Origin of the sequence: Synechococcus sp. YX-04-1 (assembly GCF_030546365.1) — a bacterium.
Classification (GTDB): domain Bacteria; phylum Cyanobacteriota; class Cyanobacteriia; order PCC-6307; family Cyanobiaceae; genus Parasynechococcus.
Genome location: NZ_JAUONZ010000001.1, coordinates 487,852 through 545,522, shown reverse-complemented (window position 1 = coordinate 545,522; position 57,671 = coordinate 487,852). Strand labels below are relative to the sequence as shown.

Sequence of the window (57,671 nt, the reverse complement as noted above, 5' to 3'; positions counted from 1 at the left end):
CTATCACCTTGAGATGGTGAGTTCATCACAGCCCCAAGATTCCCAAGATATTGACTTGCCGACTCAACATCAACTTGGTTCATCCGGAATACTTTGGACATCTGCGGACCAAAGCTTTTCGCGGAGACAGCGGTCCCCACCAGCAACGTGTTTCCATCCAACCGCCCCTGCAACCCTGAGGCCATCAGAACACTGTTCAAAGCACGGTCGTAACGCTCATTGCGAAACGCCATTGAGACAGGGTATTCACTGCTGTCAGCATCAGATGGGGTGTCGCCATCACCCACAAAAACAAAACCAAACCCACCGAGGCGAGCCAACGACATCAAGGCATCCTTGGCCGGCGCATTATTCAGCGTGAGGGAGACTGGCGGTCCACTGGCCTTCACAAAACTGCGGTTGTTGATCAACATCGTTCCAACGGCCATGTCACCAAGTGGTGGTGCTACAGCGCGAGGACGCATTGGTGGAGCCATCACGGGTTGGACCACGCGACCGGGACGACGCAAATCCAAGCGACCACTGGATCGCATACCTGACCCTTTCAAACCAGCAAAACTCACCACCAACGACTCACCATTGGATCCAATGGTGGGTGTGGGCACCCGTTTTCCCATCCGGGCCTTCACAATCAACTGAAGATCTGAATCCAGCGGTTCCAATCGCACGCTGAGCAGCTCTGATGATGAAATCACCTGTTGCTGCGGCGTAAACGGACGATCACCGAGGTACACACCCGTCAGCCGCGCAGACCAAAGACCATCCGACTGGTTTTGACTCACCGCACGGACTTCAGTGCCAAGGCCAGCGATCACCACATCAACCCGTCCTGGGGAGCGACGCAGACGAAGTTCAACCCCAGACGTCGAGCGCGCCAGGGCCGATGGTGCTAACACCACTCCGTCCAGCGCAGCCGAGGCAACACCCAGCGCTAACAGACCGGACAAAACACGCGTCGTGGAGGACTTGATCACTAGAAACTTCTGTCAACCCACGAGGTCTGCGCGAATGGTATCGATCGCCATCACCACGCACCAGCCTCATGACGGGGATGACATAGAGGCACTCGTTAGAGACACATCGGGCATTGAAGCCAAGTCATAGAAACTCAACTTCAAAGTGAGCTGCGTACGGGCAGCCGCAGCCATAACAGGCTCGGCATCTTTTTTTCCAACCACACTCTTGAGCGCGAGATCACTGCTTTCAACCAGCAACTCCAGCGCTTCCATCCGTTGCAAGAAAGTTTGCAATCCGCCGAACGGACCGCTCACTTCAAGGGCAACGGATGACTTGCGATAGCCAAGCGCTTGCAATGGATCTTGCGGTAGTTGGGCCTTCTCCTTCTCGTTTGATCGGTTGTTGTTCCGCCGGGATTGCCTTTGCTCAGATGCCGGTGTAGGCGCTGCTGTTTTCAGCGGTTCGTAGCGCTGGATCCGAACACCAGACGCCAAAGCTTGCTGATTCAACAGGGCCAGAAAGGTCTGAACCTTCTCACGGCCAGCCAACAACCCCACCAAGAGAGCCTGCTTCTCTTCGGCCATCCGCAGTTCAGCCTCAGCTTGGGTGAGCTGGCGTTCCAAAACAGGAAGGCTGCGCTGAAGGCCCAGCAAGGTGTCTCGCCTCTCCTCCAAACCTTGCACTGTTTGGAGGAGAGGCCTCACTGCCAGCAGCACAACAGCAGCACTCACCACAACACCTAGTCCAAGGGGAAGACCCACCAACAACCGTCCCCGCGTCAGCCATGGCTGGCGTGGCGTCGTTAACAGATTGGTCATGGCAACAACCCCTCGCCTTGCAGTAACTCCAAGCGCCGAGCCAAACCCTCAGCGCCCAGACCACGCAAATGGGCTGGCGTGGGCTTCATGGCTGGATCGAGCTTGGCCTCGAGGGTGAAGGCAATCCGTCCCTTCTGGACGGCCACTGCTTTCACAACGGTTGTTCCATCAAGGAGCATCTCTGGCAGTGCCTCAAGGTTGAGATCCAAGGCATTGATGCGTTCGAAGGCATCCGACCCTTGCGATTCCCCCTTGATCAGCAACTTGGATGGGTTGGCGTCGACCGACACAAGGCGCACGCCCTGAGGCGTGACCTGTCGTAATTGCTCCAACAACGCCGACCCTGAGCGCACCGCCACCAACTGTTCGGCGATGGATTGCGTCTGCTGCTCCAAGGTGGATCGGCGCGACGTCATGGCGCTAAGCCGTGCCTTGGCATCACCAACACGCTTCTCCACGGGATGAAGTGCATCGATCTCGGCCTGCACCACCTGCCGACGATGCTGGAGTCCCAACAGGGTGAGCACGGCCAACATCACCAGCACAAGCCCAGCGATACCACCCTTCAAAACAAGGGAGAGCAGCGACGAAACCGGTGCCCATTGAAGCGGCAAGCCGAGCTCGAGCCGGTGTTGCTGCAACAAATCCGGTTTGGGCCAGTGTTGACGCGACGTCATCGCTCCTCCTGGTGCAGCGCCAGCAGCGCCAACTGCTGCAGAGCTGACGGCACCTCAGCAGCATCTGCCTGATCCGATGGTTCGGCCCATGTGGGTAAAGGCTGGTTCAAACAGCACTCCCCAACTGCCCCATCCACCAGGGGCCTCCAGTCATCGACCTGTTCGGTCGGCACCGACAACCACCACCCAAGGGCTGGCGGCGAAGCCGCACGGGCCTGCCAGGCAGCAACACAGACCCGAATCTCGCGCTGGCAGGCCAGAAGGTCGAGGTTCTCTAGTGCATGGTCAACCTCAGGGACCCCTTCGCGGAACAACACCAAATGCAAGCTCTTCTCTTCCAGCACAAACCAGGCCAAATCGCCATCCCACGCCTGCGTGAGCTGAAGCAAGGCCCGCTGAGCGGCCATCAGCGACCAATCAACGCGCCTCAGCGGTAGGTCCGCCAGTGCAGCAACCTCGCTCCAGCCCTGAATCAACGACCGCGGCACACCCACCACTGCTAAAGCGTCCTGCACCGGGCACGATGTGATGTAGGTCTCCGCCAAATCAAACGGCAACTCAACAGCCTGCAATGACTGGGGCAAAAGGCGTGGCGAGCCATCCGCTCCATAGCCGTCCACCACGCACCAGGAAGCAGCGTCCAAAGGGAGGCAAAGAACGAGTTCGGCGCCTGGACAATCGCAATCAAAGATCAGATCAGCGATCAACTCGCCAACGGCTTCCCGTTGCAGCGGCACACCATCAAGACACACACCATCGGGCCAGGCCACAACGCATTGCTGCCAACGGCCACCCTGATCCCAACAACAGACCAAGCCTCTGTTGTTCACCGCGATCAAAACCGGCTTGACATCCACCAGCCGTCGCCAAGCCAGGCTCAATGCCGTGAGTTGAGGCAGCTCACCAAGAGCAGGCAGTGGCACACAATGCTTCCCACTGGCTTGATGCTATCGACGATGGCCCGCTTGAATCACTCCCTCTCAGAGACATTTAAGGGCGCAACATCGAGCAGGTGAGCTGCTGTTAAAGCATCGAGTTCAGTCCTGCCAGGGCAAGCCACTTCCTGACGCCTCAGCGATGTTGCGGAGGCCGTGGCGGTCCAACTGCAGCAGCAGACCTTCCAGAATCCGCGGCACCAGATCAGGCCCCTGAAAAATCCAGCCGGTGTAGAGCTGCACCAGGGAGGCCCCTGCAGTGATGCGCTCCCAGGCCACTTGCGGAGAATCAATCCCACCCACACCGATTAACGGCAGCGCAGGCCCCGCACTGGCCCGCAAGCGTCGGATCACCTCCTGGGCCCGATGACGCAGGGGGGCACCGCTAAGGCCACCAGCCTCCTCCGCCAGGGTGCGCCCGGTCTGCGGAAGCCGCCGTTGCTCCAGGCCCAACCGATTGAGACTGGTGTTGACCGCGATCACGCCAGCCAACCCCTCCTCAAAGGCCAGACGTGCAATGGCATCAATCGACTCATCATCCAGATCCGGAGCGATTTTCACGAGTAAGGGCGGGCAGGCCGGCAGCCGGCGCAACCGTTCCACAAGCCGCCGCAACTGGACGGTGTCCTGCAGGTCCCGCAATCCGGGGGTGTTGGGGGAGCTGACGTTGATCACCGCGTAGTCCGCCAATGGCGACAACAACTCCAGGGAAGAGGCGTAGTCGTCCGGCGCCTGCTCCAGGGCGGTGATCTTGGATTTGCCGACATTGATCCCCAGCACCGCTGGCCGTCGGCCGGGCGGATCCAAGCGTTGGCGTTCCAGGGTTTGCAACAGCGCCTTGGCACCGTCGTTGTTGAAGCCCATCCGGTTCAACGCGGCCTGTTCCTCCGCTAGACGGAAGAGGCGTGGTTTGGGGTTGCCCGGCTGGCTATGCCAGGTGACCGTGCCCACTTCGGCAAAGCCAAAGCCGAAGCGATCCCAGATGCCGGCCGCCACACCGTTCTTATCGAATCCCGCCGCCAAGCCCACCGGATTGGGAAAACGGCAGCCAAACAACACCTGTTCAAGGCGCAGATCACGCCGTTGCAGATCAGCCGCCACGCCATCCAGCACCGTGGACACCCCTGGCCAACGACGCCGCAGGCTGGCCTGGCCCAGCGCCGTGAGGGCAGTACGCGACAGCTGTTCAGCATCCAGGCCGTCGTCCCGCGCCAACACCGGACCCAGCCAACGCTGGTAAAAGGCACCGCTGCTGAGCGGTCCGGCCGAAGGGGACGGCGACATGCTCGGGCTCAGGACTGTTCTGATCCTGCCTCGCGACGTTGCAGGGTCCAGCGGCCCTCCGGCTGAGGCTGGACAGTCCAATCCCTCCAGATCCAGCTCTCCCGCTTGGTTTCCAGCTGTTTGATCGGCTGTTCCACCAGCTGCGCCAGCTCCAACAACGACAGGCTGAAGCCACCCTGCGCCAACCGATCGGCCAGCTCCAAGCGTGACAACAGCTGCAGCAGAGGCTTGGGGGCAACCTCGGATGGGGCCTCTGGTACGGCCTGGGTTACTCCCTGCTTCCGAGCCAAGGCCGGCTGGGCGTTATGGGAGAACGCCACAGCAATGCGATCCACCCGTTCATTGTCTGGATCACCGCTGTGGCCTTTGACGTAGCTCAGAGGGACATCGTCCAATCGGGCGGCATCCAGGGCCTTCCAGAGGTCCTGGTTCAGGACGGGTTTACCCGCAGCCGTTTTCCAGCCTTTGCGCTTCCAGCCTTTGATCCAGGAGCCCAGGCCATCAATCAGATATTTGCTGTCGGTGCGCAGGGTGAGATCTGGATGACGGGGCAGCTGCTCAAGCCGTTGCAACACCTCCAATGCCGCCTGCAGTTCCATGCGGTTGTTGGTGGTGTCGGGGGCATGACCACCGAATTCCTCGACACTGCCGTCTTCGAAACGCAGCAACGCGCCCCAACCTCCCGGACCTGGGTTGCCGCTGCAGGCACCATCCGTCGCTGCAGCCACGACCCGTCCCCGTCCTTCCGCCATTGATCAGTCCCAACACTGTTCGGTACAACACGGTTTCTGGCGTCACCGTGGATGAGCCGAACCTACCTGCGGGCTGCCGGTCTGACTGCCGTGGGGCTCCTGACCGCTGGCCTGCCGCAGGAGGGCGCAGCACGATCGTTGTTTGACAGCGCTGCCATCCCGCAGGAGCGCTTTGCTGTTCTCGCCCAACCGATTGGCAGGGCCCAGTGGAAACTGCTGGTGCTGGAACAGATCAAGGCCCACCCGCGCTGCTGGAGGGCACGCCAGGACGGACTGGTGGAGCCCAGCCTGAATCGCTTCAACTTCAGCGGCATCTGCAAGCGCTACCTGGACAGCAATGGCTACTCGCTGCGCAGCGGTGGCCAAGACCTTGGAACCCGCTTCCGCTTCCGGCTCAAGCAATCTGGAGCATCGCTGAGGCTCGAGGCCCTCGACCCCCAGCAACGGGCACCGCTCCTGGTGGGTCAGGCCCGAATTCCCAGACGCGATCTCAATGGGTTTGTACGGCTGCAGCTTGAGCCAGGCTGGGCCTTGGAACGCCGTGTCTACCAAGGACGCCTGCTGAACCACCTGTATCTCGCCCACCAGGAACCGGTGAACCGGCTGCTGGTGCTGGCCAGCAGCCACGGCCAACGCTCAGGTTTCAGCCGACTGGGAACCCCAATGCCGCCGATCGCACCACCGCCTTTGCCCGCCTCACGAACAACACACCAACGAGCAACACGCCGACGAACGACACGCCTCGCCAGCAATGCTCCGATCCGCCTGCAGGTAATCCCTTACCGCCGTTGAGGACCGACCGTCACAGTGCCAGTTGAGAGGGCGACCAGACAGAGGCTGACAACGGAATTCCTGCCCTTAATTTGCTCTTGTGTGAGGAGTGCCGAACGCCTCTTCAGGGTCGAAACAAGGACAGACTCCTGAACGTGTTCCTCTCGAAAAAAGCTCCGCCTTTGGCGGGGCTTTTTTGTTGGCAGGAAATAGACACAAAAAAACCGGTCCTCGAAAGGACCGGTGGATCACTGAAAACAGGGAGGAGAGGGACAAGCCCCTCCCAAGGAGATCACTTGAGGGTGACCTTGCCGCCTGCTTCTTCGATGGCCTTCTTGGCAGCCTCGGCGTCTTCCTTGGAGACACCTTCCTTGACGGCCTTGGGAGCAGCCTCAACAAGAGCCTTGGCGTCGCCCAGGCCCAGACCGGTTGCCTCACGGACAGCCTTGAGGACCTTGATCTTGGCGGAGGCGTCGAAGCCTTCGAGGATCACATCGAATTCGGTCTTCTCTTCAGCGGCCTCGCCACCGCCACCAGCAGCGCCAGGGGCAGCCATCACAACACCAGCAGATGCTGCGGCAGACACACCGAAGGCCTCTTCGATCTGCTTGACCAGCTCGGAAGCTTCAAGCAGGGAGAGGGATTTCAGCGATTCGAGAATTTCGTCGGTTTTTGCAGACATGGTTTTGAAAGGGGAAGCAACAGATCAATGAACAGTGGTCTCGGCAGAGCCGAATCAGCCTTCGCCGCCTTCGGCGTGCTGCTTGAGTGCCCTGGCCATACCAGAGGGAACCTCGTTGATGCCCACAGCGACCTTCGTGGCCACGGCGTTGATGGCACCGGCGATCTGAGCCATGAGCTGCTCCTTGGAGGGGAGATCGGCAATGGCTTTGATCTCATCCTGAGACAGGAGCTTGCCTTCGAAAAGGCCGCCCTTGGTCTCGGACTTCTTGAGTTCCTTCTGGAAGGTCTGAACGGCCTTCACACCGGCACCAACATCGCCCTTCACCAGGACGAAGGCGTTGGTTCCGGTCAGCAGGGAATCGAGGCTGGCCCAGTTGCTGTCGCCATCAATGGCACGGCGCATCAAGGTGTTTTTGGTCACCTTGCAAACGCTGTCGCTGGCCCGCAGACGATCCCGCAGGTCAGACATTTCCTTGATGGACAGGCCCTTGAAATCAAGGACAAGTGCCAGTTCGGCGTCGGCGAGGAGCTCTTTGAGCTCTCCGACGATCTGCTGCTTGTTCTCCAGCGTGCGGCCCATAGGGATTGGATCGGATCAAAGGAACAAGCTGGGCACGCGGCCGATCGAGTCTTCGCAAGGAAGACGAGGCCGCGTGCCGATCCAATCCTGAATGGGACAAAACCGTGTCGCGTCTGCCTCGGCAGGGATTACATCGACGGGAATGACTGGAGTCATGCCCAGGGACGTCCTGCTGTCTCTGGCCGGGCGCGTGCCCGATTTGGCTTACGCCAATCGTTAAGTGTAGAGGAGAGCCTGATCAGCTCCCCTGCTCGATGTCCTGCAGAGCAGAGAAATCGACTTCAACGGAAGGACCCATGGTGGAGGTCACATACAGGGACTTCCAGTAACGGCCTTTGGCACCGCTGGGCTTGTTGCGGTCGATGGTCTCCTGCAGGGTCTTGAGGTTCTGCAGCAGGGCATCGGCGCTGAAGCTGGCCTTGCCGAAACGGACGTGGACAATGCCGGTGCGGTCGGCACGGAATTCCAGTTTGCCGGCCTTGAATTCCTTGATCGCGGCCTCAATGTCCGTCGTGACGGTGCCTGCCTTGGGGTTGGGCATCAAGCCACGGGGACCAAGGACCCGACCCAGCTTGGCCACCTTGGGCATCATGTCGGGGGTAGCGATCAACAGGTCGAAATCCATTTCGCCCTTGCTGATGCTTTCCACCAGATCTTCTTCACCGGCGAGTTCAGCACCGGCGGCTTTGGCTTCAGCAACCTTCTCACCGCGGGTGACCACGGCGATGCGCACGGTCTGACCGGTGCCATTGGGCAGAGCCACGGTGGTGCGCAGCTGCTGGTCGGTGTACTTCGGATCGATGCCGAGGCGCACATGGGCCTCCATCGTCTCGTCGAATTTCGCGTTGGCGTTGTCCTTGACCAGGGCAATCGCCTCGAGTGGTGCGTAGGCACGGTCCTCGATCTTGCCGGCCATGCTGGCCAGGCGCTTGGAGATTTTGGGCATGTTCAGTGGTGGGGTTCAGACGACATCAGTGATGCCTCCCCCGAATGGGTTGGAGAAGCGATGCAGCGAGGTCAGTCGCTGACGGAAACGCCCATGTTGCGGGCGGTACCTTCGATGATCCGCATGGCGGACTCAACGCTGGTGCAGTTGAGGTCGGGGAGCTTGGTCTTGGCGATTTCCTCGAGCTGAGCACGAGTAATCGATCCAACACTGCCCTTGGAGGACTCACCGGATCCCTTTTGGATCTTCGCGGCCTTGGTGATCAGCACCGACGCCGGAGGCGTCTTGGTAATGAAGGTGAAGCTGCGGTCTTCAAAGACCGAGATCTCCACCGGAATCACATAACCGGCTTTGTCCTGCGTCCGAGCGTTGTACTCCTTGCAGAACATCATGATGTTCACACCGTGCTGACCGAGGGCAGGGCCCACCGGCGGCGCGGGGTTGGCTTTGCCGGCATCTAGGGCCAGCTTGATCACAGCTACGACTTTCTTGGCCATCGGCTGGGGGGTTTGGACAGCTGCGGATCACCAGACCCTCGGGTCGGGTGCGGCGGAATGGTTGCCCACTCCCAAGGCCGCCCTCCGCAGGGAGACGGCCGCCGCCAGGTCAGTTTTGTTTGCTGATCTGAGAGAACTCCAGTTCCACCGGGGTCTCTCGACCAAAGATGGAGAGCAGGGCCTTGAGCTTGTTGCGCTCGCCGGACACCTCGATCACCTCGCCCTGGAAGTCCTTGAACGGACCAGCGGTCACCAGGATCTGATCGCCTTCGGTGAGATCCACCTTGACGACAGTCTTCTTCTCGGCAGCGCGCTTGAAGATGCGATCCACCTCAGAGCGACTGAGGGGACGAGGCTTGATGTGACCACGGGCCTTACCGGTGGCACGCCGGTCTTCAGCACCGACGAAATTGATCACGTTCGGGGTGCTTCGCACCGCCATCATCGTGTCCTCATCCAGCACCATCCGGACCAGCACATAACCGGGGAACACCTTCTCCTCGGTGGACTGACGGGTACCGTCCTTCTTCAGCTTGACGGCAGGCGTCTGGGGAATCTCGATTTCAAGAATTCGGTTGCTCACCCCAAGGGTGACGGCTCGCTGCTCAAGAGTGGCCTTGACCTTCTTCTCGCAGCTGGAAGCCACCTGAACGGCGTACCAACGGGCGATGGCCGTGTTAGCAACAGCCTCCACTGGCAAGGTGCCATCTTCCCCCTCATTCGGGGCTGGCAGATCAAGCACCTCAGGGGCGTCCGGTGTGGTCAGGTCTTCGGGCACGGCGAGAAAGGTGATATCGAGTCAGCGGAACACCTGGGACGAAGCCCACCCAAAGAAGCGACTGACAGCCGCGATGGTGGCAGCCGAAAGGCTGACCATCAGGATCACAGCGATGGATTCGCTGAACAGTTGCTGGCGGCTGGGCCAAACCACGAGCTTCAGCTCATCAACCGTGTCCGCCAGAAAACCACCGGATTTGGTGGAATCGGCAGCGGCCTTGGAGCCGTCAGAAGTGGTGGTGTCCTCAGAGATGGGGCTGGTCACGGGGAAGGGACCGGAAGTTGACAACGGTGCCGCAAGGCACTTCGCCAAACAGACACCTTACCGGATGCCCTCAAACCCCCACCGGATCGAACACCAGAGCATCCGTGCCGGCCTCCCCCAGCCGCACCGTCACGCCACTAGCTCCGACAAAGCGCTCCTCAAGCAGCAGTGTGGAGAGCGGATTTTCCAGCTGGCGCCGCAACACCCGACGCAGGGGCCTCGCCCCGTACTCCGGTTCATGGCCCTGACGGGCCATTGCCTCGGCAACAGCATCGTCAACCTGAAGGGCAAGACCCTGCTCGGCCAAGAGGGCAGCGAGATCCTTCAGTTGCAGCTGAACAATCCGCACCAGATCGGAGACCTCCAAGGGACGGAACCGAATCACCTCATCAATCCGATTGAGGAATTCAGGCCTGAACTGACTGGAGAGCGCTACATCCACCTGCTGTTGCAGGCCTGACTCATCCGTGGATCCCGAGCGGGCATGTTCAAGGATCGCCGGACTGGCCAGATTGCTGGTCATCACAATCACGGTGTGGCGGAAATCGACGGTGCGGCCCTGGGAATCAGTGAGCCGGCCGTCATCCAGCACCTGCAGCAGCAGGTTGAACACATCGGGATGAGCCTTCTCCACTTCATCGAGAAGCAGCACCGCATAAGGGCGGCGGCGCACGGCCTCAGTGAGCTGCCCCCCCTCTTCGTAGCCGACATAGCCAGGGGGAGCACCGATCAGCCGAGCCACGGCATTCCGCTCCATGAACTCGCTCATGTCGAGGCGAACCAGGGCCTCCTCTTCATCAAACAGCGAACCCGCCAACGCCTTCGCCAGCTCGGTCTTGCCGACGCCGGTCGGCCCGAGAAACAGGAAGGAGCCCACCGGACGACGGGGATCCTTCATGCCGGCCCGGGCCCGGCGGATGGCAGCAGCAACAGCCGTCACCGCCTCACCCTGACCAATCACCCGTTGAGCGAGCTGGGCGTCGAGGTCCAGGAGTTTGCGCCGCTCGCCCGCCAACAGCCGCTGCACGGGGATCCCGGTCCAGCGGGCCACCAGATCCGCGATGTCACCGGCCTCCACCTGCTCGCGCAACAGAGCAGTTCCGGCGGACTGTGCCTCCGCCTGGGACGCCTCCAGTTCATCCCGGCGCTGCTGCAAGCGGTGCAGCTGGTCGTATTGGAGGCGGGCCGCTTCCTCGAGGTCACCATCCCGCTCAGCCTCAGCAATGGCATGACGCAGGTCTTCGTCCTGCTGGAGCAGCTGGCCGAGTTCCTCCAGCTGACCGCGCTCCTCCTGCCAGCGCCGCCGCAGATCATCCAGTCGTGTGGACACTTCAAGCCGGTTGCGCTGGAGCTGAATCCGTTCCGCTTCAGGGGCCTGCTCAGCAGCAAGCAGGGACAGTTCAACGCGGCGGAGATCTGCCTCGGCCTCCTCCACCACCTGCGGCTTGGAGGTGACCTCCATCTTCAGTTGTGCCGCCGCCTCATCGATCAAATCAATGGCTTTGTCCGGCAGGCAGCGATCGCTGATGTAGCGATCGGCGAGACGGTTAGCGGTCTGAATGGCCTCATCGGTGATCGTGACGCCGTGGTGCAGCTCGTAGCGCTCCTTCAATCCGCGCAAAATTTCGAGGCTCAACTCCAGATCCGGCTCCCGGATCACCACCTGCTGGAAGCGGCGGTTGAGGGCCGGATCCTTTTCCACCGTGAGCCTGTAATCCTCCGGCGTGGTGGCACCGATACAGCGCAGATCCCCACGGGCGAGGGCTGGCTTCAACAGGCTGCCGGCATCGGTGCTACTGCGATCACTACCGACAACGGTATGCAGCTCATCGATGAACAAGACCACACCGGAATCGGAACCACTCACCTCCTCGAGCACCGAGCGCAGGCGTTCCTCGAACTGACCTCGGAACTTGGCACCGGCGATCAAAGCCCCGAGATCCAGCGATACCAGACGCAGACCCTGCAGCGACTCCGGCACTTCACCCGCCACGATCCGCTGCGCCAGGAGCTCCGCAATCGCTGTTTTGCCAACACCGGGTTCACCGATGAGCACCGGATTGTTCTTGCTCCGGCGTGAGAGCACTTTGATCAAGTTGCGAATTTCAGAATCACGACCGATCACCGGATCCAGGCTGCCTGCTTCCGCCTCTTCGGTGAGATCCCGCCCGTAGGACTCCAGGGCCGTGGGTAGCCCCTCCAAAGAGGCCTCAGGGGCAGGCGGCTGGGGGGCGACTGGCTCTGGCCCGCGCACCTCACGGGAGGACGACGAAACTCGCGCCACCCGTTCACGGCGGGGCGCTGCTTGCGGAACCTCTGGCTGAGACCGCGGCATCGGCCGCTGCTGGGGTGGAAGGGGAACTCCAAGAACCGGATCATCCATGCCCCGTCGGATCAGTTGCTCCAGGGCATCCGCGGACAGACCAAAGCCGGCGAATAGATCAGCACCGATCCGCTGATCCGCACCGATGGCCATCAGCACTTCCGGCAGATCGATGACGTCGCCATTCCAGCGCCGACGGATGGCATCAGCCGAATCGAGCAGCTGTTCCAGGTCGTCACCGATGAAGAGCTCATCGCCTTGCCCAGAGGGCTGATCGGCCAGCACATCCTCCAAGCGATCCAAGAGCGCATCGATGGGGAGGGGCAAGCGCTCCACCAGGCGGCGGCAGGAGGGATCGGTGAACAGCACCTGGATCAGGTGCTCCACGTCCAACTGCTCATGGCGCCAGCGACGGGCGACGTCCTGACCACTCAGCAGCAGATCCCAAGCCGCTTCGCTAAAGCGATCCGGCTCATGGGTGAGGCTGCCGTTCAACGCTGGCGATGAAGTCATCCGGTTCTTCAGGCGTGAGCTTTGGAGGACATCTCGATCAATTCCACCTTGTAGCCATCCGGATCCTCAACAAAGGCGATGACGGTGGTGCCGTGCTTCATCGGACCAGGCTCCCGCACCACACGACCACCCTTGTCGGCAATGCCGGCGCAGGTGCTGTGGATGTCTTCCACCCCCAGCGCGATGTGCCCATAAGCATCACCCAGGGTGTAGCTGTCGGTGTCCCAGTTGTGGGTGAGTTCCAGGACCGTGTGGTCTTTCTCCGACCCATAGCCAACAAAAGCCAGGGTGAAGCGGCCGCTGGGGTAGTCCTTTCGACGCAGAAGCTGCATGCCCAGGACCTCGGTGTAGAAGCCCAGAGACCGCTCCAGATCAGCGACCCGGAGCATGGTGTGAAGCATCCGCATGGGTGAGCGTCGTGCAGATTGAACCTGACGTCATTCTGGCCAGGTATGACCCGTCACAACAGGGGAGAGAGGGGCGACTCATAAGATCCCCGGGTTAAGCGTGCGTCCCAACGTGATCGATTCCCTCGACCTCGTCATCGACACAATCGTGGCCCGAGAGGTGCTCGATTCCCGCGGCAACCCAACGGTGGAAGCCGAAGTGCTGCTCGAAGGAGGTGCCATGGGACGGGCCATCGTCCCCAGTGGTGCCAGCACCGGTGCCCACGAAGCCCACGAACTGCGTGATGGTGGCGACCGCTATATGGGCAAGGGCGTGGGGCAGGCCGTGAATCACATCGAGGAGCGGATCGCACCAGCCCTCTGTGGCCTTTCCGCCCTAGATCAGGCAGCCGTGGACGCCGCGATGCTGGAGCTGGATGGAAGCGATAACAAATCCAACCTGGGAGCCAACGCGATCCTGGCGGTGAGCATGGCCACCGCCCGCGCTGCTGCCAACGGGCTGGGGATCCCCCTCTACCGCTATCTCGGCGGCCCGATGGCCAACCTGCTGCCGGTGCCGTTGATGAACGTGATCAACGGTGGCGCCCATGCCGCCAACAGCCTGGACTTCCAGGAATTCATGCTGGTCCCCCACGGCGCCCCGAGCTTCCGCGAAGCACTGCGGATGGGCACCGAGGTGTTCCACACGCTCAAGAAACTGCTCAGCGACAAAGGCATGAGCACCGCCGTGGGTGATGAAGGCGGCTTCGCGCCTGATCTGGGCAATGTGGAAGCCGGCGAAATCCTGGTGGAAGCGATCAGCAAAGCGGGCTACAAGCCCGGCGAACAGATCTCCCTGGCCCTGGACGTGGCCAGCACCGAATTCTTCGAGAACGGCCGTTATGCCTTTGATGGCGGCAGCTACACCAGCGCCGAGATGGTTGGCCAACTCGAGCAATTGGTGGAAAAATTCCCGATCGTTTCGATCGAGGACGGCCTGGCAGAAGACGACTGGGATGGCTGGAAGCTGCTGACCGAACGCCTCGGCGGCAAGGTGCAGCTGGTGGGTGACGACCTGTTCGTCACCAACACCAAGCGTCTGCAGCAGGGCATCGACAGCGCCACGGCCAACTCGATCCTGATCAAGGTGAACCAGATCGGTTCGCTCACCGAAACCCTTCAGGCCATCGACCTGGCGGGCCGCTCCGGCTACACCAGCGTGATCAGCCACCGCAGTGGCGAAACCGAAGACACCACCATCGCCGACCTCTCCGTCGCCACCCGCGCCGGACAGATCAAGACCGGCTCCCTCAGCCGCAGCGAGCGGGTCGCCAAATACAACCAGCTGCTTCGCATCGAAGACGAGCTGGGCAGCCAGGCCGTGTATGCCGGCGCTGTTGGCCAAGGTCCCCACGGCAAGGCCTGATCTTCGGCCTCTAAGAAAGATTCAACGGTTGGAACCGGGCAACTGCTCCAACCGTTGATCACGACGGATCTTGACCTGCATTCGGAACCAGCCCAAACCCACCGGCAAGGCAGCAGCAGCCGGAAGAATTGACCAGAGCGGGCGTGCACTGGCACCAACGATGGCTGTGGCCAAAGCCAGGCATCCAAGCAACACCGATTGGCCAATCGATTGCTGGGCCAGCGCCATCCGGCGGAACTGTCGATCCGATTCACCCAGCCGTACTTGAAGCTGAAGATCCCCCTGCTCCAGACGTTCCAGGCTTTCGTCCAGGCGTCGCGGGAAGGCCGCAGCCCGGCTGCTGAGGGCCCCGACTTGACGGCCGAGTTCGTTTAACAGATCGTTGCTGCCGGAGCCGCTGGAGGTCATGAGTGGAAGGAGGTAAGGCTTAGCGATCGCCACCAAGCTAAAAGCGGGATCGAGGCTGCGGCCAACACCCTCGAAGGTGGATAACGCCCGCATCACAAAGATCAGTTCAACCGGCAACCGAAAGGGCTGGCCATACACCAGGTCGTAAAGATCGCCGGAAAGTTTGTCGATCGCGTTGGCTGTGAACGGTGGAGTGAGGGCCTCCTGCAGCATCAGCCGCACGAGACGGCGCACCGGACCCACATCAATGCCGCCGGAGATCACCCCGGCCGCCTGCATCTCCTCCACCAATGCCGCTGAATCCCTCGCAGCAGCAGCACGGACCATGGCTCCCAGACGTCGACGCAAGCCGTCTGACAACAGGCCCATCATCCCGAAGTCGTAGTAGATGAGCGCTCCATCACTCGCCACGGCGAGGTTGCCGGGATGGGGGTCGGCATGGAAGAAGCCAAACCGCACCAACTGCTTGAGATAACTGGCGGCGCCCACCTCAGCCACCGCGGCCGGATCAATACCGGCTTCGATCAATGCCTCACGGTCGTTGACCTTGATGCCTGGTAGGTAGTCGAGACAGAGCACACGGCGCGTACTCAACTCCCAGATCACACCGGGGATCCTGATCCGTTCGTCATCCAGAAATTGCTGACGGAAACGCGCTGCATATTGGGCCTCGACGCGGAAATCGAGCTCACGCAGCAACACACGTCGGCATTCCCGTGCCATCGCCGGCCAATCGCGACCACGCCCCCAACTGGGATTGCGTTGCAGCACAGCCGCCACCTGCTGCATCACCTCAAGATCAAGGCGAAACAGGCGATCGAGCCCAGGCCGCTGCACCTTGAGCACCACCTGTCGGCCACTGCGCAGGCTGGCGCGATGCACCTGGGCCAGCGAGGCAGCGCCAAGGGGTTCGGGGTCGAGGTCGATCACCTCGGCACAGCGCTGACCAAGCTCTCGCTCGAGCACGGTCTGCACCTGATCAAAACTGACCGCCGGAACGCTGTCCTGCAGCGCTGCCAGTTCGGCCACCCAACCCGCAGGGAGGATGTCTGGACGAGCGGAGAGCAGTTGCCCCAGCTTGATGAAGGCGGAACCCAAAGACAGCAGCTCAGCTGTCAACCAGCGAGCTCGCTGTTGCTGACGGCGAGCTCGCCGCTCGGCGGTGACACCACCGCGATAGGTCCAGGACTGACCATCCCACCAAAGCAGCAGCAGGAGCGTCAGGACAGCGCACCAGATCCTGAGCGCGCGCAGCAGTCCAAGCATCAGGGGCGTGCCTCGATCGCTTGGCTCAGATCAGCCACCGTGGCCCGGAGACGATCAATCACCGCTTGTGGGTTCTCCGACGGTTCCGATGAGGACGCCCCATCCGTGCTGACTGTGACCTGATCACCCCGTTCAATCCGTTCCGCTTCGGCACGCACCTCGTCCTGAAACAGATCCCATTCCTGGCGCAGCCGTTCCGGGGCGTCTTGCGCCAATACCGCCAACTCCGCTGCCGCGTCTGCAAAGCCGTGGCCAAGGCGCGCACTGATGCGATTCACCGTGGCGCGAATCAAGGCCTCCGACGAGCCCATGGACCGATTGCAGACAGCTTCAACTGTGGCAGATCCAATCGGAGATCAAGGCTGAGGCGGGATCACGGGCTCGATGGTTTCAAAAAAGGCTTCAGCACCAGGAGGCAGCACCGCAGGTTCCGGCTCAGCCACCAACACCGGTGAATCACCATCAGGGACAACCACAGCAGGCATCACCTCGATGGACTCCTCTGGAATCACCAGGGAATCGGCGTTGCTGTCATCAAGCTCGGGGGCGATGGTTTGGGGATCCGACCAGGCTGGGGCCGTCCACACCGGAGGTTCGGGCGTCTGCAGAGCCAGATCGGGTTTGATCGTTTCCTTGACCACTGGTTTGGCCGGTCGGCTCGCGGCCTCAGCGGCCTCTAGGGCTGTGACATCCACTTGCAGCGCTGCATCCTCGTCGCTGAACCGGGCCCGAATCTCCTGCAGGGAATCCCCTGGAAACGCAAGCGGTGTGAAAGCCTCAGAGACAGGGTCTTCAGCATTGGTCTGCAGCGTCAGCACCCGCTCGGTGATGCCGTAACCGAGGGCGAAACAACAACCAGCCACCAAAGGGCCAACCCAGAAACGGGACTGGATCTCAACGGGAGCGTCAGGGGAACTGGTCTTGTCCACGGGTGGGTCTGACTTAGATCTGGATTGTGGCAGGGATCAAGAATAGAAGCTTCAAGTTGTGCAATCGGCGTTAACGCTCAATTATGGCGCATCTCATCTGGGGAGCCAAAACTAATGACTTCTACAGATGTACACCAATTCTTCATTTTAGTACAAATATGAAGACGACTAATGCACAAGCAGGCAAATAACAACTATTAGCACCTAAATAATCAAAGAGATTCTAACTGGAGCCTCAAAGGTTAAAAACACGGCCAGGGATGCCCATGAACCTCAACAATATTTCCACATCCTGCCATAAATAGACTAAATCCATAACCAATAAGAATGCGCTGCCTTCCACTCAAATCATCAACTAATAGAAAAACTTTCACATGAGCCGGTTTTCATACAACTTCTGATTGAGCGTAGAGAGCCCACTCACCAGGCACCAATCTCTTGAGCTTTTTGTTGACTGAACTAAATTCACAACCCTTTATGCCTGGCTTGCTGAAACTTTGATTTTCTCGCTTGCAAGAAAGCCTCCTTGAAAAACCCTCACATGTCATATTATCGATAGCTTTTTGATGAGATTCATTAATTTTTTCGCAATCATAATACAAAATCTGCCTGCTACCACTCGACAAAGGCGGCTTTATCAGATATTTATGCTTTTTGAGGATAGCGTGGCTCAAGTCTCGCCACTTAAGGCGAAAGGCTTGAAACTGCATAGAGCATAGTTCAGGCAAAAAATACTTATTTGACGCCAGAAAATCAATATATATATTCAAATTTTCTTCTTCATCTTTTTCGCTAAGGCCAAAGATAGGGAAGTCCTCGCCCTTACTAATTAAAACTCCATATTCATTAAATATAGCACATTTCTGCCTTAGCTGAGATATTTTATACAAAAAAACAATCTCCTTGGAATTCAGAATCATTTGTCTTGAATCAAGAATACTATCCAGAATTCTGGTAGCTCTAGTTTTTGTGTAGTGCATCCAGGATTGCAAAAGATTAGACGGATTGCGGGTGGGGACGATTAGATCAGATTCATAATATAGAATCCTGAGAATATCTGAATAAATGCGCCTCTCATCATGAGTCAGGGGCGTTGGCAAGTCAGTAATATGACCATGAAAAATTGTTTTTTCACTGCTAGTCAAAGCTTCGACTGTTGCATCATCAAGGCTGATTTGGCTGGCAAATAGGCACGGCAAATCTAGCTCCCTAAGGCAGCTTGCAACAGACGACCCTCCACACTTGGCGGGATGAAGGTAGAAAATGTTATTGCGCATTCAAGAGAGACTGAAAGATCAAAAGAAATACAAGCAAAAGCTTGATGTATTCCAAAATCACAAAAAACTCATCTTTTGAACTATTTGTTTCCATTGTTCAAGATTGCAAAATTCTGGCTCTTGGTCAAAACATAGGGGTTACTACGTTGTGTAATCGGCATTAATTCGCACGTATTGATCCGAAAGGTCACATCCCCAGGCCTGACCACTTCCGGAGCCATGCCCGAGGCAGAGGCGAATCGGGACGTGGTCTTGCCGTAAGACGTCGCTGGCTGCAGCGCGATCAAAGGCCACGGGTTGACCGGCCGCCATCAGTTGATGAGGACCAATCCAAAGAGCAACGGCATCCGGCTCGAAAGACACGCCGGAGCGACCTGCTGCCGCCACGATCCGCCCCCAGTTCGGATCACGGCCATGAACTGCGGTCTTCACCAAGGACGAGCCACAAACCGTGCGCGCCACCTGCAACGCCGCGGCCTCGTCAACAGCACCCTCCACCTGCACCTCGATCAGACAGGTCGCCCCTTCACCATCCCGGGCAATGGCCTGGGCGAGCTGCTGCATCGCCTGAGTGAGGCCCTGTTCGAGAACGGCATGGTGCTCTTGGGCCAGCGGTAGGCCTGCCGCGAAGGCCAGCACGGTGTCGTTGGTGCTGGTGTCTCCATCGACGGTGATGGCGTTGAAGGAACGCTGCACCGCGCGCTGCACCATCCCCTGCCAGGCGACGGCGTCAACGCCAGCATCGCAACTGAAGAATCCGAGCATCGTGGCCATGTCGGGATGAATCATTCCCGAGCCTTTGGCCATCCCTCCGATGCGCACCCGGCGCCCCTCCAGCTCCAGTTCAAGTGCCACCTGCTTGTCCACCAAATCGGTGGTGAGGATGGCGTTGGCAGCGGCATCACCACCCGCGTCATCCAGGGCTTCAACCAAAGGAGCCAAGCCAGCCAAGAGGGTCGTCATCGGAATCGGCACACCAATCACGCCTGTGGAGCAGATCAACACCGACTCCGCATCAACGCCGAGCTGATCCGCAAGCACCTGGGTGGCGCGCTGACTATCAACCAAACCGCGATCCCCGGTGCAGGCATTGGCCTGACCGGAATTGATCAACACAGCACGGGCCTGGCCGCCATGGCTGACGAGACGATCACGGCAGAGATCAACACAGGCCGCCCGCACCACTGAGGTGGTGAAGGTGCCCGCACAAATAGCCGCCTCCGGTGCCAACACCAGCGCCAGATCAGGCTTACCCGAAGGCTTCAGGCCAGCAACGATGCCCGCAGCCTGGAATCCATTCGGCGCCGTCACACCACCCTGGATCGGTTGCCAAGAAGAAGCCATCGCCACCGCAGATCCGCCGCGAGACACTGGGTGCATCCTGCTCCGACACCATGGCGCCTGGCGAGCTTTTCTCGCAACGACGCATCGGGCTCACGGGCGGAATTGCAAGCGGCAAGAGCAGCGTGGGGCGTTGGTTGGCGCAACAAGGTCTTCCGGTGTTGGATGCGGATCAATTCGCCCGAGAGGCTCTCGCACCTGGGCGCCAGGCCACCCACACCGTGCTGCAGCGATATGGCGCCACGGTTCAGGCCGAGGGAGACGCGGCCGTCGACCGAGCTGCCCTGGGTCGCATCGTCTTCCAGGACCCCGCTGAGCGGCAGTGGCTCGAGCAACTGATCCACCCGATCGTGCGGGCGCGCTTCGATCGAGCACTCACACTCCATGCGAAAGCGCCAGCCGTTGTGCTGATGATTCCGCTGTTGTTCGAAGCGAATTTGGAGTCGCTCTGCAGCGAAATCTGGCTGGCGGACTGCGATGAATCCCAACAACTCGAGCGTTTGATCGCACGGGACGGGCTGAGTGCTGAAGCTGCTCAAGCCCGCATCGCCGCCCAATGGCCCCTGAGCCGGAAACGCGACCTCGCAGACCACGTGATTTCCAATCGAGGCCAACCCGGCGCCTGGCAAGCCCAGGCCATGGATTTGCTGAACCAACCTCAGAAGAACTGATCAGGGTCCAAGACATCCCCCTTTTTGCCCAAAATGCAGTTGAGCGCCCTCCTTCCCATGCTTCCCTCATCACTGGCCGGGCTAGCCCTGGTCTTTGGAGGCCTAATCGTGACCTCCTCGGCAATGGCGCAAGAAGACCCGTTAGCAACGAGGCGCGCCATCAACCATGCGCGCAACAGTGGCGCTCTAGCGAATGGAGGTCTTCGCCAATATCACCCGGCGGGCTGCATGTTTAAAGACCCAACGGAGAACCCCTGCCTGGCGCAACAGGACGCCAACGGCTTCCAATTCAAGTTCCAGGGAGGCCCTCCAGGCTGGGAAGTGCTTGGGCTTCCCGCAACAGTCGAATCGACCGTGCTGATTTCCCCCGATGGGCAAACAGTGATGCAGGAGCTGCATCAAGAGATCGGCGCTTCAACCTCAGGGGACGACGTCGTCTATTGATCAACCGTTCCGCCCGAAGTCGGCACGGAACCACTTGGTGATCACCCATTTGTGGCCCGCCTCCACCGGCAAGGCCTCATGCAGCGTGAAGGGGTTGGGGGTGCCGTCGGCCTGGAGGTTGTTCCAGGCCAACGCCATCCCAGGCACAGGCGTGAACGAACGCTCCAGGCGGCGGAACAGCGTCTCTCCCCCCCGCTCAACAGCGTTGAGATAAACCATCACCGTCCAGGTGCGTTGCCCGCCGCTGTCCGTGTGGGTGGCGTATTCCTCCGTGCCCGGCGAAAACCAGTCCGTGTGTTCCTTGAAGTACTCGCCGGGGTCGTAGCGCTGCCCCTGAATCGGTTCCGAGAGGCGCGGATCAACACCGAATAAGGCCGCAAAGCGCTGATCCAGGGTCGCCGCCAGCTGGGGATGGTTCTGACGCAGATGGCAGGTGCGGCTGGTGCGGTAGTCACTGCTACCGCGGGTCACCGTCGACGGCTGCAGTGACGCATTGATGGCGTCGATCACTTGCCCGCATTCCTCGTGGCTGAGCAGGGCCGGCAACTCATACAACTGAGCGAGTGAGGTATCGAGCCGCCAGGCACGGGGCCGGTGCTCCTTTCGGGTGAGGGGGGACTCAAACCAAGCGAGCCAATCCGGGGTGGACGACTTGAGAACGGCCGCAATCGCCTCTCGCGAAAACCCCTGATCGAGGGCCCGCTGAATCAGCCCCTCCGAATCACAGCCTCGATCGCGGTTCTGCAGCAGCCACTCCTTCCAGGCGTCGGGAATGGATGCTGCTCCGCTCATCAACCCTTGAGTTTCTTGCTCAGAATCTGGTTGGCGAGTTTGGGATCAGCTTTACCACCGGTCTTCTTCATCAACTGTCCGACAAAGAAGCCCTGCAGCTTGGTCTTACCACCACGGAAGGCTTCCACCTCATCGGGATGGGATCCCAACAGCTCATCGACGATCGCCTCAATGGCCGCCGGATCGCTGATCATGCCGAGGCCGCGCTCGTCGACGATCGCTTTGGGTGAGCCGCCTTTCTCCAGCAGCTCAGGAAGGATCTCCTTGGCGATCTTGCCGCTGATCTTGCCCCCATCAATCAGTTGCACCATCTCGGCCAAATGCTCAGGCCGGAAGGGCAGTTCGGCAAAGCTGAGCCGGTTGCTGTTCACGTGGGCAGCAATGTCTCCGGTGATCCAGTTCGCCGCAAGCTTGGCGTCAGCACCAGCGCCCACAACGGCCTCGAAGTAATCGGCCATCGGACGCTCATCGGTGAGCACCCGCGCGTCGTACTGGGAAAGGCCCAGAGCATCGGCGTAGCGATGGCGTTTGACTGCCGGCAGCTCGGGCAGCTCAGCGCGCCAGGACTCCCGCTGATCCGCACTCACCTCAATCGGGCCCAAGTCGGGATCCGGGAAGTAGCGGTAATCGCTGGCCCCTTCCTTGCTGCGCATGCTCTTGGTGAGCTGCTTTCCCTCGTCCCAGAGGCGGGTCTCCTGAACGATCGGCTCACCGGTTTCGTAGGCCTTGATCTGACGCTTGATCTCGTACTCGCAGGCCTTTTGGATGGCCGAAAACGAGTTCATGTTCTTGATTTCCACCTTCGTCCCGAAGGGCGCATCCGGCCCCCGACGCACAGAGATGTTGACGTCGCAACGCAAGGATCCCTCTTGCATATTGCCGTCACTCACACCCAGGTAACGCATGATCCGGCGGATCTCCGAGGCGTATTCCGCAGCCTCGCGACCGGTGCGCAAATCCGGCTTGCTGACGATCTCGGCCAGGGCCACACCAGCGCGGTTGTAATCCACCAAGGAATGGGTGGATCCCGCCAGACGGTCGCTACCGGCATGCACCAACTTGCCGGCGTCCTCCTCCATGTGCAGACGCTCGATGCCGATCGTCTTCAGGTAAGTGTCCTTTCCTTTTTCAGCGACCTCCACCTCGATCCAACCTTCCTCGGCGATCGGCTCGTCGTACTGGGAGATCTGGTAATTCTTCGGGAGGTCGGGATAGAAATACTGCTTCCGGTCGAACTTGCTGTGTTCGGCGATGTTGAGGTTGAGGGCCATCGCAGCCTTCACCGCGTACTCGAGCACCTTCTGATTCAGCACCGGCAACGTGCCGGGCAAACCGCACACCACCGGGTCGATGTGGGTGTTGGGGTCATCACCAAAGGTGGTCGACGCCGCCGTGAAAATTTTGCTTTCAGTTCCCAGCTGCACGTGGGTCTCGAGACCGATCACGGCCTCCCAGGCCGGTTGGGTTGCTGCGTCGGCCATGCGCCCTTGATGTGAAGCAGATTCCGGGATCCTATGGAATCAGGATGAAGCCCTGTCCTGACAGCATGACAACCAAGGGCCTTTCTCGCGCATGACTGCCGCCTCTGCCTCAGCCGTCTGCGTTTTGGGTGGGGGACTGATGGGCTTGGCCGTTGCTCATCAGCTGGCCCGTCGCGGGCAGAGCGTGTCCGTGATCAGCCGCCGCCGCAGTGAAGCTGCCGGCTTTGTGGCTGCCGGCATGCTGGCGCCCCATGCCGAAGGATTGAGCGGCAAGCTGTTGGAACTGGGCCAAGCCAGCCTCGAACGGATCCCACGTTGGGTGGCACAGATCGAGGGGGACAGCGGCTTGGGCTGCGGCCTGCGCACCAGCGGCATCGTGGTGCCGTTCCGGACAGCAACCGAGCGGGACCTCTACCCGACCGCCAGCCTCGGGCAAACCTTGGACCGCACGGGCCTGGAGCGGGAAATCCCAGACTTGGGGCCGGAGTGGAGCACCGGGTTGCTGTTCGAGCAGGACGGCCAGATCGACAACCGAAGGCAATTGATGCGGGCCCTGGAGCGCGCCTGCGTGTCCCTGGGCGTGCATTTCATGGAAGGGGCCGAGGTGCTTGGTCTGGAAAAAGATGCCGCTGGACAGCTCAGCGGCATCCATCTGCGCAGCGCCGAAGGGGAACAGCAGCAACTGAGCTGCCGGCAGGCGGTGCTCTGCAGCGGTGCTTGGAGCCAACAGCTGGTGCCGCAACTGCCCGTGTTCCCGGTGAAGGGCCAGATGCTCTCCCTACAAGGGCCGCGAGAGGCGCTCAAGCGAGTGATCTTCGGCCCCGGCACCTATCTGGTTCCACGCGAAGACGGATTGATCGTGGTGGGAGCCACCAGCGAACGGGGCGCCGGATTTGCTGAAGGCCTCACGCCCGATGGCCAAAAACAACTGCAAACGGGCATCGCCAGCCTGCTGCCAATTGCGGCCAACTGGCCCCCGATGGAGCGTTGGTGGGGGTTCCGGCCCTGCACACCCGACGAAGGCCCACTGCTCGGCCCTGGCCCGCTGCCAGGCCTGTGGCTGGCCTGCGGGCACCACCGCAATGGCGTTCTCCTCGCTGCCATCACGGCTGAGCTGACGGCCGGCGGCGTCATGAAAAAGGCCCCCAACGCAGCCGAAGAGGCGTTGTTGGAGGCTTTCCGTTGGGATCGATTCGAAAACTGAGGAATCAGCCTTCGACGCGCCACTCCTGATCAGAAGGAGACCAGTCGTTCAGCTCGGAGGCTTCAAACCAGAGGCCGATCTCGAAGGCAGCGGTTTCCGCAGCATCGGAACCGTGGATGACGTTGCGGCCGATGTTGACGGCCAGATCGCCACGAATGGTGCCGGGCTCGGCTTCGAGGGGCTTGGTGGCACCGATCAATTTGCGAGCGCTGGCGATAACGCCATCACCTTCCCAAACCATGGCCACCACAGGGCCGGAGGTGATGAAGTCGACCAGACCAGCAAAGAAAGGACGCTCCTTGTGGACGCCGTAGTGCTGCTCAGCCAGGGCGCGGCTGGGAGTGATCTGCTTCAGACCCACCAGCTTGAATCCCTTGCGCTCAAAGCGGCCGAGGATCTCGCCCACCAGGCCGCGCTGGACGCCGTCGGGCTTGATGGCGATGAACGTGCGTTCGGCCATGGATTTGGTGTGAATGAAAAGCGCCGCCATCGTCAGTGCTGGCCACCCCGCTTGGCAAGCACAGGCCTTGGGCAGCGCAGGGAATGTCCCTAGATTCCAGCCATCCACTTCATCCAGACACAGGTGTCAGACAGCGAACACTGGTCGATTCAAGACAGTGCTGCGCTGTACGGCCTCGACCGCTGGGGCGATCCATACTTTTCAATTAACGGACGCGGACACATCAGCGTTCAACCCCAAGGGGATCGCGGCGGCAGCCTGGATCTGGTGGATCTGGTGTCGGAGCTGAAAAGCCGCAACCTGGCTCTGCCGCTGCTGATTCGCTTCGACGACATCCTCGAAGACCGCCTGGAGCGGCTCCACGCCGCCTTTGAACGCGCCATCGCGCAATACAGCTACCCCGGCCGGTATCAAGGCGTCTTTCCGGTGAAGTGCAACCAACAACGCCACGTGGTGGAGGAGTTGGTGAGCTGCGGCAAGCGCTGGAACTTCGGACTGGAAGCGGGCAGCAAAGCGGAATTGCTGATCGCTCTCTCGCTGCTGGACGATCCCGCAGCCCTGCTGATCTGCAACGGCTACAAGGATCGGCTTTACATCGAGACCGCAATCCTGGCGCGGCGCCTAGGACGCCAACCGGTGGTGGTGATTGAACAGCCGGACGAAGTCGACCGGATCATTGAGGCCAGCAAGAGCCTGGAAGCAGCGCCCTACATCGGCGTGCGGGCCAAACTCTCCAGCCGCAGCACAGGGCGTTGGGGCAGTTCCGTTGGCGACAAGGCCAAATTCGGCCTCTCCATTCCCGAGTTGCTGGCAACGGTGGAAAGGCTTCGGGACAACAATCTGCTCCAAGATCTGCGCCTGCTGCACTTCCACATCGGCAGCCAGATCAACGACATTGCCGTGCTCAAAGACGCTCTCCAAGAGGCGGGGCAGATCTATGTGGAGCTCACCCGACTGGGGGCCCCGATGGGATTTCTGGATGTGGGCGGTGGACTCGGCATCGACTACGACGGCAGCCGCACCGCATCGTCGGCCTCCACGAACTACTCGCTGCAGAACTACGCCAACGATGTTGTGGCCACGGTGCGGGAGTGCTGCGAACCCAATGGTGTTGCCGTGCCCACGCTGGTGAGCGAAAGCGGTCGCGCCATTGCCAGCCATTTCTCCTTGCTGGTGTTCGACATTCTTGGCAGCAGCGCACTCCCCGCATCGATTCCCAACGCCAGTGGAGACGAACCACTCACCGTTCGCAACCTGCGGGACACCCTCACCACCATTCAGGAGTTATCGGCGACGGCGGATGCACAGTTGGTGCGACTGCAAGAAGCCTGGAACGATGCCTTGAAGTTCAAACAGGATGCGCTTGCCGCGTTCCGACTCGGGTACATGGGGCTACCCGACCGTGCCACCGCTGAACAACTGACCTGGGCCTGTGCCGATGCGATTGCGCAGCGACTGCCCAAGGATCAAGCCATCCCGGAAGAGCTCGCAGCCCTCAACAAGGCTTTGGCGGGAACGTATTACGCCAACCTGTCGATCTTCCGCTCAGCACCCGACACCTGGGCCATTGATCAGCTATTTCCGGTGGTGCCCATCCAGCAGCTGGATCAACGGCCGAACCGACTGGCCAACCTCGCCGACCTCACCTGTGATTCCGATGGACGCCTGGATCGCTTCATCGGAGATGGACAACCGAAACAGCTGCTGGAGCTGCACGAGCTCGACGACAACAACCCCTATCTGATCGGCCTGTTCCTCAGCGGGGCCTACCAAGAGGTGATGGGCAATCTGCACAACCTGTTCGGCACAACCAACGCCGTGCACATTCGCCTCAGCCCCGGCGGTAGCTATCGCATTGACCACGTCGTACGTGGTGACACCAATGCCGATGTGCTGGAAGCGATGGAGCACGACCCCCGTGCCTTGCTAGAGCGTTTGCGGGTAGCGGCGGAAGTGGCCATCAATAACGGCCAGCTGCGCATCGACGAGTCACGCCGGCTGCTGGATCACCTCGAAAGCAGCCTGCGACAGACCACGTACCTTCAGGACTGAGCCAACGCTGCCGCCAGCTCGGAGCGAGCGGACTCAAGAGCAGCAGGGAGGGCAGCACCATCGCGTCCCCCGGCCTGGGCCAGGTTCGGGCGTCCACCGCCGCCACCGCCGCACTGTTTGGCAATGCCGCCGATAAATTTGCCGGCCTGGAGCTTGGCAGCGATCACCTGCTTGCCGAAGGCCGCCACCAGGATCACCTTGCCCATGTCGCCAGGATCCGGCAGACCGCCGATCACCACGGCCGCACCATCCCCCAGCTGATCCGCCAGGCTCTGGGCTGCACCCTGCAAACCAGCGCCATCCACGCCGTCAAGGCGTTCCACCAGCAGTTGGAAGTCGCCCACGGCCTCGGCCTTGGCGGCCAGAGCGCCGGCCTTCGCCACCGCCAGTTCCGCCTGAGCCGCGGCCAGGGCCTTGCCGGTGGCCTTGAGCTCCTCCTGAAGGGACGCCACACGATCCACGATCTCGGCCGGCTGAGCCTTGAAGCGATCCCCCAGCTGCTTCACCACTGCATCGCGCTCGTTGAGATAGGCGAGCACGGCGGGGCCGGCAACGGCTTCAATCCGGCGGATACCGGCGGCAACGCCACTTTCCGCCACGATCTTGAACAGGCCGATCTCAGCAGTGTTGGCCACGTGGGTACCGCCGCAGAGCTCCATCGACACACCGGGCACGTCGACCACACGCACCACATCGGCGTACTTCTCGCCGAACATCGCCACGGCACCAGCCGCCTTGGCCTGGTCGATCGCCATCTCCTGCACCTGCAGCGCATGGGCCTCGTTGATCCAGCCGTTGATCATGGTTTCAACCTGCTGCAACTGATCCGCCGTCACCGCCGTAGGGCAGTGGAAGTCGAAGCGCAGGCGATCGAAATCCACCAGTGATCCGGCCTGGCCGATGCCTTGATCCACCACCTGCTTGAGCGCTGCCTGCAGCAGGTGGGTAGCCGTGTGATTCGCCTGGGCCCGACGCCGGCAGGCACGGTCCACCTGAGCCTTCACGGTGTCGCCCAAGGCGAGCTCGCCGCGTTCCACCCGGCCGGCATGGACGAAGACATCGCGGCTGCGGCTCACCGACGCAATCCGAACGATCAAATCACTGCCCGCAAGCACCCCGCGATCCCCCACCTGACCGCCGCCTTCTCCGTAAAACGGCGTGGTGTCTAGCACCACTTGAACCGCATCACCCGCCTTGGCGGTGGTGGCTGGTTCGCCGTTCACCACCAGAGCCTGCACGCAGGAGGCCTGGTCGAGGGCTTCATACCCCTGGAAACAGGTGGCCGCCTGATCCACCACCACTTGATCGATCGCATCCTGCAGCGTGAGATCAATGCTCACCGCGGCCGCCTTGGCCCGCTGGCGCTGTTCCTCCATCGCCGCCTCGAACCCATCGAGGTCGACGGCCAGGCCCTGCTCCTCCGCGATCTCCTGGGTGAGCTCAAGCGGGAAGCCGTAGGTGTCGTACAGCTCAAAGGCCTGGGCACCACTGATCTGGGTGGGCTTGGAGGCCAGCACCTCCGCCAGCAACTTCTCGCCGCGCTCGAGGGTCTCGAGGAAGCGGGCTTCCTCCCGCTGGAGCTCGGCCAGGATCACCTCCTGGCGCTCAATCACGCTGGGGTGAGCCCCCTTGAGCAGGGCGATCGCTGCCTCGCCCATGGTGACGAGAAAGGGTTTGTCGATGCCGAGAAGGCGGCCATGGCGCACCACCCGGCGCAGCAGCCGCCGCAGGATGTAGCCGCGGCCCAGGTTGCTGGCGGTGACGCCATCGCAGATCAGCTGCGTCACAGCACGGCTGTGGTCACCGATCACCTTCAACGACGTCTTGCCCTTGTCGTTGAGCTGGTGGTAGTCGACCCCCGCCAGATCCGCGGCCGCCTGGATCAGCGGAAAGATCAGATCGGTTTCGTAGTTGTTGGGAACCTTCTGCAGGATCTGGGCCATCCGCTCGAGGCCCATGCCGGTGTCGATGTTGCGGTTGGCCAGCGGCGTGAGGGTGCCCTCAGCGTCGCGGTTGTACTGCATGAACACCAGGTTGTAGAACTCGATGAAACGGTCGTCGTCCTCGAGATCGATGCCCTCATCCCCGAGCTCGGGTTTGAAGTCGTAATAGATCTCCGAGCAGGGGCCACAGGGGCCGGTTGGGCCGGACGCCCAGAAGTTGTCGGCCTCATCCATGCGGATGATCCGCTTGGGGTTCACCCCCACCACATCGCGCCAGATCTGCTCGGCTTCGTCGTCTTCCCGGAAGACACTCACCACCAGGTTCTTGGGATCGATGCCATAAACAACGGTGCTGAGCTCCCAGGCCCACTCAATCGCCTGCTGCTTGAAGTAGTCCCCGAACGAGAAGTTGCCGAGCATCTCGAAAAAGGTGTGATGCCTGGCCGTGCGCCCCACGTTCTCGATGTCGTTGGTGCGGATGCACTTCTGCGAACTGGTGGCCCGGGGCGCGGGTCGCGCCTGCTGGCCCAGAAAAACCGGCTTAAACGGCAGCATTCCCGCAATGGTGAGCAGCACCGTTGGGTCTTCGGGAATCAACGAAGCGCTGGCCATCCGCTTATGGCCGCGCTCGGCATAGAAGTTGAGAAAAGCCTCACGGATCTCATCCCCACTGCGCGGTGCAGACGCTGCAGAAGACGACGATGCGGCGGCAACCATGACAGGAAGGGGGGATCCTGCCGTCATGATCGCCTTTGAACCGCCGGCGCCCGTGGCCGTTCCACCCAGTGATCCTGAGATTCGCCAGCGACTGCGGCTGCAGTCGATCGGTTGGGCGCTGGCTGCCGGCATCACCGCAGGCCTGCTGAGCTTGCCCTGGGGCCTGGAAGCGGCCGTGCGTTCCGGCGGTTGCGGGCTCTTTTACGGCCTTCTGGCCTTCCACCTGCAACGGGTGGACCCCGATGACGGGCATCTGCAGGCGGGTCTGGTGGGGGCGGTCTGCGGGTTGCGCAGCCTCGGCATGCCCCTAACCCTTGACAACTGGCAGGTCGATGACCTGGCATCATTACTACTGGAGCTCATTCAGGCCTGGCTGCCGTTGATCGGCAGTGCTCTCCTGCTCCACGGCACCCTTCGCTTCCTGCCCGCGTCGCGGCCATGAGCCTGCTGCACGCCACCTGGCTTCCCGCCATCCGCACCTCCAGCAGTTCCGGCCAACCGGCACTGCTCGTTTGGGCTGACACCTGGCGGGTGGCCACACCGGAAGGCCCAGGCCTCACCCCAGCGCTGCACCCCTTCACCCTCAGCCATGACGACCTCAGGGCCTGGCTGAGTGAACGCGACCTTTTGCCGGGCGGCTGCATCGATGCGACGGCCTGTCTCACCCTGCCGAGCCGCACGGTGAAGCCGCGCAAAAGCCGAGCCAAGAAAGAAGAACCGGCCTCAGAACCACCGGGCTGGACCGGGCTGCCGATGCAAGCCGGCGAACCGATTCCCAAGCAAACCGAATGGTGGCCCTGGCAGGTGCAGGGACTAGCCGTTGAAGCATCGGCAGCCACTGAGTGGTTGTCCCGATTGCCGCTCTCCGGCACCAATCCCGACCTGGCTGACGAACTGCGCTGGTGGAGCCATCTGCAGCGCTGGGCCCTGAGCCTGGTGGCCCGGGGCCGCTGGATTCCCCAAATGGAGCTCAGCAAAGGGGAGGGCTATCCCCATCGGGCCCGTTGGGTGCCGCTGCTCAACCGGGAAGAAGACCGGCGCCGACTCGAGGATCTGGCGGCCAGCCTGCCGCTGGTGGCCACCTGTGCCTTGCCCTGGCGGGAACCCCTGGGGCGCCGCAGCAACCGCACCACCCGATTGCGTCCCGAGGCCATGCGAGCCGCCAACCCCGTGGCCAGCTGCCGGCCCCGCAGCGGGCGCCTGCGAGTGGCGACGCTGCTGGAAGACCTGGTGGATGCGCAGCTGCGCAAGGATTTTCAGCCTTCCACCGATGGCCTCGATCCCCTGCTGACCCTCTGGCAGGAAGCCCTGGGATCAGAAACCGGGGTGATCGAGATCGGTGACGAAGAGGCCGAACGCCTGGCCACAGCCAGCCATCACTGGAGAGAGGGCATCGCCGGCGGATTTGCTGCGGCCCGCACCTGCCTGGAACTGCACACCCCACCGGATGGGGAGGATCTCTGGGAACTGCGCTTCGGGCTGCAAGCGGAAGCTGACCCCAGCCTGAAGCTCCCGGCCGCCGCGGCCTGGGCCTCCGGCGCCGAGATGCTGCAACTGGGGGAGATCCAGGTGGATCAACCGGGCGAAGTGCTGCTGGAGGGTCTGGGACGAGCCCTGACGGTGTTCCCACCGATCGAACGAGGCCTGGAGAGCGCCACGCCGGACACGATGCAGCTGACCCCGGCCGAAGCCTTCGTGCTGGTGCGCACGGCCGCTCGTCAGCTGCGGGATGCCGGCGTGGGTGTGGAGCTGCCGCCCAGCCTCTCCGGTGGCCTGGCCAGCCGGCTGGGCCTGTCGATCAAGGCCGAACTTCCAGAGCGATCCCGCGGCTTCACCCTGGGCGAATCTCTGGAGTGGGAGTGGGATCTGATGATCGGCGGGGTGACGCTCACCCTGCGGGAACTGGAGCGTCTGAGCGGCAAGCGCAGCCCCCTGGTGCGCCACAAGGGGGCCTGGATTGAACTGCGGCCCAACGACCTCAAGAACGCCGAACGGTTCTGTGGAGCGAAACCGGAACTGAGCCTCGATGACGCGCTGCGGCTGACGGGAACAGAAGGGGAACTGCTGATGCGGATGCCGGTGCACCGCTTCGATGCCGGCCCGCGGCTGCAATCGGTGCTGGAGCAATACCACCAGCAGAAGGCCCCCGACCCCCTGCCGGCCCCCGAGGGATTCAGTGGCCAGTTGCGGCCCTACCAGGAGCGCGGGCTGGGCTGGCTCGCCTTCCTGCACCGCTTCGACCAAGGGGCCTGCCTGGCCGATGACATGGGACTGGGCAAAACCATTCAGCTGCTGGCGTTTCTGCAGCACCTCAAAGCAGAGCAGGAACTGAAGCGCCCAGTGCTGCTGGTGGCCCCCACCTCGGTGCTCACCAATTGGCGACGGGAAGCGGAATCGTTCACCCCGGAATTGGCGGTGATCGAGCACTACGGCCCGCGCCGCCCCTCCACACCCGTCGAACTCAAGAAAGCGTTGAAGGATGTCGATCTGGTGCTCACCAGCTACGGCTTGCTGCAGCGGGACAGCGAACTGCTGGAAACCCAGGACTGGCAGGGGGTGGTGATTGACGAAGCCCAGGCGATCAAGAACCCCGGCGCCAAGCAGAGCCAGGCCGCCCGAGACCTGGCCCGCCCCGGCCGCAGCAAGAGCAACCGCTTCCGCATCGCCCTGACTGGCACCCCGGTGGAGAACCGGGTGAGTGAACTGTGGGCCTTGATGGACTTTCTCAATCCCAAGGTGCTGGGGGAAGAGGACTTCTTCCGCCAGCGCTACCGGATGCCAATCGAGCGCTACGGCGATATGTCGTCCCTACGGGATCTCAAAGGCCGCGTGGGTCCGTTCATCCTGCGCCGGCTGAAGACCGACAAAACGATCATTTCCGACCTGCCGGAGAAGGTAGAGCTAAGCGAATGGGTGGGGCTGAGCAAGGAGCAGAAATCCCTTTACAGCAAGACCGTGGAAGACACCCTCGATGCCATTGCGCGGGCGCCGCGCGGACAGCGCCACGGTCAAGTGCTGGCCCTACTCACCCGGCTGAAACAGATCTGCAACCATCCCGCCCTCGCCCTGAGCGAAGGGGCGGTGGACGATGGCTTCCTGGGCCGTTCGGCCAAGCTGCAGCGGCTGGAAGAAATTCTCGATGAGGTGATCGAAGCAGGCGATCGGGCCCTGCTGTTCACCCAGTTCGCCGAATGGGGGCATCTGCTGCAGGCTTGGATGCAGCAGCGCTGGAAATCAGAAGTGCCCTTCCTGCATGGCGGCACACGCAAGAGCGAACGCCAGGCAATGGTGGATCGCTTCCAGGAAGATCCCCGCGGTCCGCAGCTGTTCCTGCTCTCGCTCAAGGCCGGTGGTGTGGGCCTCAACCTCACCCGGGCCAGCCACGTCTTCCACATCGACCGCTGGTGGAACCCGGCCGTGGAAAACCAGGCCACCGACAGGGCTTATCGGATCGGCCAAACCAACCGTGTGATGGTGCACAAATTCATCACCAGCGGCTCGGTGGAGGAAAAGATCGATCGCATGATCCGGGAGAAATCACGCCTGGCGGAGGATGTGATCGGCTCCGGGGAGGATTGGCTGGGAAGCCTCGGTGGCGATCAATTGCGCAATCTCGTCGCCTTAGAGGACACCTGACCATGACCCTGAGCAACGGCAACACCAACAGCATCACCGCCATCGGCGACGACGGCCTGGGCCAACAGCCCTGGTGGGTGGAGCAATGGATGGAGCTGATCAACGGCTACCGCTTCAAAAAACGGTTGGAGCGGGCCTGGGGCTACGCCCGCGAAGGCCATGTGACCTCGATCCGCTTTGAAGGCCGCCGCGTTCACGCCCGCGTCCAGGGCACTGATGAAGCGCCCTACAAGGTGAAGCTCTGGCTGGATGTGCTCAACGATGAGGACTGGGGCTATGTGTTGGAAGCCCTGACCCAGAAAGCCCGCTGGTCGGCCCAGCTGCTGGCGGGGATCATGCCCTCCGACATCGAGCGGGCCTTCGCCGCCAGCGGCAAACGACTGTTCCCGTTCAAGTTGCAGGAAGTGCGCAGCGAGTGCAGCTGCCCCGACAAAGCCAACCCCTGCAAACACATCAGCGCGGTGTATTTCCTGATGGGAGATCGCTTCAGTGAAGATCCCTTCGTGCTGTTCCAACTGCGGGGCCGCAACCGAGCTCGGCTGCTGGAAGACCTGGCGGAACATCGGCGCAAGGCCCTGGCGGAGCGGGCGGCGGCAGCCAAAGATGAGAAAAAAGTCAGCACACCGCAAGAGGCGACACCGCTGCCGCCCCATGCGGCCGTGCAGGACCCGGCCCTGTGGTGGCGCTACAACCGCAGCCTCGATGGCGACCTGGTCGTGATCACCCCAGCGATGGAGGGCGACACGGGCCTCGATGCCGCCGGAGAGCTGCCGCTTGCGGAAGACCCGCGCTTTGTAGAGGCCCGAAGCACCTTCCTGAACAACCTCAAGGCCCATGGCCAGGCCAGTGCCCAGAAGGCGATGCTGCAGGCCATGGCAGCCGGCAGCTGAAGCGGAGCAGAGCCATGGCCAGCGAAGCCGCCTGGCTCACCACCAAAAAACAAGAGCTCGCAGGATTGCTGCTGCAATCGCATCAACGGGCCTTCAGCAGGCCGCTGATCGCTTCCGCCCAACCGGGCTGCTCAAAGCGGCTGATCTGCCAGAACCTGTTCGCCTGCGGCTTTCCGGTGCTGGCCCACGGCACGGAGCAGGATCCCAAGCTCAGTTACGCCAACGCTGCGGCCCTGCAGCTGTGGGACAGCCGCTGGGATGAACTGATCGGCATGCCCTCGCGGCTCACCGCACCGGACAGCGAACGGGCTGAACGCAGCAGCGCCCTCGGCCAGGCCAAACGCCTCGATGCAGTGCAGAACTATCGCGGCATTCGCATCAGCCGCAAAGGGCGGCGATTCATGATCAACAAGGCCCGGATCTGGACCCTCTGGAATGCAGAAGAGCAGGTCTGCGGCCAGGCGGCCTGCTTCAGCGACTGGTGGTGGCTTTAAGGAGATTCGGTTTCAACACCATCCCTGTGGTGCCAGCCGAACCTGGTGGTAGAGACCGAATCAAAACGGACGGTTCTCACACTTCTGGTTCTCATCCAAGCGGCGCAGATTGTGATGGCGGGCGATCAACCCAGTCCGCAGATGTTCATTCTTCGGAGCCACCATCATGCTGACCCTTCGCCAATCCCCCTTCGAGCTGTTCGAGCGTCTCGAGCAGCAACTGGCCACCGCCGAACGCGTTCCCAACGCTGAAATCCGCGAGACCGAAACCGGCTACACCGTGCAGCTGGAACTGCCCGGGGTGGACCGGGACTCGATCGACGTCAAGGTCACCGATCGCAACCTGGTGATCAGCGCCGAACGACCTGCGAACAACAGCGACGACACCGAAGCACCTCTGCTGAGCGAATTCCGCAGCGGCACCTGGAGCCGCAGCTTCCGTTTCCCCCACAGCCTTGATCGCGACCAGCTCAAGGCCAGCTATCGGGACGGCATTCTTGAAATCAACGCCGGTAAGGCTGTGGAGCACACCAGCGTTTCTGTGAAGGTCGAGAGCTGATCAGGTAACGAGCACTGACCAGCCTTGGGCTGGACAAGCCCAACCCACCAAGACGAGAAGAACGGAAGCCCAACCCCTGCCGATGGCAGGGGTTTTTTGTTGAAGCCAAGGCGGAATCGGCCGCCAAGGCCAAGGAAGAAGCGGCCGATGAACAGCAGGCTGAAGCCACTGAAAAACACCAGGCCAAACCAGCAGAAGGCCTGGGTAAGTCGCCCATAACGGTGCTCCAACGGAACCAAGGGGCTGTTGATCGTGTCCATCGCCATCCAGGCGAACAAAGGAGCGGTGAGGAAACTGCCGGTCATCGCCCCGAACACGAAATCCTTCACCCCAATACCGCCGGTCTTGGCCACCACCAACGCCAGCACAGCCGCCAGAAAGTGCACGATGACCCAGATATCGAAGCGACGCTGCATGGGCCCCGGCGCTGAATCACCACTGTCGTGATGACGCAGCAAGCCCTGGATCGCGGCAATGCTGCGGGGGTAGGCATCCAGGCAGGTGAGGGTGGTGCTGAACATGGCTGAGAAGGCCGCCGGGATAATCACCCAGGCCGCCCAACCACCCATGGCAGCGGTGTAGAGCTTGATCAGCTTCTGGGCGAAAGACACACCACTGCCGGCCAGCATTCCGTCACCGCTGCCGTACATCGTGTAGGCACCCAGGATCACGAAGAACATCGCCGTCACCACCGTGACGCTGTAGCCGAGGTTGAAATCGAACTCGGCCTCCTTCGGCGTTGCGGTGTGGTCGGTGTCGCGCGCGCGAGAAAACATCCACAACGATGGCCACACGCACATCTCCACCGGTCCGGGCATCCAGCCCATCAGGGGAATCAGGAAGGCCAGGTTGGCCAGGGTCCAGGGGCTGGGATCAGTGCTGACCCAACTCGCCGCCACATCCCCGACAGGGCCGCGGATCAGCAGCGATGCGGCCGCGACCCCCGTGAGCAGGGTGAGCAGCACCACCAACAATTTGGAGAGACGGTCGAGCGCCCGGTAGTGCCCCAACAGCAGCACCAGGCCACTCACCACCAGCACGGCGATGGACAGTCCGTAGGGGTCCAGTCCCGCCAGCAGAGGAATGTTGGTGAGCAGCAGCCCCGCCACAAAGCTCACCGCCGCAATGGTGAAGGTCCCCGTCACCAGGCTCACCACCAGATAAAGCGGCAGGTAAAGGGAATTGCGTTTCTGGAAACCCTCCAGCAGCGACAGTCCGGTGGCCGCTGTGAAGCGGGTGCCCACACGCAGGAACGGGTACTTGATCAGATTGGTCAGCAGGATCAGGCCCACCAGGGCAAAGCCGAAACGGGCTCCCGCCGTGGTGGACGACATCAAATGGGATCCACCGATGCAGGCACCCGCCAGGAGGATGCCTGGTCCAATGCTGCGTCGCAGCGTCGATGACGCCATCACAAGGTTGCGGTTGCAACCAGTCTCCGCCGCCTTCCCCCGCTGAATCTCCGTAGAGTCGACTTCCGTCACGGTCGGTTTCATGGTCGTTGCTCCCGCTGCTCCGAAGCTGTCGCTGCAGTGCGAAGCCATCGCTGCCGACACCACCACGATTCGCTCCCTCGACTGGGACCGCAGCCGCTTCGACATCGAATTCGGCCTGCGCAACGGCACCACTTACAACGCTTTTCTGGTGCGGGGAGAACGCAACGCCCTGATCGACACCAGCCACGCCAAGTTCCGCGACACCTGGATCCCCCTGCTCAAGGAGCAGATCGATCCAACCGCGATCGATGTGTTGATCGTGAGCCACACCGAACCCGACCACTCCGGTCTGATCGGTGACCTGATCGATCTCAATCCCGAGATCGAAATCGTGGGCTCAAAGGTGGCGCTGCAGTTCCTGCAGGACCAGGTGCACAGGCCGTTCAAATCCCGTGCGGTGAAGTCCGGCGAGGAATTGGATCTCGGCACCAACCCCGACAGCGGCATCCAGCACCGCTTCGAATTCCTCAGTGCTCCGAACCTGCACTGGCCGGACACGATCTTTTCCTTTGATCACGGCACAGGCATCCTCTACACCTGCGACGCCTTCGGTCTGCACTACTGCTCCGACGACGTCTTCGACGCCGATCCCGGCGCCATCGCTCCTGATTTCCGCTTCTACTACGACTGCCTGATGGGCCCCAATGCCCGCAGCGTGCTGCAGGCCCTCAAGCGCATGGATGGCCTGCCCGAGATCAACACCATTGCGGTGGGTCATGGGCCGCTGTTGCGGCATCACCTCAGCCACTGGATCAGCGACTACCGCGCGTGGAGCGGCCAGCGCAGCAAGGGCGAGAGCTATGCCGCCGTTTGTTACCTCAGCCAGTACGGCTTCTCCGATCGGATCAGCCAGGCCATCGCCCACGGCATCGGCAAAGCGGATGCCCAGGTGCAGCTGGTGGATCTACGGGCCACCGACCCCCAGGAACTCACCGCCCTGATCGGTGATGCCAAGGCTGTTGTGGTGCCAACCTGGCCCGCGGAACCCGAGCCGGATCTCCAGGCCTCCATCGGCACCCTGCTGGCAGCTCTGCATATCAAGCAACTGGTGGGGGTGTACGACGCCTTCGGCGGCAACGACGAACCGATCGATGCCATCGCCGATCAACTGCGCAGCCAGGGGCAGAAACAAGCCTTCAACCCGCTGCGGATCAAACAGCTGCCCCAGGGCAGCGACTACCAACGCTGTGAGGAGTCCGGCACTGACCTCGGACAGCTGCTGACCAAAGAGAAGACGATCGCGGCGATGAAGAGCCTCGATGGCGACCTCGACAAAGCCCTTGGTCGCATCAGCGGTGGCCTCTATGTGGTGACTGCCAGCCAGGGGGAGGGGGAGTCACAACGCCGCAGCGCCATGGTGGCCAGCTGGGTGAGCCAGGCCAGCTTCACCCCACCGGGCCTCACCATCGCCGTCGCCAAAGACCGTGCGATCGAAGCCCTGATGCAGGTGGGCGATCGCTTCGTGCTGAACGTTCTAAGGGATGACAACCACCAACAGCTGATGCGTCATTTCCTCAAGCGCTTCCCCCCCGGTGCCGATCGTTTTGCTGGGGTGAACGTTCTGGAAGGAACCGCCGATGGTGGGCCGGTGCTCGCCGATGCCCTGGCGTTTCTGGGCTGCCATGTGGAGCAACGGATGGAGGGCCCCGACCACTGGATCATCTATGCCGTGGTGGAACAGGGCAACGTGGCCGATGCCGAGGCCAGCACGGCAGTGCATCACCGCAAGGTGGGCAACCACTACTGAGCTTTCAGCTGATCTAGAGCATCCAACAGGTTGCTCAGCAGGGCGCCCACGTGCTGGCTCCTCCGCCATTCACGACGGTTGAGCCAAGGATCTGAGCAGCGGCGCCACCAACCCGGCTCCGCTGGCTTGCAGTGGCCAACAGCTCGGTGATGGGGCGCGAGGAACACCGCTGCAGCCAAGAGATTGGTGCCGAAACCCAACACAGGCCATCGTTGACTCCCTTCCTCAGGCCATCTGCGCAACAGCCGCACCTCCAGAGGTTCATTGGCGGGGAGCAGCTCCCAGGATCTGCCTGGCCGCAGCGAGGCCAACAACCCTTCGATCAAGCCATGGTGTGTTTTGTTCTTGGGATGGGCTTGGACCCGCAACGGCGCATTCGCGGGGATAGGTCGTAATGCGGCACAAATGGCGCGCTTGAAATAGGTCCGGTTCTCGATCCCTGGCGCCCGGCGCCAGCCAAACGATCGACCCAAGAGCCGCCAGCGCATGAGCCATTTGGGGACTCTCAAATAGGGCAAGCAGAGCAGCACCCCCGATGACGGCGGTCCATGGATCGCTTCGAGATCGACGAAAGCGCTCCGAAAACTGGCGCAGATGTTGAGCATCTCCCGAAGCCGCAACGGCTCCACCGGACGATCGAACGGCACCAGCGGATCCAAACGGACCGAAGCCATGGCTTGGGAACGACGCACCAACTCGAGTGCCCTGATCCGTTTGCGCTGTGCTTTCTCTGAATACAGGCGTGTTTCCACCCCAATCGATTCCCCCAGCTCCACCACTTCTGAGGCCCGGTAATCGTGCAGCATCTGCTGTCCTTCGCGATCGTCCAACCGCGGCAGCAGCAACAGGCTGCACGCCCGTTGCTCAGGCTCGATCAACACACTGCCCCAAGCGATGAACCGACAGTGATGTCCATCCCGGGCCGCAAGATCCTGCAGCAGCGGCTGGAAGGCTGTGACCGAATGGCTGAGGTCGTCGCGATAGAGCGATACGACCTCCAGCTGGGTGCCCCGGATCCCTCTCCAGCGCAGATAGGCCAGTGCCGAAAGGGTGGTGATCAGCTGGGAGGAGAGAACAACAACGCTCTGCGCCACAGCCCTTCTGCTCCCATCAACAACGCGCCTACATTCAACTGGCTTCGAAGATGAGCGTGACCAGCACCGCAACCACGCGTCGCACGATCCAGCTGCCGATCGACGATGGGGTCGTTGGTCTGCGCGGTCTGAGCCCTCAACGGCACCGCTTCGAACTGGAGTACGCCCTGGAGCGGGGCAGCACCGCCAACAGTGTGTTGTTCGAGGCCGGAGATGGCGCCCCTGCCGTGCTGGTCCACCCCCCGGGGGTGGCGTACAGCGCGGCTTTTCTACCGGTGCTTGCCGAAGCCCTGCCCAGCAGCGAAGCACTGCTGGTGGTGGTGGGCCACGTCAACCCCAACCGCGTTGCCCTGCTGCGGGATCTGGCGGAGGCCTATGCCGGCCTGGAACTGATCGTCTCCAACCCCGGCGCCAAGCTGATCGAGGAGCTATGGAGCCAACGCAAGCCGGCCCCTCCCAGTGAGACGAGCGAGCAACCACCACTGCCGGACCTGCCGCCCCTGCGGGTCATCCGCCAGGAGCAAACGCTTGCGCTCAGCCATCAGCGCAGCCTGATGCTGCTGCCAGCCCCAACCCCCCGCTGGCCAGGCGGATTGCTGGCCTTCGAGGAAAGCCTGGGCCTTCTGATGAGCGACAAGTTCTTCAGTGCTCACCTCTGCACGGACAGCTGGGCCGAAAGCAACCGCAGCAGCACCGAAGAAGAGCGCCGTCACTTCTATGACTGCCTGATGGCCCCCATGGCCCGCCAAGTGGATGCCCTGGTGGAACGGCTCGAAGAGCTCGACATCCGCACCATCGCACCGGGCCATGGGCCGGCGATCGAAGCCAGTTGGCGCAGCCTGCTGAATGACTACCGCCGCTGGGGCGAAGGTCAGCAGAACGCCAGCCTGACGGTGGCCCTGCTGTTCGCCAGCGCCTATGGCAACACCGCAGCCATTGCCGATGCCCTGGCCCGCGGGGTCAGCCGCACCGGCATCCGGGTGAGCAGCTTGAACTGCGAATTCACCCCCGCCAATGAACTGGTGAGCACGATCCAGCAGGCCGACGCCGTCTTGATCGGCTCACCAACGCTGGGGGGCCATGCCCCCACACCCATCGTCTCGGCCTTGGGCACCCTGTTGGCGGAAGGGGATCGGAGCAAACCCGTGGGGGTGTTCGGCAGCTTCGGCTGGAGCGGTGAGGCGGTGGATTTGCTGGAAACGAAGCTGCGGGATGGCGGCTTCAGCTTTGGCTTCGAGCCGATCCGGGTGAAATTCAGTCCGGATGCCGCCCGGGTGAAGGAGCTGGAGGAAACCGGCACCCGTTTCGCCCGCCAGCTGCTGCAAAGCCAGAAACGGGCGCAACGGCGCAGTGCGGGGGGCTTGAGCGAAAGCCGCAGCGATCCAGCCGTGCTGGCGCTGGGCCGTGTGATCGGCTCTCTCTGCGTGCTCACAACACGCAAAGCCGATCTGAGCGGCGCCATGGTGGCGAGCTGGGTGAGCCAGGCCAGCTTCAATCCCCCCGGCATCACCGTGGCCGTAGCTAAGGACCGTGCCGTGGAAGCGCTGCTGCACAAGGGCGATCGCTTCGCCTTGAACGTGCTGGCCGAAGGGCGCGAAACCACCCTGATGAAGCAGTTCCTGCAACCGTTCGAACCCGGTGCCGATCGCTTTGCAGGCCTTGAGCTGGAGACCAGCCCCGCCGAACAACCGTTGCTGCCGGATGCCCTGGCCTGGCTGGACGGCAAGGTGAGCCAGCGGATGGAATGCGGCGACCACTGGCTGATTTACGCCGAAGTGGATCACGGCGGTGTGCTGGATGCGGAGGGCAGCACCGCAGTGCACCAACGCCGCAGCGGCGCCAACTACTGAGCTAGCAGCCTGAGCCGCCACCGGAACCCCTTGACTAACTCATACCCACTATGAGTTAGAGCTAGGCTGATGGAACGATCCCTAGTGCCATCGATGGACATTTCCAAGCCTTCCACCCACGCCAACCTCGAGGCCGCTTTCGGCGGCGAGAGCATGGCCAACCGCAAATACCTGTTCTTTTCAGAGGTAGCCAAACAACTCGGCCATAAAGACCTGGCCAAGTTGTTTCGCGACACCGCAGCGCAGGAAACGGAGCACGCCTTTGCGCACTTCCGCCTGCTGCATCCTGAACTGGTGGTCAGCCAGCCCAACCAGCTCAGCGACGACAAAAAGCAAGCCATCCTGAGCCGCTGCCTGGAACTGGCGATCGAAGGCGAAACCTACGAATACACAACGATGTATCCGGAGTTCGCCGCCCAGGCCAGGCAGGACCGGGACAGTGGAGCCGAAGCGGAATTCGCCGAGCAAAGCAGCGAGTCCAAAGAGCATGCCGGCCAATTCCGCACCGCCGCCAAGAACTTCGGCCTGCTGACCCCAATCGAACAGCATCACGCCGAAACCTATGGCGTTGCTCTAGAGGCCCTGCAAGGCAAGGGCACCGCAGGCCAAGCCGATCGACCGATCCCGGGCAAGTGGATCTGCAAGGTGTGCTCAGTGATCTACGACCCCGCCAAGGGGGATCCGGATTCCGGCATCGCCGCAGGCACCCCGTTTGAGACGATTCCCGACGATTGGCAGTGCCCGATCTGCGGCGCCCGCAAAGCCAGCTTCGTTCCTTACCGCGAAGCCGAGTTGAAAGCGGCCTGACGCTCACCCCAAGGTCCGTCAGCGCGTTATCCACACGCGACGGAACCGAGGGATGTTGGTGGGAACGCACACACCGGGCAAACGTTGTTGTGGAAACAGGCGAGAACTTGCACGATTCAGACACGAACCGAATCTTCCATGCCCCCTGATCTCATTGTTTTGACCGCAAGCAATGGCGAGAATCTGAAGCTGGCTGAACGGTTCATTCAAGCGGCAGCGGCTCAGAACGCCACCGCCGAACTGATCGACCTCACGGAGCTCGACCTGCCTTTGTTCACTCCACGCGTGAAGGCAGTAGGGCCAGGTCCTGACCTGGCGGGCCTGCACGACCAGCTGCACCGAGCACCACGCTGGGTGGTCTGCGCACCGGAATACAACGGCTCAATTCCACCCTCTCTCACCAATGCCATTGCCTGGCTCTCGGTGACGGGAGACGACTTCCGGGCACTCTTCAACGGGCGCCCGATCGCCATGGCCACCTTCTCCGGCAGTGGCGGCATGGAACTGCTCATGTCTCTGCGCATCCAACTCACCCACCTCGGAGCCCAGGTCGTGGGACGGCAACTGCTGAGCAATCACGCCAAACCCGCTCAGGACGACAGCATCAGCGACCTGGTGCAGCGACTTCTGCAGATGTCACCTCTGAAGCTCTGAGTCGAGCACCAACCATCACCTCTCCACCCATCACCTCCCCCACAGACCATGACTGCAGCACCAAGAATGAACACTCCTGAAGCCGTGATGCGCCCCGCTGACGAGCGCTTTCACAGCCAACTGGACTGGCTCGACTCATGGCACAGCTTTTCCTTCGGCAGCCATCAGGATCCGAACTGGATGGGCTTCGGACCCTTGCGAGTCATCAACGACGACACCATCGCTGCCGGGAAGGGTTTCGGCATGCACCCCCACCGCGACATGGAGATCGTCACCGTGATGGTGGATGGGGACCTGACCCATGCCGACTCGATGGGCAACACCGAGGTTCTGCGCGCTGGCGAAGTGCAACGGATGAGTGCCGGCACCGGAATCGTGCACAGCGAAATGAACCAAACCGGCGCACCTTGCAGGCTGCTTCAGATCTGGATTGAACCTGCTCAGCTGGGCATTCCGCCCGCCTATGAACAGAAGCCCTTCGAGGTTGGCGACAACTGGACGGCTCTGATTGAGCCAAGTGCTTCCGGGGAAGCGATGGCAATCGCCCAGCACGTGCGCCTGTGGCGCGCCAAGCCAGAACACCAACAGCGCTTGGCCCTGCCAACCGGCAAAAAGCAGTCGCTCTGGATTCAGGTGATTGATGGAGAGCTGAGCCTCCACAACAACGGCACACCCGAGCAGTCACTGCGGCGGGGCGATGGCCTAGGCCTGATCCAGGATGCATCAACACAACGCGAGATGATCAGCCTCAGTGAACGCGCTGACGTGCTGCTGTTTGCCCTGGCGTAAAGCAAACCGGAAAAGATCTGGTGCAAGCGCGAGACACCAGATCTTGCGCCCTGAAATGACGGAGTCACTTACAAACAATCCCTAGAGCGATGGGATTCATGAACGGCCAAGAGGCCTCGGTTCGGTACCGCGGCTTTCTTTTGATGCCTCAAACCAACCGGAGCTGGCTGGTGCGGCCGGAACGCAGCCCGATGCGATTGCTGCCATTCCGTACACCAACTTGCTCACTGGCTGACGTCAAAGCTCTGCTGGACTGGCGTCTTGCCCAGGAAGAATCTGAAATCGGCGTGGCCTGAACTCAGGCCGCTGCTGGTGGTGGGGTGGGATCGCCAACCGGCTGAAAAGGAATCACCAAGGTGGCCCAATGATCGGGCCGCTCCGGGCGGCTGCGACGGGAACGGCGGGTACCGAAGGGAACCCGAATCACATTGGTTCCTTCAATTGACAAGGTATGGCCGCGATTGAAGGCCGATTCCAGTCCGTCCGGAAGTTGAGGAAGGGCAGGTCCTTCAATGCTGCTGAGCGCAGATTTCTTGTTGTTGTTCCGATCCATGGTGTCCCCCGACAGACGAATCAGTTGTGGAAGAGTTTGACCGAACTCGCAAGGGCGATGAACGGAATCAAACCAATTTTTCCGTTTTCAGTGAAAATTTACACGCTCTGAACCCCTTACACCAGGGCTTCAAGCAGCCACAGCCACCGCTTCCACCGAAGGACAGGTGCATACAAGGTTGCGATCACCAAAGGCGTTGTCAATCCGAGCCACGGCGGGCCAGACCTTGCTCTCCTGCTGCCCCTCCATCGGGAAGGCGGCCTGCTGACGGCTGTAGGGACGGTCCCATTGATCCGCTGTGACGGCAGCCAGGGTGTGCGGAGCACGCTTGAGCGGGTTGTTCTGAGGATCGCTGGAGCCGGTTTCAATGGCGCGAATCTCCTCGCGGATCGCCACGAGGGCATCGGCAAAACGATCCAGCTCCGCCAAGCTTTCGCTTTCGGTGGGCTCCACCATCACCGTTCCCGCCACCGGCCAGCTGACGGTGGGCGCGTGGAAGCCGTAGTCCATCAAACGCTTGGCGATGTCATCCACATCGATCCCCGCATCCCGTTTGAGCGGGCGCAGGTCGAGGATGCATTCATGGGCCACCCGCCCGGTGCTGCCTCGGAACAGCACGGGGTACGAAGCGTCGAGCCGATGGGCGAGGTAGTTGGCCGACAACAGCGCCACAGCACTGGCCTGCCGCAGGGCCTCCGCCCCCATCATCCGCAGGTACATCCAGCTGATCGGCAGGATGCTGGCGCTGCCGAGCGCTGCTGCGGACACAGGGCCGATGGCCGATGAGGCACCGGCCAGCAAGGGATGCCCCGGCAGGAAGGGGGCCAGATGCGCGGCCACACCAATCGGCCCCACTCCAGGACCACCGCCTCCATGGGGAATGCAGAAAGTCTTGTGCAGGTTGAGGTGGCAGACATCGGCACCGAAAGCACCGGGACGGCACAGCCCCACCTGGGCATTGAGGTTGGCCCCATCGAGATACACCTGACCACCGTGCTGATGCACCACCGAGCAGATCTCACGGATACCGGTCTCGAACACGCCGTGGGTGGAGGGGTAGGTGACCATCAGCGCCGCCAACCGGTCGGCGTGCTGGGCAGCCTTGGCCGCCAGATCCTGCTGATCGATGTTGCCCTCGTCATCGCAGGCCACGGCGACCACCTTGAGGCCGGCCATCACGGCACTGGCGGGATTGGTTCCATGGGCGCTGGTGGGGATCAGACAGATGTCGCGGTGGGCCTCACCACGGGAGCGATGCCAGGCGCGAATCACCAGCAGCCCTGCATATTCCCCCTGGGAACCGGCATTGGGCTGCAACGACACGGCGGCAAATCCCGTCAGGGCAGCCAGCCACTGCCCCAGATCGTCAGCCAGACGGCGATAGCCCTGGGCCTGATCGGCTGGGGCAAAGGGATGCAACGCCGCGAACGCAGGCCAGCTCACCGGCTGCAGCTCAGCGGCGGCATTGAGCTTCATGGTGCAGCTGCCCAACGGGATCATCCCGTGCACCAGCGACAGATCACGGCTCACCAACCTCTGGATGTAGCGCATCAGCTCTGATTCGCTGCGGTACTGGTGAAAGACCGGCTGGCTCAGCCAGGGTTGGCTGCGCGACGGCAGGGAGAGGGACGGGGGCTGCTCAGCCTCAAGCTCCGGCAGCGCCTGGCCGCAGGCCTCAGCCAGCAGTGCGAGGAGGGCTTGCAGCTCCCGTTGATCCGAGAGCTCATCCAGGCTGATGCCGAATCCGGTGGCGTCCGCCGTCGCTGCGCCATCGGGCAGGACCCGCAGATTGAAACCTGCCGCTGCTGCAGCGCGGTGCACAGCCGGTGCCGACGGACAGTGCACGGTGACGGTGTCGAAGCGATCAGCGACCTCCAGCGGATAGCCAAGGGCTCGCAGGCCCTGCTCCAGCTGGCAGCGCAGGCCAACAATGCGCTGGGCGATGGCCTGCAAACCATCGGGCCCGTGATGCACCGCATAAAACGAGGCCATCACAGCGAGCAGCACCTGGGCCGTGCAGATGTTGCTGGTGGCCTTGTCGCGACGGATGTGCTGCTCACGGGTTTGCAGCGCCAAGCGCAGGGCCGAGCGACCTTCTGCATCTTTGGATTGCCCCACCAAACGGCCGGGGATCTGGCGCTTGTAGGCCTCAACCGTGGCGAAGAAGGCGGCATGGGGGCCACCGAAACCCATCGGCACCCCCAGGCGTTGGGCGCTGCCCACGGCTATGTCAGCCCCCAGGGATCCCACAGGCGCCATCAGGGTCTGCGCGAGGGGATCGATGGCCACGGTGGCCAAGGCACCAGCGGCATGGGCCGCGTCGATCACGGCTGATGGATCCCAGAGGCATCCATCGGCGCCGGGCAACTGCAGTAGCACTCCGAACACGGACGCATCAATCGGGGCCGTGGCCGGGTCGATCCGCTCAAGGCTGATGCCAAGGGGTTCGGCGCGGGTCTGCAGCACCGCCCAGGTTTGTGGCAGCACATTCGCGTCCACCAAAAACCGGGTCGCCTCAGGGCGACGGCACACCCCGAAGCTGAGGCTCATGGCCTCCGCAGCTGCGGTGGCTTCATCAAGCAGCGACGCGTTGGCGATCGGCAAGCCCGTGAGCTCACTGATCAGGGTTTGAAAGTTGAGCAGGGCCTCCAAGCGGCCCTGGGCGATTTCCGCCTGGTATGGGGTGTAGGCGGTGTACCAAGCCGGATTCTCAAAAACGTGGCGCTGGATCAGGGCCGGGGTTGCTGTGCCGTAGTAACCCAGCCCGATCAAGGAGCGGCGCAGCGTGTTGGTCTCGCTCAACTGCTTCAGCTGCTGGAGGGCCTCTGCCTCCCCACAGCCCTCCGGCAACGCTTCGACCGGCGATGCTGGGTCGAGGATGTCAGCGGGCACGACATCAGCGACGAACTCCTTCAGATCGCTGTAGCCAAGGGCATTCAGCATGCGGACTTGCTCAGCCTCGCTCGGGCCGATGTGCCGCTGCGAAAAAGGAGAAATCAACGTCGAATGCAGCAGCCCACGCGGTGATCGTAGAAGCGAAGTTCCGGCGCTGATGTCAGCCGGCGTTGACCTTGGCGCCGTAGGCATCGGCGGTCATCAAGGCATCGAGCTCAGTGGGATCCGCCGGACGCAGCACCAGCAACCAGCCCTCGCCGTGGGGATCGTTCTGCAGTTCCTCGGGACTGGCCAGCACCGCTTCATTGCGTTGCACCACCTCACCGGCAATCGGTGCATACATGTCTTCCACAGCCTTCACCGACTCCACCGATCCGAAGCTGGTGCCCTTCGCCAGGCTGGCGCCCACGTCTGGCAGATCCACAAAGACGATGTCGCCCAGCTGATCAACGGCGAAGGCACTGATGCCCACCCGCACCAGCTCACCATCGGCATTGGCGTACTCGTGGCTGTCAGCGAAGCGAAAAGAGTCGGGGAACGCGAACGCCATCGACGCAGTTTCAGGTGGTCCCAGTCTGCGGGAGATTGATCAGTCCTGCCGCATTGAGGTCACACAACGCACGGGACAGGGCCAAGCGGATGTGGGCGCGATGGGTGCCGCCCTGTACATAGAGGTTGAAGGGTTCCCGCAGCGGCGCATCAGCCGAAAATTCACTGGTGGAGCCGTCGATAAAGGTTCCACCAGCCATCACCAGATCAGAGGCATAGCCAGGCATCGAGGCAGGCACTGGATCGAGGTAGGCCCCGATCGGCGACATCGCCTGGAAGGCACGGCACACGACTTTGAGAGCATCCGGACTGCCCAGCCGCACCGCCTGGATCAAATCGCTGCGCACCGCACCCGGCAGCGGGTTCACGGGGAAGCCCAGCCGCTCAAACACCCCCGCCACCAGATCGGCGCCAATCAAGGCCTCCGAAACCATCTGCGGCGCCAGGAACAGCCCCTGCAGCACCAGCCGCTGCAGGTCAAATCCCGTGCCGCCCTCACTGCCGATCCCCGGCGCCGTCAGCCGGCAGCAGGACTGCTCCACCAGATCGGCCCGTCCTGCGATGTAGCCGCCAGTGGGGGCAATGGTGCCGCCGAGGTTCTTGATCAACGATCCAGCGATCAGATCCGCCCCAACCGCCGTTGGCTCCTGCTCCTGCACCAATTCGCCGTAGCAGTTGTCGACAAAGACAACGCAGTCGGGCTGGCGGGCATGGATGCGCTCACACAGCCCGGCGATCTGCTCAACCGTGACCGACGGACGCCAGCTGTAACCGCAGCTGCGCTGGATCAACACCATCCGGCAGGGCTGCTCCAGGGCTTGGCTCAACGCCGCCTCATCGACCGCCCCATCCGGCTGCAGATCGATTTCGTCGTAGGCAACCCCGAATTCCGCCAGGGAACCCTGGCCCTTGCCGCGAAGACCGATCACCTCCTCAAGGGTGTCGTAGGGACGGCCCGTGATTGAGAGCAGACGATCACCGGGCCGCAACACCCCGAACAGCGCAGCGGCGATGGCATGGGTGCCGCTGACGAATTGCAGGCGCACCGCTGCGGCTTCAGCCCCAAGCACCCGGGCAAAGACCCGATCCACCACCTCACGGCCCTGATCCCCGTGGCCATAACCGGTGAGCGACGCAAAGTGCTGGGTTCCAACGCGCTCGGCCGCCAGGGCCTCCAACACGCGCTGCAGGCGTTGCCCCACCGCTGCCGTCCTCGCTGCAGCCAGGTCGGCCTGATCCCGCGCCACCGCGTCGATCAGTTCCTCTGCAAACGCACTGATCACCACTTGCCTGACGGATGTCATGCCTTCCTAAACCCTGACCAAAGCCAGGATTCACAACCCGACCGAACCTCTGCTGTTTGCCAACTCCTTTAGATTTCTGTCACTAACGGCACCATCCGCTCCCTGGTTTTCCTGTCTGAGCGGCTTTGTCAATCCAAGGAGAATCCGCTTGGTTTCCTCGCAAACAGCTGACACCCGCGAGCTTCGGCAACGGGCCGCGGTGATGGCACCGCGCGACCCCCTGCCGGCGCGTCAGCGCAAATTCAAGACGGGAACCACCAGCTTCATGCTGGTGATGCACGTGCTTGCAACCGTGGCGCTGCTCCCGCGCTTCTGGAGCTGGCAGGGCGTTGTGGCCTTCGGCGTTCTCTATTGGATGACGGTTCTGGGCGTCACCCTGGGCCTGCACCGTCTGGTGGCGCACCGCAGCATGGTGGTCCCGGTGTGGGTTGAGCGCATCCTGGTGCTGATGGGCACCCTCGCCTGCCAGAGCGGCCCGATCGAATGGGTGGGCCTGCATCGCCATCACCACCGTTTTTCAGATCAGCCCACGGATCACCATGACGCTGGGCGTGGCCTGTGGTGGGCCCACAGCGAATGGATGCTGCATGACATCCCTGCCCTAAAGGAACTCGACCGCTACGCCGGCGACCTTCAGTGCGACCCCTTCTATCGCTGGCTCGACCGCTGGTTCCTGCTGCTGCAAATCCCCCTGGGCCTGGGGCTCTACTGGTTCGGTGAAGCCGCCCAGGTGCATGGCGGTGGCATTGGCCTGGTGCTTTGGGCCATCCCTCTGCGCCTTGTGGTCGTCTACCACGTGACCTGGCTGGTGAATTCCGCCACCCACGCCTTCGGCTACCGCAATTTCGATTGCCCCGACCTGTCCCGCAATTGCTGGTGGGTGGCGCTGCTCTCCTTCGGTGAGGGCTGGCACAACAACCACCACGCTCATCCGGCCAGTGCTCGCCACGGTTTGCGCTGGTTTGAGTTTGATCTCACCTGGCAGCATGTGCGCCTGCTCAAGCGGCTTGGACTGGCCAGCCGGATCCGCACAGCCCGTTATGTGCCCTGAGGCTCGAAACCATTTTCAACAACAGGCCACGTCGTAACGTGGTCGATCGCACCCGTCTCCATCCTTCGTACCGGTCCCATGCCTAAGCGTGTACAAGTCGTTCTGAATGAGGACGTCCTCAGCCTCGGCAAGGACGGAGACCTGGTGGAAGTGGCTCCCGGTTACGCCCGTAACTTCCTGCTGCCCTTCGGCAAAGCTGTGCCCCTCACCCCTGCGGTGATGAAGCAGGTGGAGCACCGCCGGGCCAAGGAAGCTGAGCGTCAGGCCGCCCTGAAACAGGAAGCCGTCGACTTCAAGACCGCCCTCTCCACCATTGGTCGCTTCACCGTGAAGAAGCAGACCGGTGAAGACAACGTGCTGTTCGGCACCGTCACCAACGGTGACGTGGCAGAAGCCATCGAAACCGCCACCAAGAAAGAGATCGACCGCCGCGACATCCTGGTGCCTGAGATCCACCGCACCGGTAAGTACACCGTGACGGTGAAGCTGCACACCGAAGTCACCGCTGAGATCAACCTGGAAGTGGTCGGCTACTGATCGCTGTCAATTGACACTCAAACGGCTCATTCGAGCCAGAGTGTGATCCCTTCGCTTCAGGCCCTGCCGCCATGGTGAGCGCCCCCCTACCAGAGAACAACGATGGGGGGCGCCGTGGTTTTGGCCAGGGCCGCCGCGACGACGAGCCCAATTTCGAGGCTCTGCCCGATTCGCTTCCGCCCCAGAACCTTGAGGCGGAGGAAGCAGTGCTGGGCGGCATCCTGCTGGATCCCGATGCGATCGGGCGTGTTGCTGATGTGCTGCAGCCGGAAGCGTTTTATCTGAACGCCCACCGTGAGATCTTCCGCACCGCCCTGATGCTGCACGGCCAGGGCAAGCCGACGGATCTCACCGCCATGAGTGCCTGGCTGGCCGACACCGGCGCCCTCGAGAAGGTGGGCGGCAACAACCGACTGGTGGAGCTGGTGGAGCGGGTGCCGTCCACCGCCTCGATCGAGCAGGTGGCCCGGCTGGTGATGGACAAGTTCCTTCGCCGGCAGCTCATCCGCTCCGGCAACGAAGTGATCAAGCTGGGCTTTGATCAGAGTCTGCCAATGGAGCAGGTGCTGGATCAGGCTGAACAGAAGATCTTTGCCATCAGCCAGGAGAAACCTTCCAAGGGACTCACCCCCACAGCCGAGATCCTCACCCAGACCTTTGAGGAGATCGAGAGCCGCTCACTGGGCACCTCAGTAGCCGGCATCCCGGTGAACTTCTACGACCTGGATGCGATGACCCAGGGCCTGCAGCGCAGCGATTTGATCATCGTGGCGGGCCGACCAGCCATGGGCAAAACCTCGATCGCGCTGAACCTGGCCAAAAACGTGGCCCAGCTGCACGACATGCCGGTGTGCCTGTTCTCCCTGGAGATGAGCAAGGAACAGCTCACCTACCGCTTGCTCTCGATGGAAGTGGGCATCGAAGCGGGCCGGCTGCGTACCGGCCGCCTGCAACAGGAGGAATGGCCGCTGCTGGGCCAGGGCATCAACAGCCTGGGGCAACTGCCGATCTTCATCGACGACAAACCCAACTCCGGCGTGCTGGAGATGCGCTCACTCTGCCGGCGGCTGATGGCCGAACAGGGCAAGGAACTGGGACTGGTGATGATCGACTACTTGCAGCTGATGGAAGGCTCGGGCTCCGACAACCGTGTGCAGGAGCTGTCGCGCATCACCCGAGGCCTAAAGCAGATGGCCAGGGAACTGAACGTGCCGGTGATTGCTCTCTCCCAGTTGAGCCGGGGTGTGGAGGCACGCACCAACAAGCGACCGATGCTGAGCGACCTGCGGGAATCGGGCTCGATCGAGCAGGACGCCGACCTGGTGCTGATGATCTACCGCGACGAGTACTACAACCCGGAAACCCCCGACCGCGGCATCACCGAAGTGATCGTGACCAAGCACCGCAACGGTCCGGTGGGCACGGTGAAGCTGCTTTTCGAGCCACAGTTCACCCGCTTCCGCAACCTGGCGGCCTGAGCCTTTCGAAACGCTTGAAACACCAGGGCATGGAACGCAGCATCAGACCCGACAACACACGGCAGGGATCAGCCCATCTGCACCGGTGAAACTCCTCGATGCAAGCTTCGAGAGTTGCGGGGACCTGCAGAAGCTGTTCCAACCGCTCTCTCCAGACCTGGTTGCCCTGCAACTGAGCTCCGGGCTGCTCAAGGGACGGGCGCAGGCCTGGGGGTTTGACGGATTTCGGTTGAACCTACTGACCACAAATCAAACCCTGTTCCTCAGCGGCGCGCGGCGCCCCGAATCCTGCACCCTGGCCCTTCCCCTGGATCCATCAAAGAGCGACGGGGCTTACCAAGCCCAGGGCATCTCCATGCCATGGCCGGGCCTGATGGGGTTCAACCGCAGCTTGATCGATTTCGATCTCAAACTTCCCGCTGGAGCCCAGTTGGCAACGGTGGTGATCAACAAGGCGGCCTGGCTCGATCGCCATGGGCAAACGGGCGGGCCCCTACTGATGAAACGCTGGAAGACGACCAATCAACTCGAAGTTCGACCACCCCTGCACGATCAGATTCAACAGCACCTGATGGCTCTGATGCATGGCCAAGCCGATGGCGAGCGGACTGAGCCATCTGAGCAACTGATGCAGACCCTGATCTGCTGCTTTGAAGATCCAACAGCAGAAACGCTGCCCATGGCCAAACGGGAAGCACGACACCAGGCGGCCATCGACCTGCTGCAGTGGTGCGCCAAGCACCCCAAAACACCACTGAAGATTGAAGAGATCAGCAGCGAGATTTTTCAATCACGAACATCACTGTTCCAAGGATCCAAAGAACACTTCCAGCGCACACCGCTCGAACTGCAACGCTCCATCCGCTTGGATCGGGTGCGGCAGTTGCTGATCAACCCCAAGCAGCGCCACAACCAAGGCCTCAATGGCGTGAGCGAGATCGTCGAGGCGATGGGCTTCAGCAGCCGCAGCCATTTCGCCCGTCGCTACCAGCAGCACTTTGATGAGCTGCCCCACGAAACACTCCAGCGAAGCCATCGAGCCTCCCCAAAGCTTTAAGCGCACCAACTGCGTACTTTTCGGCCCCTCAGGTGCTGGATGAACAGCTCATAATGCCCCGAAGGATCTGAGAGTTTCCTGAGAAGGTGGAGCTGGACGAGCAGCTTTATCAAGATTGGCTGCTCCAATTGCAGACCTGGGCAGCGGATGGGCGCCTCTTCTCAGCAGGCGTTGATGCCCTACGGCTGAAGCCAGGCCAAGCGACGGACCAGCTGAACCGCATTGCCAATCGGCTCGCAAAGGGTGATACGCGGGATCTTCCCTCCATTGAGGTGTTGCCGGGCAGCGCCATGCCTGGGGCAGTCGGCGCCTATGCCAGCAGCAATAACTCGATCTATCTCAACGCCCATTGGCTGGAAAACGCGAGCAATACTCAAGTTATTGCAGTTCTCAACGAAGAACTCGGCCATCACCTTGACGCACAACTCAATAACAGCGATACAGCCGGCGATGAAGGAGAACTGTTTGCAATATTGCTAATCGAAGAGACTCCAGAAAGCCTCAATTCAGATCAACTTAGAGCAATCAGATCGAAGCAAGATCAAGGATTCATCAAAACACCTGACGGTGAAAAGAGGGTTGAATTCGCAACGATCAACGGAACAAATACAGCGGAAACTCTTACTGGCACAGCCGATGCCGACACAATCACCGGAGGCAATGAAGGCAAGCATGCCACCGGTGACACGATCTATGGCCTAGGAGGTGCCGACACACTCTCAGGTGGCTCTGGCTTTGATTGGATCTATGGCGGAGGTGGCGCCGACAATATTTATGCAGGATCAGTTGGCGGCCTTGGGGATGCAACCCGCAATGGCTTATTTGGCGGCAAGGGAGATGACCTCATTTATGGCGGTAAAAAGCAAGATGTCCTGCGCGGTGATGGCAATCAGCAGGGCCTCGAAGTTCCAGACAATGCCGGCAATGATGAATTGCATGGAGGCAACGGCCATGACCTAATTACAGGTGGCTATGGCAATGATTTCTTATCTGGCGGCCAAGGAGACGACTTCTTGGATGGTGGCCCTGGATCAGACATCATCCAAGCAGGCCGAACAGGAGACGCAAAGTCAGGGTTTACGGATTACTACTTCCAGCACGACAGCCACTCAACCATCTGGACAAGTGCGGCAGGCCTAACGGGGAGCTCGACATTAATCAATGGCGAAACAATCACATTCGCCAACGGCACAGACGTCATTTATGACTTCCACCACATTGACGACCAACTCTATCTGCCCGGCACAACATTCAATGTTATTAACGGCGGAGATAATCTCAATAATTTAACCCTTGGCTCCAACTACTTCATCCAAGGAACCTGGTCCATCAGCGACTCTGGAACAGCATTTACTCAATTTCAAGCCGGCAACTTCTCCGGAAGCTTTACCACTGGCGAAGAGACTGCAGACAAGGACTACCTTGTTCTTCACAAAGTCGAGTCAGAGAACTTTTTCAATACCGATAACACCAATTTCTTGATCCTTGATTTTGATGACACTGGGGCTAATAGCAGTTCTTCATCAGAGCCAGCCGATATGGCTGCTGATCCAAGCGAGAGCTTGCGTGAACTACCGATCCGAATCACAGGCCCAAGTGGGGACAGCGGCGACAGCAGCATTGAATATTCCATGCAAGATGGAGATACCGCAGTCCACACATTCACCAATGGATCAACAGCCGCATCGAAGTCGACTTACTGGGCCATTGTTGGTGGAGATGACGAGAGCCTGTTCAGCATTAATGAGACAACAGGTGCCCTGAGCTTTGTTACTGCGCCAGATTTTGATAATCCAAGCGATAGCAATACAGACAACAACTACAACATCATCATTCGGGCGAGTTACTCAAACGAAACCACATCCTTCTCACGCTCCACTGATTACCGCAGCGTTGACGTGATGCAGAACCTCACGATCACGGTTGACAACACGCCACCCACCATTGCCATCACCGATGACGATGCCGATAACTCTCTGAGCGCTGGCAATACAGCCACCCTCACCTTCACCCTCTCAGAAGCCTCCACCGATTTCGTTGAATCCGACGTCACCGTCTCCGGTGGATCCCTCTCCAACTGGACTGCTGGCTCCAGCACCGTTTACACCGCCACCTTCACCCCCAATGACAACAGCACCACCGATGGTGTGATCTCTGTCGCCAGTTCAAAGTTCTCCGATTCAGCCGGCAACAGCAATCTCGACGGCTCCGATGCCAATAACTCCGTCACCTTCACGGTCAACACAACCACCCCAACACCTTCTCCTTCGCCCTCACCGACACCTTCTCCAACACCCACCATCGGAACCGCTCCGCCAGGCATCACCCTCAACCAAACCGGCAGCACTGGCGATAACGGACATCTCCTCACCACAGAACAGGGAGACTCCTCATCCTTTGATGTCTGCCTCGATGCTCAGCCCACGGGCACCGTCACCGTCCAACTCTCCGGCCTCGATGCAACGGAAGGCTCCCTCAGCATCAGCAGCCTCAGCTTCACGCCAGACAATTGGAAAACGCCCCAACAGGTGATCGTCACTGGCTTGAGCGATGGCGTGCGCGATGGAGACATCACCTACACCCTGAACGCCAAAGCCAAGCCCGGCGGTGGGTATGCAGGCACAGAATCCACATCGATTTCAATCACCAATCAAGACCACAACAAAAGCGATCTCTATCTCCTCCTCGACACCTCCACATCGATGCTCCACCGCGGAGGTAAAGACCACCGCAAATTCCAATCGCTGCTCGCCCTTGAAGCCTTCTCAAGCGACGCCGAACGTGCTGGCTATCAATTTCAAAGACGCGGCACCAACACCACAATTACATCAACACAATTACTGCAAAAACTGGCCAAGCAATCCAGCAGACGCGCCATCAAAGAGCTCAACAACTACACCATCATCGACAATCCCAACGACGGGAAAGACGCCGAGGATCTCGAAACTCATTTGATCACTTACGACTACCACGTTCAACACAACAGCTTCACCCTTTCGCGCAGCAAGCCCATTAGCGGCATCTACACGATGAAATCCATCCTGAGCCTCAAGATGGCAGGCGAAGGGTTGGGCAGCTCAATCAAAAACAACAGCCACTGGAAAGCACTGGGCCTTCCCAAACCCAATCGCAACGACCTCTATCGGGGCAACAAGCGCACCCCCTCCAACCTCTATGCCGGAACCGAATTGCTTGGTGCCTTGGAAGGGCTCGACTATCTCCTAACCCAAAAAGCCAACGACCCTAATCGGCGCGATCAATCCACATCCATCGCCCTCGTTCTCCATGGGCGCCCTGAACGGCGCAGCTGGTGGGACACCAGAACCAACGCCGCTTCCGACTCCCTCACCAGCCAGGCCATTCCGCTTCCCGAAAGCCTCGGCCAAGAAGACATCACCACCTCAGGCCTCCTCTACGACAACAAAGGCAACCCGCACTTTTTCAAAAACAATCAGGGCCAATGGCAGTGGAAAGAGATGCAAAACGATCTCAATGCCGCCCTAGATCGCCTAGCTGGTCTATCAACTGATTCAACAACAATTCAAGTCAACGCCTACGGGCTGAACGACACCGGCAGCACCTCCCTCAACGCCACCTATCAAGACCTCTTCTCCAACCAAAGCTTCGACAACTCCTACAGCAGCTGGAGCTACTCCCACCAAACCATCCAATCCCTGCAAGACCTCAATCTCTAAGAAAGCAACCCACCACTGGTACAAATCGAGCATATTTTTCACCGCAACCGCTGGTACAAATCGAGCATTTTTATCACCTCCCCCATTTGGGGGAGGTGATAGCACTCAGTAAAGACTCAGAATTAACCAGAGAAGCGATCCAAAAGACATTCCATGCCTGCCAATCATTTCGTCATTGTTCATACAGGACATATTGACAATGGCGCAAATGACTACTTCCGGTACTACGGGGATGGAGATGCTCGCAATGGTGCGGGTGTCGCCATCCTTCAATCCATGCCCTGGTGGGGTGATGCAGATCTCGCAGAAGAGTGGGCGCTCAAATCGCACTATGTATCTCCAAACTTAAACATTGATGGAGCCACAGGTGGAGACGAAGAGCAAGTCGCCTTTGCGTATGACTTTTACCTGCCCACGGCTACACGTTATTTAACGAAAAGAAAGCCAGATGATTATCATAATTACGACAGGGTAGACGGTGAAGTTCACGCCAACTGGTCTGGCGGATATGCAGTTGATTACAGCACATTTAGTGGAATCACACTCAATCGAACAGGGACAAGAAATGGCACTGATCTTCTAACCACAGAAGCCGGTGGCTCTTCAACATTCACGATCGTTCTTGACACCGCCCCGACAGCAAATGTCACCGTCTCGATTACAGGACTAAAAACACAAGAAGGCTCCCTTGATACCGATACTCTCACCTTTACAACTGCAAACTGGGATACACCTCAAACCGTCACTGTTACTGGGGTTAATGATGCCTATGCCAATGGTGACTACACATACTCACTCATCGCAACGGCATCAAACACTGGCGGTTACTCCGGTACAGAACGAGCAGCGACCAACGTCACAAATATCGATGACGACACCAACGGTGTCACCATCACCCAAACCGGCACCACTGATGGCGCCGACCTGCTCACTACAGAAGCAGGTGGTGCCTCCACATTC

52 protein-coding genes (1 of these 52 running past the window's edge) are annotated in these 57,671 nt (G+C 61.1%); 23 read left to right on the top strand and 29 right to left on the bottom strand.

The window, feature by feature from the left end:
- The 6 genes from Q3Y53_RS02745 to rnhA form a co-directional block, all read right to left on the bottom strand.
- Positions 1-947 carry the beginning of a type II secretion system protein GspD gene (locus Q3Y53_RS02745; RefSeq protein WP_303532530.1) on the bottom strand. Its footprint begins 1,225 nt before the window's first position, so 947 of the gene's 2,172 nt are visible here — the first part of the coding sequence; it begins with the start codon at positions 945-947; its stop codon lies beyond the left edge, outside the window.
- A gap of 93 nt (positions 948-1,040) precedes the next feature.
- The gene (locus Q3Y53_RS02740; RefSeq protein ID WP_303532528.1) at positions 1,041-1,775 is read right to left on the bottom strand and encodes a hypothetical protein; all 735 of its coding nucleotides are present in this window, start codon (positions 1,773-1,775) and stop codon (positions 1,041-1,043) included.
- The gene (locus Q3Y53_RS02735) at positions 1,772-2,452 is read right to left on the bottom strand and encodes a PilN domain-containing protein (protein WP_303532527.1); all 681 of its coding nucleotides are present in this window, start codon (positions 2,450-2,452) and stop codon (positions 1,772-1,774) included. Before Q3Y53_RS02735 ends, Q3Y53_RS02740 begins: the two co-directional genes overlap by 4 nt.
- The gene (locus Q3Y53_RS02730) at positions 2,449-3,375 is read right to left on the bottom strand and encodes a hypothetical protein (protein WP_303532526.1); all 927 of its coding nucleotides are present in this window, start codon (positions 3,373-3,375) and stop codon (positions 2,449-2,451) included. Before Q3Y53_RS02730 ends, Q3Y53_RS02735 begins: the two co-directional genes overlap by 4 nt.
- A 114-nt stretch (positions 3,376-3,489) precedes the next feature.
- Entirely contained in the window at positions 3,490-4,671 is a 1,182-nt protein-coding gene (locus Q3Y53_RS02725) for a quinone-dependent dihydroorotate dehydrogenase (protein WP_303532524.1), read from the bottom strand.
- A gap of 8 nt (positions 4,672-4,679) precedes the next feature.
- Entirely contained in the window at positions 4,680-5,423 is a 744-nt protein-coding gene (gene rnhA, locus Q3Y53_RS02720) for a ribonuclease HI (protein WP_303532522.1), read from the bottom strand.
- A 51-nt stretch (positions 5,424-5,474) separates the two neighbouring features.
- On the opposite strand from rnhA, the gene Q3Y53_RS02715 reads away from it, so the two are divergent.
- Positions 5,475-6,215 carry a DUF3747 domain-containing protein gene (locus Q3Y53_RS02715; RefSeq protein WP_303532520.1) on the top strand — a complete coding sequence of 247 codons (741 nt, stop codon included), beginning with the start codon at positions 5,475-5,477 and terminating at the stop codon, positions 6,213-6,215.
- A gap of 271 nt (positions 6,216-6,486) precedes the next feature.
- Here the strand turns inward: Q3Y53_RS02715 and rplL are convergent, their stop codons facing one another.
- The 8 genes from rplL to gloA all read right to left on the bottom strand — a co-directional run bounded on the left by rplL (position 6,487) and on the right by gloA (position 13,186).
- A complete protein-coding gene (gene rplL, locus Q3Y53_RS02710; RefSeq protein ID WP_226424555.1) occupies positions 6,487-6,876 on the bottom strand; it encodes a 50S ribosomal protein L7/L12 in 390 nt (129 codons plus the stop codon).
- 54 nt (positions 6,877-6,930) lie between these two features.
- Positions 6,931-7,458, bottom strand: a complete 528-nt coding sequence (gene rplJ, locus Q3Y53_RS02705; RefSeq protein ID WP_006851480.1) for a 50S ribosomal protein L10 — start codon at positions 7,456-7,458, stop codon at positions 6,931-6,933.
- Between the two features lie 238 nt (positions 7,459-7,696).
- Positions 7,697-8,404, bottom strand: a complete 708-nt coding sequence (rplA, locus tag Q3Y53_RS02700) for a 50S ribosomal protein L1 (protein WP_226400888.1) — start codon at positions 8,402-8,404, stop codon at positions 7,697-7,699.
- A 71-nt stretch (positions 8,405-8,475) separates the two neighbouring features.
- Positions 8,476-8,901 carry a 50S ribosomal protein L11 gene (gene rplK, locus Q3Y53_RS02695; protein ID WP_226424556.1) on the bottom strand — a complete coding sequence of 142 codons (426 nt, stop codon included), beginning with the start codon at positions 8,899-8,901 and terminating at the stop codon, positions 8,476-8,478.
- Positions 8,902-9,010: 109 nt separating this feature from the next.
- Positions 9,011-9,679 carry a transcription termination/antitermination protein NusG gene (nusG, locus tag Q3Y53_RS02690; RefSeq protein ID WP_226424557.1) on the bottom strand — a complete coding sequence of 223 codons (669 nt, stop codon included), beginning with the start codon at positions 9,677-9,679 and terminating at the stop codon, positions 9,011-9,013.
- Between the two features lie 21 nt (positions 9,680-9,700).
- Positions 9,701-9,943, bottom strand: coding sequence for a preprotein translocase subunit SecE (secE, locus tag Q3Y53_RS02685; RefSeq protein WP_006850159.1), 243 nt, complete (start codon positions 9,941-9,943; stop codon positions 9,701-9,703).
- 70 nt (positions 9,944-10,013) lie between these two features.
- Positions 10,014-12,779 carry an ATP-dependent Clp protease ATP-binding subunit gene (locus tag Q3Y53_RS02680; RefSeq protein ID WP_303532503.1) on the bottom strand — a complete coding sequence of 922 codons (2,766 nt, stop codon included), beginning with the start codon at positions 12,777-12,779 and terminating at the stop codon, positions 10,014-10,016.
- Positions 12,780-12,787: 8 nt separating this feature from the next.
- A complete protein-coding gene (gene gloA, locus Q3Y53_RS02675) occupies positions 12,788-13,186 on the bottom strand; it encodes a lactoylglutathione lyase (RefSeq protein ID WP_011365402.1) in 399 nt (132 codons plus the stop codon).
- A 112-nt stretch (positions 13,187-13,298) separates the two neighbouring features.
- On the opposite strand from gloA, the gene eno reads away from it, so the two are divergent.
- Complete coding sequence (gene eno / locus Q3Y53_RS02670; RefSeq protein WP_226424559.1) at positions 13,299-14,591, top strand: phosphopyruvate hydratase; 1,293 nt, start codon at positions 13,299-13,301, stop codon at positions 14,589-14,591.
- A 21-nt stretch (positions 14,592-14,612) separates the two neighbouring features.
- Here eno and Q3Y53_RS02665 read toward each other — a convergent pair whose 3' ends face one another.
- From Q3Y53_RS02665 to argJ, 5 genes are all read right to left on the bottom strand, one after another.
- On the bottom strand, positions 14,613-16,265 hold the full coding sequence (locus Q3Y53_RS02665) for an AarF/ABC1/UbiB kinase family protein (RefSeq protein WP_303532500.1): 1,653 nt from the start codon (positions 16,263-16,265) through the stop codon (positions 14,613-14,615).
- Entirely contained in the window at positions 16,265-16,576 is a 312-nt protein-coding gene (locus tag Q3Y53_RS02660) for a hypothetical protein (protein WP_226424561.1), read from the bottom strand. Before Q3Y53_RS02660 ends, Q3Y53_RS02665 begins: the two co-directional genes overlap by 1 nt.
- A 45-nt stretch (positions 16,577-16,621) precedes the next feature.
- Complete coding sequence (locus tag Q3Y53_RS02655; RefSeq protein ID WP_303532497.1) at positions 16,622-17,194, bottom strand: hypothetical protein; 573 nt, start codon at positions 17,192-17,194, stop codon at positions 16,622-16,624.
- 386 nt (positions 17,195-17,580) lie between these two features.
- Entirely contained in the window at positions 17,581-18,471 is an 891-nt protein-coding gene (locus tag Q3Y53_RS02650) for a hypothetical protein (protein WP_303532495.1), read from the bottom strand.
- Between the two features lie 141 nt (positions 18,472-18,612).
- Complete coding sequence (argJ, locus tag Q3Y53_RS02645) at positions 18,613-19,815, bottom strand: bifunctional glutamate N-acetyltransferase/amino-acid acetyltransferase ArgJ (protein WP_303532492.1); 1,203 nt, start codon at positions 19,813-19,815, stop codon at positions 18,613-18,615.
- Positions 19,816-19,865: 50 nt separating this feature from the next.
- On the opposite strand from argJ, the gene coaE reads away from it, so the two are divergent.
- Complete coding sequence (gene coaE, locus Q3Y53_RS02640) at positions 19,866-20,483, top strand: dephospho-CoA kinase (protein WP_303532490.1); 618 nt, start codon at positions 19,866-19,868, stop codon at positions 20,481-20,483.
- Positions 20,484-20,540: 57 nt separating this feature from the next.
- Positions 20,541-20,927, top strand: coding sequence for a hypothetical protein (locus Q3Y53_RS02635; RefSeq protein WP_303532486.1), 387 nt, complete (start codon positions 20,541-20,543; stop codon positions 20,925-20,927).
- Here the strand turns inward: Q3Y53_RS02635 and Q3Y53_RS02630 are convergent, their stop codons facing one another.
- Both Q3Y53_RS02630 and gatB read right to left on the bottom strand, forming a co-directional pair.
- Positions 20,928-21,719, bottom strand: a complete 792-nt coding sequence (locus Q3Y53_RS02630; RefSeq protein WP_303532484.1) for a 2OG-Fe(II) oxygenase — start codon at positions 21,717-21,719, stop codon at positions 20,928-20,930.
- A complete protein-coding gene (gene gatB / locus Q3Y53_RS02625) occupies positions 21,719-23,200 on the bottom strand; it encodes an Asp-tRNA(Asn)/Glu-tRNA(Gln) amidotransferase subunit GatB (RefSeq protein ID WP_303532482.1) in 1,482 nt (493 codons plus the stop codon). The genes Q3Y53_RS02630 and gatB overlap by 1 nt, the downstream gene beginning before the upstream one ends.
- A 91-nt stretch (positions 23,201-23,291) precedes the next feature.
- Between gatB and Q3Y53_RS02620 the strand changes: the two genes are divergently transcribed.
- Positions 23,292-24,404: an FAD-dependent oxidoreductase gene (locus tag Q3Y53_RS02620; RefSeq protein WP_303532479.1), complete on the top strand. Its 1,113-nt coding sequence runs from the start codon at positions 23,292-23,294 to the stop codon at positions 24,402-24,404.
- Between the two features lie 4 nt (positions 24,405-24,408).
- Here the strand turns inward: Q3Y53_RS02620 and ndk are convergent, their stop codons facing one another.
- Positions 24,409-24,864 (bottom strand): nucleoside-diphosphate kinase, encoded by a 456-nt coding sequence (gene ndk / locus Q3Y53_RS02615; protein WP_025362563.1) that lies wholly within the window; start codon positions 24,862-24,864, stop codon positions 24,409-24,411.
- Between the two features lie 123 nt (positions 24,865-24,987).
- Between ndk and speA the strand changes: the two genes are divergently transcribed.
- On the top strand, positions 24,988-26,916 hold the full coding sequence (speA, locus tag Q3Y53_RS02610; RefSeq protein ID WP_303532476.1) for a biosynthetic arginine decarboxylase: 1,929 nt from the start codon (positions 24,988-24,990) through the stop codon (positions 26,914-26,916).
- Here the strand turns inward: speA and alaS are convergent.
- Positions 26,907-29,576: an alanine--tRNA ligase gene (gene alaS / locus Q3Y53_RS02605; RefSeq protein WP_303532472.1), complete on the bottom strand. Its 2,670-nt coding sequence runs from the start codon at positions 29,574-29,576 to the stop codon at positions 26,907-26,909. The two genes, speA and alaS, sit on opposite strands and share 10 nt — an antisense overlap.
- 25 nt (positions 29,577-29,601) lie before the next feature.
- Here alaS and Q3Y53_RS02600 point away from each other — a divergent pair, with 25 nt between their 5' ends.
- From Q3Y53_RS02600 to Q3Y53_RS02580, 5 genes are all read left to right on the top strand, one after another.
- Positions 29,602-30,018: a hypothetical protein gene (locus Q3Y53_RS02600; RefSeq protein WP_226424569.1), complete on the top strand. Its 417-nt coding sequence runs from the start codon at positions 29,602-29,604 to the stop codon at positions 30,016-30,018.
- On the top strand, positions 30,015-33,212 hold the full coding sequence (locus tag Q3Y53_RS02595) for a DEAD/DEAH box helicase (RefSeq protein ID WP_226424570.1): 3,198 nt from the start codon (positions 30,015-30,017) through the stop codon (positions 33,210-33,212). The genes Q3Y53_RS02600 and Q3Y53_RS02595 overlap by 4 nt, the downstream gene beginning before the upstream one ends.
- Before the next feature lie 2 nt (positions 33,213-33,214).
- On the top strand, positions 33,215-34,102 hold the full coding sequence (locus tag Q3Y53_RS02590) for an SWIM zinc finger family protein (protein ID WP_303532465.1): 888 nt from the start codon (positions 33,215-33,217) through the stop codon (positions 34,100-34,102).
- Between the two features lie 14 nt (positions 34,103-34,116).
- Positions 34,117-34,596, top strand: coding sequence for an MEKHLA domain-containing protein (locus Q3Y53_RS02585; protein WP_303532461.1), 480 nt, complete (start codon positions 34,117-34,119; stop codon positions 34,594-34,596).
- Positions 34,597-34,762: 166 nt separating this feature from the next.
- A complete protein-coding gene (locus Q3Y53_RS02580; RefSeq protein WP_226424573.1) occupies positions 34,763-35,155 on the top strand; it encodes an Hsp20/alpha crystallin family protein in 393 nt (130 codons plus the stop codon).
- On the opposite strand, the gene Q3Y53_RS02575 is transcribed toward Q3Y53_RS02580, so the two are convergent.
- Positions 35,077-36,567 carry an NRAMP family divalent metal transporter gene (locus Q3Y53_RS02575; protein ID WP_303532767.1) on the bottom strand — a complete coding sequence of 497 codons (1,491 nt, stop codon included), beginning with the start codon at positions 36,565-36,567 and terminating at the stop codon, positions 35,077-35,079. The two genes, Q3Y53_RS02580 and Q3Y53_RS02575, sit on opposite strands and share 79 nt — an antisense overlap.
- An 82-nt stretch (positions 36,568-36,649) precedes the next feature.
- Between Q3Y53_RS02575 and Q3Y53_RS02570 the strand changes: the two genes are divergently transcribed.
- Entirely contained in the window at positions 36,650-38,398 is a 1,749-nt protein-coding gene (locus Q3Y53_RS02570; protein ID WP_303532458.1) for a diflavin flavoprotein, read from the top strand.
- On the opposite strand, the gene Q3Y53_RS02565 is transcribed toward Q3Y53_RS02570, so the two are convergent.
- Positions 38,392-39,492, bottom strand: coding sequence for a hypothetical protein (locus tag Q3Y53_RS02565; RefSeq protein ID WP_303532456.1), 1,101 nt, complete (start codon positions 39,490-39,492; stop codon positions 38,392-38,394). The genes Q3Y53_RS02570 and Q3Y53_RS02565 overlap by 7 nt on opposite strands.
- Before the next feature lie 50 nt (positions 39,493-39,542).
- Between Q3Y53_RS02565 and Q3Y53_RS02560 the strand changes: the two genes are divergently transcribed.
- The 5 genes from Q3Y53_RS02560 (at position 39,543) to Q3Y53_RS02540 (ending at position 43,888) form a co-directional block, all read left to right on the top strand.
- Positions 39,543-41,342: a diflavin flavoprotein gene (locus tag Q3Y53_RS02560; protein WP_303532453.1), complete on the top strand. Its 1,800-nt coding sequence runs from the start codon at positions 39,543-39,545 to the stop codon at positions 41,340-41,342.
- A 93-nt stretch (positions 41,343-41,435) separates the two neighbouring features.
- Positions 41,436-42,149 carry a rubrerythrin family protein gene (locus tag Q3Y53_RS02555; RefSeq protein WP_303532450.1) on the top strand — a complete coding sequence of 238 codons (714 nt, stop codon included), beginning with the start codon at positions 41,436-41,438 and terminating at the stop codon, positions 42,147-42,149.
- Between the two features lie 138 nt (positions 42,150-42,287).
- Positions 42,288-42,803 carry an NADPH-dependent FMN reductase gene (locus Q3Y53_RS02550; RefSeq protein WP_303532446.1) on the top strand — a complete coding sequence of 172 codons (516 nt, stop codon included), beginning with the start codon at positions 42,288-42,290 and terminating at the stop codon, positions 42,801-42,803.
- Positions 42,804-42,869: 66 nt separating this feature from the next.
- Positions 42,870-43,592 carry a pirin-like bicupin family protein gene (locus Q3Y53_RS02545; RefSeq protein WP_303532443.1) on the top strand — a complete coding sequence of 241 codons (723 nt, stop codon included), beginning with the start codon at positions 42,870-42,872 and terminating at the stop codon, positions 43,590-43,592.
- 89 nt (positions 43,593-43,681) lie between these two features.
- On the top strand, positions 43,682-43,888 hold the full coding sequence (locus Q3Y53_RS02540; RefSeq protein WP_011365459.1) for a hypothetical protein: 207 nt from the start codon (positions 43,682-43,684) through the stop codon (positions 43,886-43,888).
- 2 nt (positions 43,889-43,890) lie between these two features.
- Here the strand turns inward: Q3Y53_RS02540 and Q3Y53_RS02535 are convergent, their stop codons facing one another.
- The 4 genes from Q3Y53_RS02535 to Q3Y53_RS02520 all read right to left on the bottom strand — a co-directional run bounded on the left by Q3Y53_RS02535 (position 43,891) and on the right by Q3Y53_RS02520 (position 48,893).
- The gene (locus Q3Y53_RS02535) at positions 43,891-44,145 is read right to left on the bottom strand and encodes a hypothetical protein (RefSeq protein WP_226424579.1); all 255 of its coding nucleotides are present in this window, start codon (positions 44,143-44,145) and stop codon (positions 43,891-43,893) included.
- A 129-nt stretch (positions 44,146-44,274) separates the two neighbouring features.
- Positions 44,275-47,145, bottom strand: coding sequence for an aminomethyl-transferring glycine dehydrogenase (gene gcvP / locus Q3Y53_RS02530; protein ID WP_303532437.1), 2,871 nt, complete (start codon positions 47,143-47,145; stop codon positions 44,275-44,277).
- 55 nt (positions 47,146-47,200) lie between these two features.
- Positions 47,201-47,590, bottom strand: coding sequence for a glycine cleavage system protein GcvH (gene gcvH / locus Q3Y53_RS02525; protein ID WP_303532435.1), 390 nt, complete (start codon positions 47,588-47,590; stop codon positions 47,201-47,203).
- A gap of 10 nt (positions 47,591-47,600) precedes the next feature.
- Positions 47,601-48,893 carry a methionine gamma-lyase family protein gene (locus tag Q3Y53_RS02520; RefSeq protein WP_226424582.1) on the bottom strand — a complete coding sequence of 431 codons (1,293 nt, stop codon included), beginning with the start codon at positions 48,891-48,893 and terminating at the stop codon, positions 47,601-47,603.
- Positions 48,894-49,041: 148 nt separating this feature from the next.
- Between Q3Y53_RS02520 and Q3Y53_RS02515 the strand changes: the two genes are divergently transcribed.
- The 6 genes from Q3Y53_RS02515 to Q3Y53_RS02490 form a co-directional block, all read left to right on the top strand.
- Positions 49,042-49,944 (top strand): fatty acid desaturase, encoded by a 903-nt coding sequence (locus tag Q3Y53_RS02515; protein ID WP_226424583.1) that lies wholly within the window; start codon positions 49,042-49,044, stop codon positions 49,942-49,944.
- Between the two features lie 78 nt (positions 49,945-50,022).
- A complete protein-coding gene (rplI, locus tag Q3Y53_RS02510) occupies positions 50,023-50,481 on the top strand; it encodes a 50S ribosomal protein L9 (RefSeq protein WP_226424584.1) in 459 nt (152 codons plus the stop codon).
- A gap of 71 nt (positions 50,482-50,552) precedes the next feature.
- A complete protein-coding gene (dnaB, locus tag Q3Y53_RS02505) occupies positions 50,553-51,959 on the top strand; it encodes a replicative DNA helicase (RefSeq protein WP_186514254.1) in 1,407 nt (468 codons plus the stop codon).
- Positions 51,960-52,044: 85 nt separating this feature from the next.
- A complete protein-coding gene (locus Q3Y53_RS02500; protein WP_303532434.1) occupies positions 52,045-53,016 on the top strand; it encodes a helix-turn-helix transcriptional regulator in 972 nt (323 codons plus the stop codon).
- Between the two features lie 86 nt (positions 53,017-53,102).
- Positions 53,103-56,711, top strand: a complete 3,609-nt coding sequence (locus Q3Y53_RS02495; RefSeq protein WP_303532433.1) for an Ig-like domain-containing protein — start codon at positions 53,103-53,105, stop codon at positions 56,709-56,711.
- Positions 56,712-56,864: 153 nt separating this feature from the next.
- Positions 56,865-57,671 (top strand): hypothetical protein (locus Q3Y53_RS02490; RefSeq protein ID WP_303532432.1); only part of this gene is annotated, 807 nt, incomplete at its 3' end.

Bases quoted from the DNA above. Each gene is read 5' to 3' on its own strand.
- Q3Y53_RS02665 (WP_303532500.1), bottom strand. From the start codon at position 16,265: ATGCTTGGACTGCTGCGCGCGCTCAGGATCTGGTGCGCTGTCCTGACG.
- Q3Y53_RS02575 (WP_303532767.1), bottom strand. From the start codon at position 36,567: ATGGCGTCATCGACGCTGCGACGCAGCATTGGACCAGGCATCCTCCTG.
- Q3Y53_RS02585 (WP_303532461.1), top strand. From the start codon at position 34,117: ATGGCCAGCGAAGCCGCCTGGCTCACCACCAAAAAACAAGAGCTCGCA.
- Q3Y53_RS02570 (WP_303532458.1), top strand. From the start codon at position 36,650: ATGGTCGTTGCTCCCGCTGCTCCGAAGCTGTCGCTGCAGTGCGAAGCC.
- gloA (WP_011365402.1), bottom strand. From the start codon at position 13,186: ATGCGGATGCTTCACACCATGCTCCGGGTCGCTGATCTGGAGCGGTCT.
- Q3Y53_RS02650 (WP_303532495.1), bottom strand. From the start codon at position 18,471: ATGCGCAATAACATTTTCTACCTTCATCCCGCCAAGTGTGGAGGGTCG.
- dnaB (WP_186514254.1), top strand. From the start codon at position 50,553: ATGGTGAGCGCCCCCCTACCAGAGAACAACGATGGGGGGCGCCGTGGT.
- Q3Y53_RS02540 (WP_011365459.1), top strand. From the start codon at position 43,682: ATGGGATTCATGAACGGCCAAGAGGCCTCGGTTCGGTACCGCGGCTTT.
- Q3Y53_RS02635 (WP_303532486.1), top strand. From the start codon at position 20,541: ATGCTTCCCTCATCACTGGCCGGGCTAGCCCTGGTCTTTGGAGGCCTA.
- Q3Y53_RS02560 (WP_303532453.1), top strand. From the start codon at position 39,543: ATGAGCGTGACCAGCACCGCAACCACGCGTCGCACGATCCAGCTGCCG.
- rplJ (WP_006851480.1), bottom strand. From the start codon at position 7,458: ATGGGCCGCACGCTGGAGAACAAGCAGCAGATCGTCGGAGAGCTCAAA.
- Q3Y53_RS02600 (WP_226424569.1), top strand. From the start codon at position 29,602: ATGATCGCCTTTGAACCGCCGGCGCCCGTGGCCGTTCCACCCAGTGAT.
- Q3Y53_RS02555 (WP_303532450.1), top strand. From the start codon at position 41,436: ATGGACATTTCCAAGCCTTCCACCCACGCCAACCTCGAGGCCGCTTTC.
- Q3Y53_RS02620 (WP_303532479.1), top strand. From the start codon at position 23,292: ATGACTGCCGCCTCTGCCTCAGCCGTCTGCGTTTTGGGTGGGGGACTG.
- alaS (WP_303532472.1), bottom strand. From the start codon at position 29,576: ATGGTTGCCGCCGCATCGTCGTCTTCTGCAGCGTCTGCACCGCGCAGT.
- Q3Y53_RS02725 (WP_303532524.1), bottom strand. From the start codon at position 4,671: ATGTCGCCGTCCCCTTCGGCCGGACCGCTCAGCAGCGGTGCCTTTTAC.
- Q3Y53_RS02520 (WP_226424582.1), bottom strand. From the start codon at position 48,893: ATGACATCCGTCAGGCAAGTGGTGATCAGTGCGTTTGCAGAGGAACTG.
- rplA (WP_226400888.1), bottom strand. From the start codon at position 8,404: ATGCCCAAAATCTCCAAGCGCCTGGCCAGCATGGCCGGCAAGATCGAG.
- coaE (WP_303532490.1), top strand. From the start codon at position 19,866: ATGGCGCCTGGCGAGCTTTTCTCGCAACGACGCATCGGGCTCACGGGC.
- Q3Y53_RS02590 (WP_303532465.1), top strand. From the start codon at position 33,215: ATGACCCTGAGCAACGGCAACACCAACAGCATCACCGCCATCGGCGAC.
- Q3Y53_RS02580 (WP_226424573.1), top strand. From the start codon at position 34,763: ATGCTGACCCTTCGCCAATCCCCCTTCGAGCTGTTCGAGCGTCTCGAG.
- Q3Y53_RS02680 (WP_303532503.1), bottom strand. From the start codon at position 12,779: ATGACTTCATCGCCAGCGTTGAACGGCAGCCTCACCCATGAGCCGGAT.
- Q3Y53_RS02660 (WP_226424561.1), bottom strand. From the start codon at position 16,576: ATGGGCTCGTCGGAGGCCTTGATTCGCGCCACGGTGAATCGCATCAGT.
- Q3Y53_RS02715 (WP_303532520.1), top strand. From the start codon at position 5,475: ATGAGCCGAACCTACCTGCGGGCTGCCGGTCTGACTGCCGTGGGGCTC.
- rplL (WP_226424555.1), bottom strand. From the start codon at position 6,876: ATGTCTGCAAAAACCGACGAAATTCTCGAATCGCTGAAATCCCTCTCC.
- gatB (WP_303532482.1), bottom strand. From the start codon at position 23,200: ATGGCCGACGCAGCAACCCAACCGGCCTGGGAGGCCGTGATCGGTCTC.
- Q3Y53_RS02630 (WP_303532484.1), bottom strand. From the start codon at position 21,719: ATGAGCGGAGCAGCATCCATTCCCGACGCCTGGAAGGAGTGGCTGCTG.
- Q3Y53_RS02550 (WP_303532446.1), top strand. From the start codon at position 42,288: ATGCCCCCTGATCTCATTGTTTTGACCGCAAGCAATGGCGAGAATCTG.
- argJ (WP_303532492.1), bottom strand. From the start codon at position 19,815: ATGGCTTCTTCTTGGCAACCGATCCAGGGTGGTGTGACGGCGCCGAAT.
- rplI (WP_226424584.1), top strand. From the start codon at position 50,023: ATGCCTAAGCGTGTACAAGTCGTTCTGAATGAGGACGTCCTCAGCCTC.
- gcvH (WP_303532435.1), bottom strand. From the start codon at position 47,590: ATGGCGTTCGCGTTCCCCGACTCTTTTCGCTTCGCTGACAGCCACGAG.
- rnhA (WP_303532522.1), bottom strand. From the start codon at position 5,423: ATGGCGGAAGGACGGGGACGGGTCGTGGCTGCAGCGACGGATGGTGCC.
- Q3Y53_RS02545 (WP_303532443.1), top strand. From the start codon at position 42,870: ATGAACACTCCTGAAGCCGTGATGCGCCCCGCTGACGAGCGCTTTCAC.
- rplK (WP_226424556.1), bottom strand. From the start codon at position 8,901: ATGGCCAAGAAAGTCGTAGCTGTGATCAAGCTGGCCCTAGATGCCGGC.
- Q3Y53_RS02740 (WP_303532528.1), bottom strand. From the start codon at position 1,775: ATGACCAATCTGTTAACGACGCCACGCCAGCCATGGCTGACGCGGGGA.
- Q3Y53_RS02595 (WP_226424570.1), top strand. From the start codon at position 30,015: ATGAGCCTGCTGCACGCCACCTGGCTTCCCGCCATCCGCACCTCCAGC.
- ndk (WP_025362563.1), bottom strand. From the start codon at position 24,864: ATGGCCGAACGCACGTTCATCGCCATCAAGCCCGACGGCGTCCAGCGC.
- Q3Y53_RS02735 (WP_303532527.1), bottom strand. From the start codon at position 2,452: ATGACGTCGCGTCAACACTGGCCCAAACCGGATTTGTTGCAGCAACAC.
- Q3Y53_RS02535 (WP_226424579.1), bottom strand. From the start codon at position 44,145: ATGGATCGGAACAACAACAAGAAATCTGCGCTCAGCAGCATTGAAGGA.